Source organism: Bacillus sp. 123MFChir2, from assembly GCF_000383235.1.
In the GTDB taxonomy this organism is placed as follows: domain Bacteria; phylum Bacillota; class Bacilli; order Bacillales; family Bacillaceae_G; genus Bacillus_A.
In genome coordinates this window covers 1-53,016 of record NZ_KB910954.1, presented here as the reverse complement: position 1 = coordinate 53,016, position 53,016 = coordinate 1, and the positions used below count along the sequence as shown (strand labels likewise).

The 53,016-nt window shown below is 36.4% G+C and carries 53 protein-coding genes and 5 pseudogenes; 40 read left to right on the top strand and 18 right to left on the bottom strand.

Features of this window, described 5'->3' with window-relative positions:
* Both H280_RS0115610 and H280_RS0115605 read left to right on the top strand, forming a co-directional pair.
* Positions 1 to 226, top strand: a 226-nt coding sequence (locus H280_RS0115610) for an LPXTG cell wall anchor domain-containing protein (protein WP_020062076.1), incomplete at its 5' end; no start/stop codon positions are given.
* A gap of 77 nt (positions 227 to 303) precedes the next feature.
* Positions 304 to 666: pseudogene (locus H280_RS0115605) on the top strand (DinB family protein); the annotation flags it as partial.
* A 91-nt stretch (positions 667 to 757) separates the two neighbouring features.
* On the opposite strand, the gene H280_RS0115600 reads toward H280_RS0115605, so the two are convergent.
* Positions 758 to 2,443 (bottom strand): multicopper oxidase family protein, encoded by a 1,686-nt coding sequence (locus tag H280_RS0115600; RefSeq protein ID WP_020062074.1) that lies wholly within the window; start codon positions 2,441 to 2,443, stop codon positions 758 to 760.
* A gap of 319 nt (positions 2,444 to 2,762) precedes the next feature.
* Here H280_RS0115600 and yjeM point away from each other — a divergent pair, with 319 nt between their 5' ends.
* The 5 genes and pseudogenes from yjeM to H280_RS0115575 form a co-directional block, all read left to right on the top strand.
* Positions 2,763 to 4,274, top strand: coding sequence for a glutamate/gamma-aminobutyrate family transporter YjeM (gene yjeM, locus H280_RS0115595; RefSeq protein ID WP_020062073.1), 1,512 nt, complete (start codon positions 2,763 to 2,765; stop codon positions 4,272 to 4,274).
* A 178-nt stretch (positions 4,275 to 4,452) separates the two neighbouring features.
* A pseudogene (locus tag H280_RS26850) lies at positions 4,453 to 4,635 on the top strand (DUF6688 family protein); the annotation flags it as partial.
* Positions 4,636 to 4,736: 101 nt separating this feature from the next.
* Positions 4,737 to 5,648, top strand: a complete 912-nt coding sequence (locus tag H280_RS0115590) for a polysaccharide lyase (protein WP_020062072.1) — start codon at positions 4,737 to 4,739, stop codon at positions 5,646 to 5,648.
* Positions 5,649 to 5,930: 282 nt separating this feature from the next.
* Positions 5,931 to 6,938 carry a DUF4885 family protein gene (locus tag H280_RS0115580; protein WP_020062070.1) on the top strand — a complete coding sequence of 336 codons (1,008 nt, stop codon included), beginning with the start codon at positions 5,931 to 5,933 and terminating at the stop codon, positions 6,936 to 6,938.
* A 518-nt stretch (positions 6,939 to 7,456) separates the two neighbouring features.
* A pseudogene (locus tag H280_RS0115575) lies at positions 7,457 to 8,077 on the top strand (TerD family protein); the annotation flags it as partial.
* Positions 8,078 to 8,218: 141 nt separating this feature from the next.
* Here the strand turns inward: H280_RS0115575 and H280_RS25210 are convergent.
* Positions 8,219 to 8,365, bottom strand: coding sequence for a DUF2639 domain-containing protein (locus tag H280_RS25210; RefSeq protein ID WP_020062068.1), 147 nt, complete (start codon positions 8,363 to 8,365; stop codon positions 8,219 to 8,221).
* A 129-nt stretch (positions 8,366 to 8,494) separates the two neighbouring features.
* On the opposite strand from H280_RS25210, the pseudogene H280_RS26165 reads away from it, so the two are divergent.
* Positions 8,495 to 8,774, top strand: a pseudogene (locus H280_RS26165) (nucleoside triphosphate pyrophosphohydrolase).
* A gap of 71 nt (positions 8,775 to 8,845) precedes the next feature.
* Here H280_RS26165 and H280_RS0115560 read toward each other — a convergent pair.
* The 5 genes from H280_RS0115560 to H280_RS25200 all read right to left on the bottom strand — a co-directional run bounded on the left by H280_RS0115560 (position 8,846) and on the right by H280_RS25200 (position 12,482).
* Complete coding sequence (locus H280_RS0115560) at positions 8,846 to 9,517, bottom strand: ABC transporter ATP-binding protein (RefSeq protein ID WP_020062067.1); 672 nt, start codon at positions 9,515 to 9,517, stop codon at positions 8,846 to 8,848.
* On the bottom strand, positions 9,517 to 10,581 hold the full coding sequence (locus H280_RS0115555; RefSeq protein ID WP_020062066.1) for an ABC transporter permease: 1,065 nt from the start codon (positions 10,579 to 10,581) through the stop codon (positions 9,517 to 9,519). The genes H280_RS0115560 and H280_RS0115555 overlap by 1 nt, the downstream gene beginning before the upstream one ends.
* 681 nt (positions 10,582 to 11,262) lie before the next feature.
* The gene (locus H280_RS0115550) at positions 11,263 to 11,631 is read right to left on the bottom strand and encodes a hypothetical protein (RefSeq protein ID WP_020062065.1); all 369 of its coding nucleotides are present in this window, start codon (positions 11,629 to 11,631) and stop codon (positions 11,263 to 11,265) included.
* A 161-nt stretch (positions 11,632 to 11,792) separates the two neighbouring features.
* Complete coding sequence (locus H280_RS0115545; RefSeq protein ID WP_020062064.1) at positions 11,793 to 12,281, bottom strand: GNAT family N-acetyltransferase; 489 nt, start codon at positions 12,279 to 12,281, stop codon at positions 11,793 to 11,795.
* 60 nt (positions 12,282 to 12,341) lie between these two features.
* Complete coding sequence (locus H280_RS25200; RefSeq protein WP_020062063.1) at positions 12,342 to 12,482, bottom strand: YflJ family protein; 141 nt, start codon at positions 12,480 to 12,482, stop codon at positions 12,342 to 12,344.
* A gap of 139 nt (positions 12,483 to 12,621) precedes the next feature.
* Between H280_RS25200 and H280_RS0115535 the strand changes: the two genes are divergently transcribed.
* Positions 12,622 to 12,981 (top strand): hypothetical protein, encoded by a 360-nt coding sequence (locus tag H280_RS0115535; RefSeq protein ID WP_020062062.1) that lies wholly within the window; start codon positions 12,622 to 12,624, stop codon positions 12,979 to 12,981.
* 27 nt (positions 12,982 to 13,008) lie between these two features.
* Here the strand turns inward: H280_RS0115535 and H280_RS0115530 are convergent, their stop codons facing one another.
* Positions 13,009 to 13,194 (bottom strand): YhzD family protein, encoded by a 186-nt coding sequence (locus tag H280_RS0115530; protein WP_020062061.1) that lies wholly within the window; start codon positions 13,192 to 13,194, stop codon positions 13,009 to 13,011.
* 358 nt (positions 13,195 to 13,552) lie between these two features.
* On the opposite strand from H280_RS0115530, the gene H280_RS0115525 reads away from it, so the two are divergent.
* The 11 genes from H280_RS0115525 (at position 13,553) to H280_RS0115475 (ending at position 29,097) form a co-directional block, all read left to right on the top strand.
* A complete protein-coding gene (locus H280_RS0115525) occupies positions 13,553 to 14,794 on the top strand; it encodes a metallophosphoesterase family protein (protein WP_028411259.1) in 1,242 nt (413 codons plus the stop codon).
* A complete protein-coding gene (locus tag H280_RS0115520) occupies positions 14,791 to 17,619 on the top strand; it encodes an ATP-binding protein (protein WP_020062059.1) in 2,829 nt (942 codons plus the stop codon). The genes H280_RS0115525 and H280_RS0115520 overlap by 4 nt, the downstream gene beginning before the upstream one ends.
* Before the next feature lie 224 nt (positions 17,620 to 17,843).
* Positions 17,844 to 18,788 (top strand): 3'-5' exoribonuclease YhaM, encoded by a 945-nt coding sequence (yhaM, locus tag H280_RS0115515; RefSeq protein ID WP_020062058.1) that lies wholly within the window; start codon positions 17,844 to 17,846, stop codon positions 18,786 to 18,788.
* Between the two features lie 497 nt (positions 18,789 to 19,285).
* Entirely contained in the window at positions 19,286 to 21,673 is a 2,388-nt protein-coding gene (locus H280_RS0115510) for an immune inhibitor A domain-containing protein (RefSeq protein WP_020062057.1), read from the top strand.
* Between the two features lie 414 nt (positions 21,674 to 22,087).
* Positions 22,088 to 22,288 (top strand): sporulation YhaL family protein, encoded by a 201-nt coding sequence (locus tag H280_RS0115505; protein WP_020062056.1) that lies wholly within the window; start codon positions 22,088 to 22,090, stop codon positions 22,286 to 22,288.
* Positions 22,289 to 22,563: 275 nt separating this feature from the next.
* Positions 22,564 to 22,992: a VOC family protein gene (locus H280_RS0115500; protein WP_020062055.1), complete on the top strand. Its 429-nt coding sequence runs from the start codon at positions 22,564 to 22,566 to the stop codon at positions 22,990 to 22,992.
* A 194-nt stretch (positions 22,993 to 23,186) separates the two neighbouring features.
* Positions 23,187 to 23,747: a glycerol-3-phosphate responsive antiterminator gene (locus tag H280_RS0115495; RefSeq protein WP_020062054.1), complete on the top strand. Its 561-nt coding sequence runs from the start codon at positions 23,187 to 23,189 to the stop codon at positions 23,745 to 23,747.
* 216 nt (positions 23,748 to 23,963) lie between these two features.
* On the top strand, positions 23,964 to 24,785 hold the full coding sequence (locus H280_RS0115490; protein ID WP_020062053.1) for an MIP/aquaporin family protein: 822 nt from the start codon (positions 23,964 to 23,966) through the stop codon (positions 24,783 to 24,785).
* A 13-nt stretch (positions 24,786 to 24,798) separates the two neighbouring features.
* Positions 24,799 to 26,289, top strand: coding sequence for a glycerol kinase GlpK (glpK, locus tag H280_RS0115485; RefSeq protein ID WP_020062052.1), 1,491 nt, complete (start codon positions 24,799 to 24,801; stop codon positions 26,287 to 26,289).
* Positions 26,290 to 26,422: 133 nt separating this feature from the next.
* Positions 26,423 to 28,105 carry a glycerol-3-phosphate dehydrogenase/oxidase gene (locus H280_RS0115480; RefSeq protein ID WP_020062051.1) on the top strand — a complete coding sequence of 561 codons (1,683 nt, stop codon included), beginning with the start codon at positions 26,423 to 26,425 and terminating at the stop codon, positions 28,103 to 28,105.
* Positions 28,106 to 28,275: 170 nt separating this feature from the next.
* On the top strand, positions 28,276 to 29,097 hold the full coding sequence (locus H280_RS0115475) for a GH25 family lysozyme (protein ID WP_020062050.1): 822 nt from the start codon (positions 28,276 to 28,278) through the stop codon (positions 29,095 to 29,097).
* 225 nt (positions 29,098 to 29,322) lie between these two features.
* On the opposite strand, the gene H280_RS0115470 is transcribed toward H280_RS0115475, so the two are convergent.
* On the bottom strand, positions 29,323 to 29,544 hold the full coding sequence (locus H280_RS0115470; protein WP_231401789.1) for a coenzyme F420-0:L-glutamate ligase: 222 nt from the start codon (positions 29,542 to 29,544) through the stop codon (positions 29,323 to 29,325).
* A gap of 161 nt (positions 29,545 to 29,705) precedes the next feature.
* The gene (locus H280_RS0115465; protein ID WP_020062048.1) at positions 29,706 to 29,921 is read right to left on the bottom strand and encodes a hypothetical protein; all 216 of its coding nucleotides are present in this window, start codon (positions 29,919 to 29,921) and stop codon (positions 29,706 to 29,708) included.
* Between the two features lie 265 nt (positions 29,922 to 30,186).
* Between H280_RS0115465 and mntA the strand changes: the two genes are divergently transcribed.
* Together mntA and hepT are read left to right on the top strand one after the other, a co-directional pair.
* Positions 30,187 to 30,594, top strand: coding sequence for a type VII toxin-antitoxin system MntA family adenylyltransferase antitoxin (gene mntA / locus H280_RS0115460; RefSeq protein ID WP_020062047.1), 408 nt, complete (start codon positions 30,187 to 30,189; stop codon positions 30,592 to 30,594).
* Positions 30,584 to 30,997 (top strand): type VII toxin-antitoxin system HepT family RNase toxin, encoded by a 414-nt coding sequence (gene hepT, locus H280_RS0115455; RefSeq protein WP_020062046.1) that lies wholly within the window; start codon positions 30,584 to 30,586, stop codon positions 30,995 to 30,997. Before mntA ends, hepT begins: the two co-directional genes overlap by 11 nt.
* Before the next feature lie 27 nt (positions 30,998 to 31,024).
* On the opposite strand, the gene H280_RS26765 is transcribed toward hepT, so the two are convergent.
* Positions 31,025 to 31,150, bottom strand: a complete 126-nt coding sequence (locus H280_RS26765; RefSeq protein WP_269208756.1) for a hypothetical protein — start codon at positions 31,148 to 31,150, stop codon at positions 31,025 to 31,027.
* Between the two features lie 106 nt (positions 31,151 to 31,256).
* On the opposite strand from H280_RS26765, the gene H280_RS0115445 reads away from it, so the two are divergent.
* The 4 genes from H280_RS0115445 to H280_RS0115430 all read left to right on the top strand — a co-directional run bounded on the left by H280_RS0115445 (position 31,257) and on the right by H280_RS0115430 (position 33,240).
* The gene (locus tag H280_RS0115445; protein ID WP_020062044.1) at positions 31,257 to 31,757 is read left to right on the top strand and encodes a DinB family protein; all 501 of its coding nucleotides are present in this window, start codon (positions 31,257 to 31,259) and stop codon (positions 31,755 to 31,757) included.
* A 97-nt stretch (positions 31,758 to 31,854) separates the two neighbouring features.
* Positions 31,855 to 32,313 carry a GNAT family N-acetyltransferase gene (locus H280_RS23705; protein ID WP_020062043.1) on the top strand — a complete coding sequence of 153 codons (459 nt, stop codon included), beginning with the start codon at positions 31,855 to 31,857 and terminating at the stop codon, positions 32,311 to 32,313.
* Positions 32,314 to 32,337: 24 nt separating this feature from the next.
* A complete protein-coding gene (locus H280_RS0115435) occupies positions 32,338 to 32,850 on the top strand; it encodes an AAA family ATPase (RefSeq protein ID WP_028411258.1) in 513 nt (170 codons plus the stop codon).
* A 57-nt stretch (positions 32,851 to 32,907) separates the two neighbouring features.
* Positions 32,908 to 33,240 (top strand): YfjL-like protein, encoded by a 333-nt coding sequence (locus tag H280_RS0115430; protein WP_051094779.1) that lies wholly within the window; start codon positions 32,908 to 32,910, stop codon positions 33,238 to 33,240.
* 68 nt (positions 33,241 to 33,308) lie between these two features.
* Here the strand turns inward: H280_RS0115430 and rluF are convergent, their stop codons facing one another.
* Positions 33,309 to 34,025, bottom strand: coding sequence for a 23S rRNA pseudouridine(2604) synthase RluF (rluF, locus tag H280_RS0115425; RefSeq protein ID WP_196810737.1), 717 nt, complete (start codon positions 34,023 to 34,025; stop codon positions 33,309 to 33,311).
* 319 nt (positions 34,026 to 34,344) lie between these two features.
* Here rluF and H280_RS0115420 point away from each other — a divergent pair, with 319 nt between their 5' ends.
* A complete protein-coding gene (locus H280_RS0115420; RefSeq protein ID WP_020062039.1) occupies positions 34,345 to 35,790 on the top strand; it encodes a DEAD/DEAH box helicase in 1,446 nt (481 codons plus the stop codon).
* 145 nt (positions 35,791 to 35,935) lie between these two features.
* Here the strand turns inward: H280_RS0115420 and H280_RS0115415 are convergent, their stop codons facing one another.
* Complete coding sequence (locus H280_RS0115415; RefSeq protein ID WP_020062038.1) at positions 35,936 to 37,324, bottom strand: MFS transporter; 1,389 nt, start codon at positions 37,322 to 37,324, stop codon at positions 35,936 to 35,938.
* Positions 37,325 to 37,379: 55 nt separating this feature from the next.
* A complete protein-coding gene (locus H280_RS0115410) occupies positions 37,380 to 37,643 on the bottom strand; it encodes a hypothetical protein (protein ID WP_020062037.1) in 264 nt (87 codons plus the stop codon).
* Positions 37,644 to 38,016: 373 nt separating this feature from the next.
* Between H280_RS0115410 and H280_RS26760 the strand changes: the two genes are divergently transcribed.
* The 3 genes from H280_RS26760 (at position 38,017) to H280_RS0115395 (ending at position 39,493) form a co-directional block, all read left to right on the top strand.
* Positions 38,017 to 38,148, top strand: a complete 132-nt coding sequence (locus tag H280_RS26760; protein ID WP_020062036.1) for a hypothetical protein — start codon at positions 38,017 to 38,019, stop codon at positions 38,146 to 38,148.
* An 83-nt stretch (positions 38,149 to 38,231) separates the two neighbouring features.
* Positions 38,232 to 38,759, top strand: a complete 528-nt coding sequence (locus H280_RS0115400; protein WP_020062035.1) for a DUF6886 family protein — start codon at positions 38,232 to 38,234, stop codon at positions 38,757 to 38,759.
* Positions 38,760 to 38,977: 218 nt separating this feature from the next.
* Positions 38,978 to 39,493, top strand: coding sequence for a DUF6141 family protein (locus tag H280_RS0115395; RefSeq protein WP_020062034.1), 516 nt, complete (start codon positions 38,978 to 38,980; stop codon positions 39,491 to 39,493).
* A 193-nt stretch (positions 39,494 to 39,686) separates the two neighbouring features.
* On the opposite strand, the gene H280_RS0115390 is transcribed toward H280_RS0115395, so the two are convergent.
* Positions 39,687 to 40,427 (bottom strand): GntR family transcriptional regulator, encoded by a 741-nt coding sequence (locus H280_RS0115390; protein WP_020062033.1) that lies wholly within the window; start codon positions 40,425 to 40,427, stop codon positions 39,687 to 39,689.
* Positions 40,428 to 41,142: 715 nt separating this feature from the next.
* Here H280_RS0115390 and H280_RS0115385 point away from each other — a divergent pair.
* Positions 41,143 to 42,021, top strand: a complete 879-nt coding sequence (locus tag H280_RS0115385; protein WP_020062032.1) for a radical SAM/SPASM domain-containing protein — start codon at positions 41,143 to 41,145, stop codon at positions 42,019 to 42,021.
* Between the two features lie 43 nt (positions 42,022 to 42,064).
* On the opposite strand, the pseudogene H280_RS23700 reads toward H280_RS0115385, so the two are convergent.
* A pseudogene (locus tag H280_RS23700) lies at positions 42,065 to 42,478 on the bottom strand (hypothetical protein); the annotation flags it as partial.
* 234 nt (positions 42,479 to 42,712) lie between these two features.
* Here H280_RS23700 and H280_RS0115375 point away from each other — a divergent pair.
* Together H280_RS0115375 and H280_RS0115370 are read left to right on the top strand one after the other, a co-directional pair.
* Positions 42,713 to 44,338: an ATP-binding protein gene (locus H280_RS0115375; protein WP_020062030.1), complete on the top strand. Its 1,626-nt coding sequence runs from the start codon at positions 42,713 to 42,715 to the stop codon at positions 44,336 to 44,338.
* Positions 44,331 to 45,059, top strand: a complete 729-nt coding sequence (locus H280_RS0115370) for a response regulator (protein WP_020062029.1) — start codon at positions 44,331 to 44,333, stop codon at positions 45,057 to 45,059. Before H280_RS0115375 ends, H280_RS0115370 begins: the two co-directional genes overlap by 8 nt.
* Before the next feature lie 272 nt (positions 45,060 to 45,331).
* Here the strand turns inward: H280_RS0115370 and H280_RS0115365 are convergent, their stop codons facing one another.
* Entirely contained in the window at positions 45,332 to 46,366 is a 1,035-nt protein-coding gene (locus tag H280_RS0115365; protein WP_020062028.1) for a 2-hydroxyacid dehydrogenase, read from the bottom strand.
* A 30-nt stretch (positions 46,367 to 46,396) separates the two neighbouring features.
* A complete protein-coding gene (locus H280_RS0115360) occupies positions 46,397 to 47,455 on the bottom strand; it encodes an AEC family transporter (protein WP_020062027.1) in 1,059 nt (352 codons plus the stop codon).
* A gap of 431 nt (positions 47,456 to 47,886) precedes the next feature.
* Between H280_RS0115360 and H280_RS0115355 the strand changes: the two genes are divergently transcribed.
* The 7 genes from H280_RS0115355 to H280_RS25190 all read left to right on the top strand — a co-directional run.
* Positions 47,887 to 48,591, top strand: coding sequence for a lantibiotic protection ABC transporter ATP-binding protein (locus H280_RS0115355; RefSeq protein ID WP_020062026.1), 705 nt, complete (start codon positions 47,887 to 47,889; stop codon positions 48,589 to 48,591).
* 3 nt (positions 48,592 to 48,594) lie between these two features.
* Positions 48,595 to 49,347, top strand: coding sequence for a lantibiotic immunity ABC transporter MutE/EpiE family permease subunit (locus tag H280_RS0115350; protein ID WP_020062025.1), 753 nt, complete (start codon positions 48,595 to 48,597; stop codon positions 49,345 to 49,347).
* A gap of 1 nt (position 49,348) precedes the next feature.
* A complete protein-coding gene (locus tag H280_RS0115345) occupies positions 49,349 to 50,107 on the top strand; it encodes a lantibiotic immunity ABC transporter MutG family permease subunit (RefSeq protein WP_020062024.1) in 759 nt (252 codons plus the stop codon).
* A gap of 51 nt (positions 50,108 to 50,158) precedes the next feature.
* Positions 50,159 to 50,821: a response regulator transcription factor gene (locus H280_RS0115340; RefSeq protein ID WP_020062023.1), complete on the top strand. Its 663-nt coding sequence runs from the start codon at positions 50,159 to 50,161 to the stop codon at positions 50,819 to 50,821.
* Positions 50,809 to 52,170 (top strand): sensor histidine kinase, encoded by a 1,362-nt coding sequence (locus H280_RS0115335; protein ID WP_020062022.1) that lies wholly within the window; start codon positions 50,809 to 50,811, stop codon positions 52,168 to 52,170. Before H280_RS0115340 ends, H280_RS0115335 begins: the two co-directional genes overlap by 13 nt.
* A gap of 173 nt (positions 52,171 to 52,343) precedes the next feature.
* On the top strand, positions 52,344 to 52,757 hold the full coding sequence (locus H280_RS23695; RefSeq protein WP_020062021.1) for a GNAT family N-acetyltransferase: 414 nt from the start codon (positions 52,344 to 52,346) through the stop codon (positions 52,755 to 52,757).
* A gap of 102 nt (positions 52,758 to 52,859) precedes the next feature.
* The coding region (locus H280_RS25190) for a transposase (RefSeq protein ID WP_196810734.1) at positions 52,860 to 53,016 on the top strand (157 nt) is incomplete at its 3' end.

Below are 53,016 nucleotides of genomic sequence, written 5' to 3'. Positions count from 1 at the left end.
GAAACCAAGTACGGGTGAGAAACCAAGTACGGATGAGAAACCAAGTACGGATGAAAAGCCAAATACAGGTGAGAAGCCAAGTACGGGTGAGAAACTAAATACGAGAGAAGATGGAAAGATATTACCCAAAACAGGACATGGTATTCCTAAAAATTTATATATAGGGATATTTTCTGTATTGATGGGTTTAGGTTTACTTTTATTGAGCAAAAAAAGCACGCAATGATTTTAATTTTTAGGTAATACCAGATACGCCAAAACAAACTCTCTACCATGAGGGTTTGTTTTTTTATTATTATTTAAAATTTTACAACAAATATTCCGGACTACTTAGCTCATTTTGGGTTGAAGATAGATGGAGTAGAAAATAAAGTAAGTGTACCAACTTCAGCGAAGGAAATTGCTGCAACTTTTAAAAATATAAGTCTTGATGCAGCGAAAGTTATTGAAGAACAATGGACAGATGAATCCCTAAAACAAATACAAGAAGCATTTGGAAGACAGGAATCAAACGCTACAATCTTAATGGGTCTCATTAAGCACATTGTTCATCATCGCGGACAAGTTACAGTTCTTATGCGTCAAGCAGGATTAAAACCATTTGGAGTTTATGGTCCACCAAAAGAGGATTGGATTCAATTAGGCGTGGAAAATCCACCACTTTAAAAAGAATGGAAAAAGAAATTATCTAATTGATATGTATATGGAACTCCAACATAGCAAAGAAGTATTTAGCTGTGTTGGAGTTTTTTTGCATTCAATTATTATCGCATTGATTTTGTTTACTGCCTCTATTTTTACGAGGTTTATGACAGTCAAAACATTGAGAAAAGGCGTTATCGCTGCATTGTTCAGGATCTTGCTCGCATGGGTTAAAGCTAGGATTAGCTAGCACTTCGTATGGTCTCATCATGTCATAATCTTCGTGTTCAAGAATGTGACAGTGCCACGGATAGATTCCTGTAAATGGACCAAACCGTGCGATAATCCGGGTCACTTCCCCGGGATTAGCACGAACAGTATCTTTCCATCCTCTCTCGTTTGGATCAGGTGGTATAGGCGGTCCAACTTTGAGGTTAGAACCATTGGGATCACCAGTAAATACAGCGCGATTCAAAATTTGAAAATTGACAAGGTGCAAGTGAATCGGATGAGTGTCTGGTGTCGTATTATATAGCTCCCAAATCTCTATCGTTCCATTATACGGGGTTTCTGTAATCGGCTCATTCCACTCCGTGTTGTTTAATAATGGCATAGGGCGTCCAAAATTATCGGTAGCTTCAAGCAAAGTGTTTTTTCGTGTAGTTACAGCCTCCTTGGGATTTAATTGTTCCAAGCAACTTAACTTTTCTGGAATTTTGCTTTTGTCAGGTTTGCGGCATGTTTGTTTGACGTGAAATTGCATAATCTGCCTTAAATCTTCAGAAGGACTATCGCCGTCAGGGAACGGAGTGGGTGCGTCGTTTGTTAAAATAATACTTTGACCATTATGGTTTGAAAAATCAACAATGACATCGGCGCGTTCTGCAGGCGCAAGGATGATTTCGGATACTTGGACTGGTTTTTCCAAAAGCCCTCCATCTGTACCAATTTGGACAAAATTTTGCCCAGAGCTCAGCTGCATACGATAAAAACGAGAATTGGAGCCGTTTAGGATGCGGAACCGGTATTTCCGCGGTTCAACCTCGAGATAAGGCCATACTTTTCCGTTTACTAAAATGGTGTTACCGAAAAATTCAGGTGTGACTGACGGATTTGGTAATGTAGGATCGATTGGTGGAGGTGGTTGCGGTGCTGGGGGCGCCATATTTCCTGGCTGGGATGGATAGAAGAGTTCACCATTGGCATAGAACGAACGATCTTGGATGACGAGCGGAATTTCAAATTTTCCGCTCGGAAGATTCAAATTTTTCTCCGCTTCATCTCTGAGAAGATAGAAGCCCGCAAGCCCTGCATAAACGTTCAAACGAGTGATTCCGAGGGCGTGATCGTGATACCAAAGTGTTGCATTGCGTTGACAGTTTGGATAATAGTACACTTCAGTCACGAATTTCGGCCCAACATTGTTAAAATCTCTTGTGAACCATGCATCAGGATATCCGTCACTTTCTGGGCGAACTCTTCCTCCATGTAAATGGACAACCGTCCGAACAGAAGGTACGGATGCTTCAGCACCATGAACCGTTTGGTCGACAGGCAGCAGATGTTCAAAGGGCAATTTATTGTTCCATTTTACAAAAATAGGGTGATTTCTCTCTACTTCGAATGTAGGCCCTGGGTACATACCGTTGTATCCCCAGACGGTAGTTGGCGGCAAATCACGATGTAACTTTTGTTTGACTTGCTCCATCGTTACCTCATAGAACGGGATTCCATCATAGCTACTTTTTGGTTTTAAGACAGAAGGAATTGGTAAAGCATCGACAAATTTTTTTAAAGACAATGAACTGCCTCCTTTCAAAATATCAAATATTGTTTGTTATATAGTATGAATTTCATGTAAGGCGGTATAGACGAATTTTTAAATTATAAAAAGGCAATTTGTCTCAGGAAAAATTCATTCTAAGCCTATGGAAAGGAATTCAGGGAGATTAATGGTATTAGAATGTGTTCATATGATTGTAATAGTGGATTATAGTAGCCACAGTGCAATTCGGATATAATAAGCAAGGAAAGAAAGTGGTTTTTATGTCATTTTTTCAATTTGTATTTATACATTCCATGTTGAAGTTACATGATAACTATAATTAGGGGGGGAATGTGTGTCAAACACAAACGTAATCAAAAAGTTGACTTTAGTATCCCTAGTATTAATGATTTTCACTTCTGTTTATGGATTCAACAACATTCCAAGATCATTTTATAAGATGGGTTATGCCGCTATTCCTTGGTACATATTTTCAGCCATAACCTTCTTTGTTCCTTTTGCATTAATGGTAGCTGAATTTGGTTCCGCCTTTAAAGAGGAAAAGGGTGGTATCTACTCGTGGATGGAAAAATCTATCGGTCCAAAATTTGCATTTATAGGAACATTCATGTGGTATTTTTCTTATATAACTTGGATGGTCAATGTCGCATCCGGTATGTGGGTTCCGGTGTCAAATGCCATCTTTGGACAAGATACAACACAAAACTGGACTTTATTTCATCTTCAAGGACCTCAGGTTCTGGGGATTTTAGGAATTGTATGGATTCTTATAGTAACCTATACATCAACTAAGGGTCTGGATAAAATTAAAAAAGTAACCTCTTTAGGTGGTACTGCAGTCTTGTTATTGAATGTATTTCTTTGGGTTGGTGCAATAGTAGTACTTATAGGTAATCATGGACATTTGGCGCAGCCAATTACAGGATTAGATTCATTTACTCAAACACCAAATCCTAAATATGCAGGAGATATTATTGCTTCGTTAGCGTTTGTAGTATATGCCCTCTTCGCTTATGGTGGACTTGAAGCAGTAGGCGGTTTAGTGGATGTAACGGAAAATCCAGAAAAAACGTTTCCGAAAGGGATTCTTTTATCGGCAGCCATAATCTCCGTAGGGTATTCATTAGGAATACTACTAATTGGAATATTCACAAACTGGGCATCTGTAATGGGTATTGCGAATGTTAACCTAGGAAACGCAAGTTATATCGTTATGGCCAATTTAGGATACTCACTAGGTACCGCTTTTGGAGCGAGCCATGCTACAGCTACGGCTTTGGGATTTGGGGTTGCAAGATACATTGGACTTTCAATGTTCCTGGCACTGTCCGGTGCGTTCTTTACCTTGATGTTTTCACCGTTAAAGCAGATGATCGAAGGAACACCTAAGAGGTTGTGGCCTGGAAAAATCGGTGAAACAAAGAATGGGATGCCTGTTAATGCTATGTGGATTCAAGCTGCTATTGTTTGTGTAATGATCGCACTAATCGCTTTCGGTGGAAGCACAATGTCCGCATTCTTTAACATACTCGTTTCGATGACTAACGTGGCTATGACAATACCGTATGTATTTATAGCACTTGCATTCCCGTATTTTAAGAAAAAAGTGGAAATCAATAAGCCGTTTATCGTATATAAAACGCAATTGAGCGCAAATATTTGGACATGGATTGTTGTTCTAACAGTTGGACTTGCAAATTTCTTTAGTATCGTACAACCAGCTTTAGAAGGGGATATGCAAACAACCATTTGGAGTGTGGCCGGACCCGTTATTTTCTCAGTTGTTGCATGGTTAATGTATAGCAAATATGAAAAAATGCATGCTATAGAGAAGCAAATAAGTTAGCCTTGAAATTCAAAAAGATAAAGAAAAAAGTGGAGCACAATATGGCTTCACTTTTTTCTTGTCTAAGGCACCTCATTTGGATTTTTAACGATATTCTGTAAAAATTTCCTAATTTCTTCAATTAGGTTTTCTCGTTTTTTATAGCTTTGATTAGCCGAAACGGTCTCTTTTAACAGCCATCCGTAACTTTTATGACAAGTACGGCTACCCAATCAGCAGGCATATCAATTCAAAATGGTCCGCGGACATCATCTATCTTATCATGAAGCCTTTAGAATGGTTATTCCTTATTGTGTTGTATACGGTGGACAAAAAACCAGAAAACAGAATTCATATGCAGTATAGTGACTTGAGGAAATGAAATTGCCGGAGACGGTTGATGTGGTGATATTATATAATAGGGGTACTATACATTACTCTCAAATTCAAAAGAAACATCAACCAGATGGAGTGTAACGAAAGATGAAAAAAATTCTTGTTCTATTTGTTCTATTTGTCAGCTTACTTGTAGGTGGTATCGTATTGGTTGATAGAAAAGAGACAGTGACTCAACCCTATATCCCCAAAAAAGAAAAGAAGTCTAAGTTTAAGGAAGCAAACGACTCAATCATGTTAGAAGATAACTTTCAATCTGGATTAGAAAAATGGAAAGTAGCGATTAACGACACAGAAAACCGCTCCAAACTAGATACTGATACGATCACGCAGCGTGTACATATAGTAGATGCACCCGGCATGACGGGAGATCAGAAAGCAGTGCAGTTCGTTGTTCCGCATTCTGAGGGACAGTTCCGTTCGGAAATTGCACAGCCACACGAAGAAGGGTTTCACGAACGGTGGTATACAGCGCGGGTTTATATCCCAGAAGATTGGGTGTTTGATACAGAAAGTGGTAATGATATTGTCATGCAATGGCATGCTGTACTCGGCAGTGAGCGAGTAGATCGGGATTTTCCGGAATTAGCTATTGCAGTAAAAGGTGACAGATGGAGTATACAGCGTGCATTCGGGCCTACTTCGGATATTAAACGCGATTCTAAAACATTGGATGAACTTGTACAAAAAGGAGTTTGGTCTTTTTGGGTAATTCATGCAAAGTGGTCATCGGGTGACGACGGATTGCTGCAAATATGGAAGGATGGAAAAGTTGTGTGGGAAGTGCAAGGTCCTAATGCCTATGCTTCGCGCGCACGTACGCCTTACTTTAAAACAGGGATTTACCACCCGCAGTGGAAACCGAAGAACGGTGAAGTGAAACCTGGTCTAGTAACAGAACGGAAGGTTTTTATCACCGATGTCAAGATCGGAAACGAACAGGCGACCTATCAGGGAATGGTGACCGAAGATGATTCGTTTGCATGTGAACGATCTTAGTGTGTTATATAATATAAAAATTTTCCTAGTTCTTTACCCGTGTTTTCGGATAAGAGATATCCCCACATAATGATATTTGCTATTATGAGTATTTTGAGGGTAGGGCGTTTGTTTAAGAAAGATAAAGTATTGTAAATCATGTTTTGCATTATTATTCTCCTTTTTGGTTAATTTTAGTAAACTTAATGTCTTATTATAACATCTTTGGAAATTCATTAAGTTAAATATTCGGTTTTTATTATATAATAAAGGGATATCATGGAAAGAAAGGGGATATTCCTAATGAAAATAACAAATTATACATCATCGTATATTACTAATACTAAATTTAATGAATCTGAAAAAAAGGATTTATCTGTAGAAATTAAACATAGTAATGAATATGAGGGTGAATTTGACAAGAGGAAGAAGTTATTAGACGAAAAGTACAGTAAAATTCATAAAGAAAACATGCTGTATGCTAATCCAGAAAGACATATTAATGATAAATATTCTAATCAATATTCAAAGGAATTTCGTCATGATTTAAGCTCAGAAGAGAGAGAAGTAGCATGGCGAACAGAAATCAATATGTTGACTGGCAACGGTAAAGTTGATTTTTATAGTATGCGTGATTCTTTGTTTAGAAACTCGGATCCTATTGATGGAAGGGTTGAAAATTATAAAGAGAAAGCTTTTCAGCGTGAACAAGTAAATCGTCAGATTCAAGATTTATTTACTCAAAAAAATATTGATATTCCAGATGATGAGAATTTAACCTTCAGTGTTGATCCGAATGATTTCAGAGTTAATGTGACGGGTAGTAAGAATATACAATTATTACAACAAATTGAAAAAGTTTTAAATGATAAAAATAATGGTGAGGAATTATTTTCGCATATTTTTCAAAGTAGTGATTTTAAATCTGAACAAATGAAGCCAGAGGCAATACGTAAATATGGTTTGATTTCTACACTTAAATCAGGAACGGGGTATAACTTACATGACTTAGAGCGTAAAGATGGCAAGTTCTTAACTCCTGATGGTCAAGATGTATTTGAACTCTATTTGAATCGTATGCGTCAAAACCCGTATGAGCGTAATTATGTGAGTCTTGCGGCATCAGTATATGGTTCAAGGTATCATAAATTAGCGGAAAATGGTTTTGATGCGATGCCAGATTTAATATTATCTATTAATTATAGTAATAATAAGTTACAAGATATTGGCCAAAAAGAAAATTATAGTGATCTTTATTGGCTTGCTGATTTAGAAAAAAGTGTAGAAGTTGAAAATAAAAAGGATAAATAGAATTTAAGTTACACTTGAGGTTCTGTTAGTAAAATTTGTGTTTACGTTAATGTTAAACAAGAAAAAACATCCAAAAGGATGTCTTTTCTTGTTTTTTAGATTTACATATTAGAAATAGATGGTTTGATAACGTTCGTACATTCGTTTATCTTTCGTAGCTTTCATCGCTGTAAATAGTGTTTCTCTTTCTGTTTGGTGTGCGCTCATTTGTTTCCTTTTCCGTTCGTTAACATGTATTACGCCATATTTCGACAAAGAGGAGCTGGAATACTTTAATTCAACTTGTATAGTTAGAAGAAAAGGGATTATTATGTGGGAAAATAACCAATATCCTTAAATCATTTCTAGGGCTAGTCTGGTTATAATCCCTTTAAAAACCTCATCTTCTCCTTTTCGGGAAGTGTTACTTTGTGACCATTCTTTTCCACCATTTATTTGAACTCTAAATATGAATTCCTAAATATACAAAATAATATATAATGAAGTTGTAGAAGAAAATGGAAGGTGGAGTTAAGATGGTGAACTTAAATAAGATTGAATTAAAGAAAAAAGGGGAAACTATTAATCTACAAAAGAGTAATACTCAATCTATCGGTGAGGTTTTAGTAAACTTAAACTGGAATCAACAAGGTGGAAAATCAAACGGTTTTTTCTCTACACTGTTAGGAAAGACAAATCATGTTGATCTTGATTTAGGGTGTTTATATGAACTGAACACCGGAGAAAAGGGTTGCGTACAAGCGCTAGGGAATGCTTTTGGTTCTTTCAAATATGCACCTTACATGGAACTAGACGGAGATGATCGTACTGGTGCAGTTGCAAGGGGAGAAAATTTGCGGATTAACGGAAATAAAATTTCTGATATTAAGCGCGTCCTTGTTTATTCTTTTATTTATGAAGGGGTAGCAAATTGGGCGCAAGCCGATGGAGTTGTAACGCTGAAGTATTCTGCTGGTCCAGATGTTGAAGTGAAACTAAACGAGCACCGAAACGGGAAAATCATGTGTGCAATTGCAATGATTGAAAATGTAAACAATGAGACTTTTAAAGTACAACGTTTAGTTGAATATTTCAATGGTCATCAAGAAATGGATTGTGCATACGGTTGGGGGATGAATTGGGTAGCTGGCTCTAAATAAAAGTTTACATAAGCCAAAAGTGCTTTGCCGAAATGGGAAAGCACTTTTGCTGAGTAAGAAATATGAGGATATTAAGTAAATATAGTAGGTAAGGTGTGAGCTTTTCTAAAAGGAAGGATGAATTTTATAGGTATAAGGGCCTTATTTCTCTTCCTTTTTCTTTTGCTCATTCAACAACAAATTCCGCAATACATGCGCACGATAACTCTCCAATTTCCGCCCTTCATAATAATTAATTCCAAGCTTTTTTAACTCATACACGTACCAGCCTTTTGTTCCGTAATACATGATGAACCTTCTCCCTTTTGATTTTTAACAGTATATGTAGAAGCATGAAAAGGAAAGCTTGTTTTACTTACGGAAAGTGTGGATTTTTTGTGCGTGCTATAATAATAGAAAAATATGGGAGGACTTGTGATACCAGTCTATAACAAACTAGTACGCGATCGTATTCCAGAAATTATTGAAAAAACAGGAAAGACATGCAGGGCAAGAATTTTAAATGAAAAAGAATATATAGAAGAAATACGAAAAAAAAATACAAGAAGAATTAGCAGAGTACGTAGAAGCGGAAACACCGGAACATAAGTTAGAAGAACTAGCTGATTTACTTGAGCTTGTGAACGCACTAGCGCAGTACCACGGTATAACGCTCGAAGACGTCGAAAAGGTTAGCAAAGAAAAGGCAGAAAAGTGAGGTGCTGTTTATATAAAAAGGGACTTATAAAAACCGCACAGGAATTTTCTCTGTGCGGTTTTACATACTTTCTATATTAAATTTCCGTCTCTAAGTGTTAATATCCGATCACATACATCAAGAATTTTTTCATCATGCGTAATCATAATCGCAGCTTTTTGGCTTTCTTTTACTTCTCGTTTCATCATTTCGACAACTTCTCGTCCACGTTTTGAATCAAGGCTTGCGGTTGGTTCATCTGCTAATATTAAATCTGGATTATTCATAAAAGCACGAGCAATCGCAACTCTTTGTCTTTCTCCACCAGATAACTGATGTGGATAGTGATTTTTTCTCTGGGATAGTCCAAATACTGTTAGTAAGTGATTCGCACGTGTTTCAGATTCTTTTCGGTCTTCTTTCTTTAATTTGGAAATGTATAGTAATTGTTCTTTTACATTTAAATAGGGAACAAGGTTAGCAAATTGAAAAATGAACCCGATTTTTCTTAACCGAATATCTGTCATTTCCTTTTCTGATAAATGGGTAATATTTTGCTCACCAATATAAATATTACCTTTTGATGGTGATAATAATGCTCCAGCAATCGATAACAATGTACTTTTCCCCGAACCAGAAGGCCCCACAATACCGATGAATTCTCCAGCCTTCACATCAAGTGAAGTGGGATGAAGGGCTGTTACTTCTGTGTTTCCTTCGCCGTATACTTTACTAACTTTATCTAGTTTCAATAGCGATGTCATTACATGCCGCCTCCAATTGCCTCTAGTGCATCTACTTTTAATACTTGATATAAGGAAATTAGTGATCCTAGTATACTAATTACAATAAAGATTCCTGCATATTGGCTAATCATTGGTGTTGTTAATAAGAACGGCATAGTTTTTGGCAACATTCTTTGCAAAATTTCTATAAGGACAATGCTTATCGTCATCGCACCAACAGACAAGAATAATACTTGCACAACTAACATATTTGCTAAATACGAATTTTTTGTTCCAATTGCTTTTAGTACACCTAACTGCTGTGTTTTTTGTAATGTAATAACATAGAAGAATACACCGATTAAGAGCGTTGCAATTACGAGTAAGAATGCAATAATCATTGTTAATGAGTTTTGTTGCCCTTTATGGCCTGGAATATTTTGAAGAACTTCTTTTTTCTCTATTACATATGCATTTTTTACTTCTTTATCAGTACGAAGAGCAATTGCATTGTAATCTTTTTGGTTTGATTGTGAAATTTCGCCCCATACATCTTGATTCACATAAACAACAGGTGCATGACTGAACTTTTGACCTTTTGTAAAGCCAACAATTTTAAATTCTTTTTTAGAAATCGGATCGATAATCATATCTCCAATATCCATACCTTTTTCATTAATCGATTCGTCAGCAATCATTTCATTTTGTGCTGTTCCTAATGCATGACCTTTCACAATCTTTGGTTCTAAGAATGTTTCGGGTTCACTTGCAAATATTGCAATATCAATTTTTTTTGAACTACCCTTTTTTTCATATGTCGAAAATTTCACACGGAATGGTACGGCATCTTTTGCCCCCACTTGCTTTATTACATCATCCACATTTTCTTTCTTAATTTGTGAACGGAGCAATGAATTTTCCGCATCATTTGCTAATACAAACTTTTCGGCATCCATATTTTGAATGGAAGAGACAGTATTATACGCCAAACCATTTGCTAATCCAGAAATCACAAGGACTAAAAATGATAATAAAATCATCATAAGTCCAATTAATCCATATTTTAATTTTGCTTGCTTTAATTCACGCAGAGCTAAAAACATTCTGCTTGGCCTCCTTATTGTATCTTTATTTCTTTCTTCTCTTTTCCTGCTGTTAATTAACAAAGTTAACTAACAGTGTAAAGTAAAAAACAGGAAATAAATAGTAAGTGTAATTGTGTCACTATTACATTTAAATCTGTGTATGTAACTAAGTTTCCTGCGGTACCTTGAAATATCACAAGGATACATAAAATGAACTATATATCCAAATTAAAAAATAAACATAAAAACCTCTTTCTTTTTAGGGGAGGACGAGAGCATCTGGCCGTGCATAGAAACGGTTAGAGCCTTTTCCTGCCACATGCGATGTTTTAAAGCAAAGGGTGCAAGCGAGTACAGGCCGTGTTGCAGTCTGTATAACAGCAACTTATATGTCGAAAGGTTAAAATTGATTTATATACTCTCCATATATCACTCGTTGTTATTGATAATGGCGTGTAGCAAATTCATCATATTTTCTTTTTTATCACTATCAAAAAAACATATGACTAAAAAGGCATATGTTTATCATATTGGTTTGTTAAAATTTGGACAATGGATATACTCGTTTTGAAACAAATAATTCACAATTGGAAAGCAATATTAGGAGTTTTAAGAATATCAATTCGATATATTACTAGGACTACTTTCAAGAAAAGAACTTCGTTTTTTATTCACATAAAATTTGTTCTCGGAAGTTAATTATATTTTTCTACGTACTAAATAAAAAGCTAAGGACCCCATAATAACAGGTACAACGAAATAAAAGAAATGTGAAAAAGAAAAAGTAAACATAAAAAGAAATGGTGTAAGTGTATAGATAACGGCTAGTCCTATAAATACAGGAATTCCAAATTGCAATTCTTTACATCGTTTGATTTTCCTATATAAGACTTCCCCAATTAGACAAGCTATAAGAGCTGGTATACTACCATAAATGACTATAGTTTTAATGAATCCAAATAAAACGTCCGGGTAAATAAAGATAGGATTAAAAATATATGAAATCAAGAACCATCCGAAAATAAAAGCAAACAGACTTGCAGCATAACTAATTAAAAATTTTTTCAATTATATCTCCTTTATAACCGATGATGTTATTTCTATTATATGACAATTCCCTTTGCGTAAGATAGATAAAATATAATATGTATCACTCCTTATTTTTTATGACTTTTTACCAGTTAAGTATTGATAAGTTATTAAGTTACATCAGTAAAAAAAGGCATTGCTCATATAAGCGATGCCGAGTTATTTGCTAATTTCAAACAATAAACGAATTCATCATGATGACCTTTTTCGATCTCACCAGTTGCTTTAAAACCAACTTTTTCATAGATTCGTTTTGCGGGTTCATTATCGTGGATTACCGATAAATAAATTTCTTTGCATTTGTACTGCTCACTCATTTCGGTAATCACTGCTTGTAAAGCAGGAACGCCATACCCGTTTCCTTGATATTGATGTCCTAACATTATGCTGATTAATTCGTATCTTTCATGTTCTTTTCGATAACCATAGGAAGTAAATCCAATTAATGTGTGGTTGTCATAAATAGCTTTTGGAGTAAATTTATAAACTTGACAGGCCCCAAGGAAAAAGGCGTTAGAACCGACCCATCTTTCGAATATTTGAATACGTTCTTCTTGGTCTTTATCTGATTTCAAACTAATAACATCCCAAAAATTTTCTTCTGTTATTTCAACTAATTTTAGATTCATTCTTCTCCTCTTTTCTTGATAGTAAAAAGCTCCTCCCGTATAAGAAGGAGCTTTTCGACATTAAGCCGACTGTTTCTTCGCCTTCTCAAGCAAACTAGCTAAAATATGCGTACGATATGACTCTAGTTTTCTACCTTCATAAGTACGGATACCTAATTTTTTTAGTTCGTGAACATACCAACCTTTGCTACCGAAATGCATATGATCGCTTCCTTTCTTGGTTTGGGTAATTCTGAATATACTTTTGGGAGAAATGATGAATTTCCATAGGAAAATGGTTAACTTATTGGTTAAAGACATATATACTAGAAGTAGCATATGTTGAGGTGGACTGAACAGCGTGATTATTGAAAAACACGAAATTCAAATTGATCAGATTACGAGTGGGAAGGTCAATATTTTTACGTTTTATCGTAATAAGAAGCAAGTTGACCACCCGTTTTTACAATTGCAGGAACCTTCTCTGACTGCGAATTATTTTTTTCATTTTCATCTAGATGCGGAAAGTTTGCGTCTCTTGCATGAAGAGTTTCCAAGCATTTATCCGTACAATCTCAAAGAGAGCATTCAGCAGTGGACGGATAACATGAAGGATGAGTTAAAGCGCCTTATTCAAACAGGTATGTGGAATAAGCGTGTTCGATTTGGGAATCGAATTGTAGAAGTTGTGTTTCTGTGGTGTGAAGAAGATATAGTGTGAAAAAGAAGCGATGTGACGCTTCTTTTTTTAGCGCTGGAATAAAACAAGCTTTCCACTTGAAGATGTGCAGCGGTGCGTATGGTCATACAATTGTTTGTCTCGTAAAAGTGTTTCACCTTTTGATTTTGCTTCTGTTTCTGTCGCAGCCTCAAATGATTCGTCTAATACTTTGGAACCGTCTTGTTCGAAAACTGTTAGTGTGTATACTCCCATGAAAATTACCTCCAAAATAAATAATCAGAATGTTATAACTATTGTGTCATAAAATGAGCAATTATGCAAAAGAAATATGTACATCCAAATTAAAAAACCTTTTCTTTTTAGATGGACGAGAGCGTCTGGCCATGAGTAGGAGCGGTCAGTTCTTTTTTCTGCCACGTGCGATGTTCAAACAACGAGAGTATGTGGCCTTGATTTGCCTCCTCAATTCGAAAAAAAGTGTTAAAATATAGTGAAACTTTGCCTACTTACGTGTCGAATATGGTCGAGGAATCTTTATATTGTGTCGAAGCGCCGATATATTGTGAGTCGGCTGACAAAGCAAAGTATGACCGAGAAAGGACGTTACGTTGTGAAAAAAGTAAAGTTTATTCATGCGGCAGATTTACATTTGGATAGTCCGTTTAAAGGGATGGAGCTGAATGTACCGGCTTTTATATGGGAAAGAATGAAGGGAAGTACGTTTCGTTCGTTTGCGCGCATTGTGGATAAAGCGATTCAAGAGCAGGTTGATTTTGTTTTGCTGGCGGGTGATTTGTATGATGCAGAGACGAGAAGTTTACGAGCGCAAGTGTTTGTTCGTGAGCAAATGAATCGTCTCGCGCAGTATGATATTTTGGTATATGTGATTCATGGCAATCATGATCATTTAGGCGGAAGCTGGGCGGCTATTGAATTTCCGAGTAATGTACATATTTTCACAGAGCCTTATATAGAAGAAAAGTCATTTTATAAAAATGGGGAGCTGCTTGCCTCTATTTACGGATTTAGTTATCAAGAGCAAGCTGTGACGGATAATATGACAGAGCAATATAAAAAGATGACAGGTGCACCGTTTCATATTGGCATGCTGCACGGGAGTGTGGAAGGAGATGCAGAGCATAATCGGTATGCGCCGTTTCAAATTCGTGAACTGAAGGAGAAAGGGTTTGATTACTGGGCACTTGGTCACATACATAAACGTGAAGTGTTGGCAGAGGAACCGTGTATTGTGTACCCGGGCAATATTCAAGGGCGGCACCGAAAGGAAACCGGAGAGAAAGGTGCGTACGTTGTTTCTTTGTCTTCGCAAGGGACAGAACTGACATTTTTCCGTACGAATGATGTTGTTTGGGATGAGGTTTCGATTTCTATTGATGAATTAGAATCGGTCGATGATCTTATTCATGCATGTACAGAAAGCATGAACGGTGTACGAGGAGAAGAGGAAGGTTTACTTGTGACAATGACGTTTACAGGACAAGGTCCGCTTGCTTCTTATTTGCGTGATGAGAGGCGTATAGAAGAAATTTTTCACATTGTCTCATCTAGTGAGGAGCGCAGTAATTTTGTGCACGTTGTGACATGGAAGAACGAAACGATTTCGTTTGCGGAAATTGAGAAGTTGAAGAGTGAGAACCATTTTATCGGGAATGTGCTGCAAGAACTTGAGTCGTTCTCAAGTATGGATGAGGTGCTGCGAACAATTTGGACTTCACCTGTTGCAAGGAAGGTGCTTCACTCGTTTTCTGATGAAGAAAAGAAAGAGATTCAAAAGGGTGCCGAGAATATTATTGTAGAGCAATTATTAGAGCAAGAGAGGGGTAAGGGATGAGAGTTGAAAAGCTTCATATTTACGGATATGGAAAATTAGAAAATGTCCAGCTGAACCTTTCTATGCTTACCGTGTTGTACGGGGAAAATGAGGCAGGCAAGTCGACGATTCGTTCGTTTATGAAGAGTATTTTATTTGGTTTTCCCACAAGAGGGCAGCGCCGTTATGAGCCGAAGGAAGGTGGGAAATACGGCGGTGCGATTACAATTTCTACTGAAGAGTACGGCCGGTTGAAAATTGAACGTCTTCCAAAAACAGCGGCCGGGGAAGTGAAGGTGTATTTTGCGGATGGAAAAACAGGCGGCGAAGAGATTTTAAAGCAGCTGTTAAAGGGTATGAATGAGCAGTTGTTTGATTCTGTGTTTTCTTTTGACATGCATGGACTGCAAAATATTCACCATATTGGCGCGGGGGATATTGGCAACTATTTATTTTCCGCAAGTGCAGTTGGTAGCGACGGGTTGTTACGTCTGGAAAAAATGCTGGAGAAAGAAATGGAGCAGCGCTTTAAGCCAAATGGCCGCAAGCCGGAAATTAATGTGGCGCTGCAGGAGTTGAAAAAGCTGCAAGATCAGCTCGCAGATTGGCAAGGGAAAATTGCCGCGTATGAAGAGCTTGTTGCAAGGAAAAAAAGTATGGAAGAGCGTCTTTCTAGCATTCGCACTGAGCAGCAAGAAGCGGGGAAACGAAAGCAAGATTATGAAGTGTTAGAAGCGTTGCAGCCGCTTTTTTTAGAAAGACGAGCGTGTGAACGGTTTTTAGAACAACATGCAGGGCATGCGTTTGCAGTTGATGGTTTGTCGCGTTATGAAAGGATAAAAGCACGGCTTGAACCACTTCAAATCCAAGGAGAAGCACTGCAAAAGAAATTACATGGCGCAAAGTCTGAAATAGAAGCGTTGCAAGTAAATGAAGAATTGCTTCAACAAGATATGTACGTAGAAGAGCTTCGTTTGCAGCATATGTCTTATGAAGCAGCGCTGCAAGAAGTGCGAGATTTGACGGGGCACATTTTACATATCGAAGAAGAAATACAAGATTTGCAGCAGCAAATCGGCGCTGTATTTGCGCGTGAGGACGTTCTTTCTTTTAATGTGAGCTTAGCGATGAAGGAAACGATTACGCAAATGGTGCAGCAGGCAAAAGAGTTAGAAAACCGAAAAGGGCAGTTAGATGAACGATTTAAAACAGTGCAGGAGCAATTAGAGGAACAGGAAGAAACCATGAACAAGCTGCAGTCGCAAATATTGCCAGACCGGGAGCGGGAGCGTCATTTGCCAAAGGTGCAAAGTGCAGCGTCTCGGCAGAAGCGAAACCGTACTGCACCGCAGACGAATAAAATGACGATGGTTTTATTCATTATGGATGTCTTGCTGCTGCTTGCTGGTGTTTTTATGGAGAGTCGTAAGGTATTGTTTGCAGGGGTCTTTTTATTAATTGGTCTTGTTGTTTTTTATGTGATGTATAGTAAAGGATCTGATGAACAGGAAAGTGATGAAGCGCTTGAACTTAAGTATCGCCTTGAGAAAGACGATGAAGTACGGAAGCTACTAGAGCGCGAAGAATTTAAGCTAAAGCAAATTGAGCGAGGGTATGACCGTGTTCTGTCTGAATATGATGAGTGGGAACGGGATCTGTTTGGTGTGAATGAGCAGGTGAAATTGTATAAAGAGACGTACGCATTGCCTCATAACTTTACGTATGCTCACATCTTGCCGGCGTTTGAACGGATTGAAAAGATGCAGCAATTGTACCGCGAGTTAGCGAAGCGACAAGAACGAAAAGTACTGCAGGGAGACATGATTTCTCAATTTGAACATAAACTAATGAAGCTAACGGTTGTTACAGAAAGAAGTGCCGAGACACCGTCGTTATTTTTGTATGGGTTAAGTAAAGATGTGCAGAAAGAAAAGGAAAAGCAATTGCAAAAAAAGCAGTTGCTAGAAAAGGCTATGGCGTGGGAAGAAGAGTATGCGGCAGCGCACCAGCAAATTCAACATCTAGTAGAAGAACGTCAGCAGCTTTTTGGTATTGCTGCGGTAACTGATGAAGAGGCGTTTTTAGCGGCAGCGAAGCAAGCGGAGCAGATTGAAGAGAAACAGCAGCAACTTGATCGATTAATTCCGCAAATGGATGTACTAGAAGGAAGATTAATGACGCCAGCACTGGAGAGCGGTTATCGTCTAGAGGGATACGAAGAAGAACGAAAAAAAGAGCAGGAGCAAATAGATGGGCTCGTGCGCGAGGAAAAGGAATTGACGCACACACTTGCCGCTCTGCGCCACGATATCGCGCAGTTGGAAGAAGGCCGGACGTACGGTGATGTTCTTCATGAGTGGGAACTGAAAAAATCGCAAGTGCGTGAACAGGTGAAAAAGTGGGCAGCTTATGCCGCTGCAAAGGCGGTATTAAGTAAAACGAAGAAGTATTATCATGAAGTGCACTTGCCGCGTATTTTGCAAAAAGCAGAAGAATATTTTGTTTATTTAACAGGCGGAAACTATGTAAAAGTCTTTTCGCCAGATGCAGAAGAACCGTTTATTGTAGAACGACAAGATGGAGTGCGTTTTTATAGTCATGAATTAAGCCAAGCGACAGCGGAGCAGCTCTATTTATCACTGCGCTTTGCACTGGCGCATACGTTTGAATCGCAGTATCCGTTTATTATTGATGATAGTTTCGTACATTTTGACGTGCTGCGAACAGAGCGAACCGTGCATCTTATGAAGGAGTTAGCGAAAGAACGACAGGTGATTTTCTTTACTTGTCATAAGCATCTTTTATCTTTCTTTGGAGAAGGTGAAGTTCAACGATTAACGAAGTAAGGTAGTATAAATATAAATTGAAAACCCTCTCGCCTTTTAGGTGGCGAGAGCATCTGGCCATGCATAAAGCGGTCAGGGTCTTTTCCTGCCACGAGTAATGCTAAAACAAAAATAAAAAATGCGCGTAGATCATTTTTTGCTTTACATGGCAGGGATTTATATGTTGAAAAATCCAAATGTATATGTGCTATACTAACTATATCGATGACGGTGGAGGAAAATATATGAAAAAGAAAATTGCACAGTACGAAGTTGGTGAGCAAGTCGATTTATTTTTAATGATAAAATCGGCAACGAAAGGAATCGCAAGTAACGGAAAACCATTCTTAACAGTCATTTTGCAAGATCAAAGCGGAGATATTGAAGCGAAGTTATGGGATGTATCACCTGAAGTAGAGCAGCAATATGTAGCAGAAACAATTGTGAAAGTAGCGGGAGATATTCAAAATTATAAAGGTCGCATTCAACTTCGCGTCAAGCAAATTCGCGTAGCAAATCCAGGTGAAGTAAACGATATCTCTGATTTTGTGGAAAAAGCACCACTTAAAAAAGAAGATATGGTTGAGAAAATTACACAATACATATTTGAAATGCGTAACCCAAATATTCAACGACTCACAAGACACTTGCTGAATAAGTATCAAGGGGAGTTTTTAGATTACCCAGCTGCAACGAAAAATCACCATGAGTTTGTTTCGGGACTGGCATATCACGTTGTGTCGATGCTTGACTTAGCAAAAGCAATTGCAGCGCTATATCCGTCTCTTGATAAAGATTTATTGTATGCAGGCGTAATTTTACATGACCTTGGTAAAGTCATTGAATTATCAGGACCAATTTCCACAACGTATACGTTAGAAGGAAATTTACTAGGTCACATTTCTATCATGGTAAACGAAATTGGAAAAGCAGCAGACGAACTGCAAATTGAAACAGAAGAAATATTAATTCTGCAGCACATCGTCTTATCACATCACGGCAAAGCAGAATGGGGCAGCCCGAAGCCGCCGCTTGTAAGAGAAGCTGAAATTCTGCATTACATCGATAACTTAGATGCAAAGATGAATATGATGGACCGTGCACTAAGCCGCACAAAACCAGGTGAATATACAGAGCGTGTCTTTGCGCTTGATAATCGTTCGTTTTATAAACCGACGTTTCATAATTGAAAAAGAGCCTTACTACATTTTGATGTAGTAAGGCTCTTTTGTTTGAAATGGATTCGTAACTACTCAGTTACTGTATGAAAAACCGATAGAAAAGCATTTTTTAAATGGGCGAGAGGGATTGGTGATGTATAGGAACGGTCAGGGCCTTTTCTTGCCCAGTTTACATGACAGCAGTCTATATGCCAAAAAATGAATTTATAAGTAATAGAGAGACGCATTTTCACTAGAATCATACCCTTTTCTAAATTTCTAAAAGGTATAGCTAAGTAGTTACAAGCTGCTATTATTTTTAATACCTTTATTATTCAGCACAAAAGGTGAAAATGATTTGAAATAACCATCATTTCTGTAATTGTTTTGCTATTCTAACATAAAGTCATTTTGTAATTTTCGATATATTACAAAAATATTGAAAATTACACCAATCGATAATAATATAGAAATATCGACAAAAAGGGAAAAGTCGACAACTTATACATAATAGGGGAGGGAATACGTTGAAAAAGAACAGAAAATTAAAAACTTTTTCAGTGTTGGCAACAGGGGCTATGCTAAGTTCCATGTTTGCTTTTGGTGGCCAAGCTGCTTATGCAGAATCACCATCAGTGTCATCTAGTTTCATAGATGAGCATTTAATACCGGAGGATCGCTTGGCAAATGCATTGAAGGAGCGCGGGGTTATTGATCCTTCTGCATCACAAGCAGAAACATCAAAGGCTATAGAGAAATATATAGAGAAGAAGAAAGGCGAAAATCCTGGAAAGGAAATAACGCCAGAAGACAGCCTTACGCAAGAAGCTACTGACTTTATGAAAAAAGTAAAAGATGAAAAGATGAAAGAGAAAGAGCAGCAGAATCAAAAAGAGAATGGTGCAGGAAATGGACAAGTACCTGGATTAAATTCAGGAAAGCTAAATGGGAAAGTGCCAACTTCCTCAGCGAAGCAAGCACCTTATAATGGTTCTGTGCGCGAAGATAAAGTTCTTGTGCTTCTTGTAGAATATAGTGATTTTAAACATAACAATATCGATCAAGAACAAGGATATATGTATTCAAATGATTTTAATCGTGAGCATTATCAAAAAATGTTATTTGGTGATGAGCCGTTTACATTATTCAATGGCACGAACATTAAAACATTTAAGCAATATTATGAAGAGCAATCAGGCGGCAGCTATACAGTTGATGGAACTGTAACAGAATGGTTAACTGTTCCAGGTAAAGCAGCTGATTACGGCTCTGATGCTGGCAGCGGTCATGATAATAAAGGACCTTTAGGGCCACGTGATTTAGTAAAAGACGCGTTAAAAGCAGCAGTGGAAAAAGGAATTAATATAGCTGATTACGATCAGTTTGATCAATACGATTATAACAACAACGGTAATAAAAATGAGCCAGATGGAATTATCGATCATTTAATGGTTGTTCACGCTGGTGTTGGTCAAGAAGCTGGCGGTGGAAAGTTGAAAGATGATGCAATTTGGTCTCACCGTTCCAAGTTAGGTGCAAAACCTTATGCAATTGATGGAACAAAATCATCTGTACAAAGATGGGATGGAAAGATGGCTGCATACGATTACACAATCGAGCCTGAAGACGGTGCGGTTGGTGTATTTGCTCATGAATTTGGTCATGATTTAGGTTTACCAGATGAATATGATACAAAGTATTCAGGACAAGGTGAGCCAATTGAAGCTTGGTCTCTTATGAGCGGCGGCAGCTGGGCTGGAAGAATTGCTGGAACAGAACCGACAAGTTTCTCTCCGCAAAATAAAGAGTTTTTCCAAAAAAATATGAAGGGTAACTGGGCGAATATTACTGAGGTAGACTATGATAAACTTCGTGGTGTTGGGGCTGCGACGTATATAGATCAAAGTGTTACGAAATCAAAACGTCCAGGAATTGTTCGTGTAAATTTACCTGATAAAGAAGTGAAAAACATTGAACCTGGTTTTGGACAGAAATTTTACTATAGTACAAAAGGAAATGATATCCACACAACATTAGAGACACCATTATTCGATTTAACAAATGCAACGACTGCAAAATTTGATTACAAAGCATTCTATGAATTAGAAGCAAAGTACGATTTCGTTGATGTATACGCGATTGCAGAAGATGGAACGAAAACAAAGCTTGATAGAATGGGTGACAAAGACATCAAGAATGGTGTCGATACAACAAATAATAAGTGGATTGATAAATCTTATGATTTAAGTCAATTCAAAGGTAAGAAAGTAAAACTACAATTTGAATATTTAACAGATATTGCGGTAGCTTACAAAGGATTTGCGCTTGATAATGCGGCTTTAACAGTAGATGGTAAAGTTGTGCTCTCTGATGATGCAGAAGGGCAATCAAACTTTACTTTAAAAGGTTTTACTGTTTCTAATGGAATTGAATATAAGAAAAATAACTACTATTTAGAGTGGAGAAACTATGCTGGTTCTGATGAAGCGTTGCAATACGGACGTGGCCCAGTTTACAATACAGGGCTTGTTGTATGGTATGCAGACCAAAGCTTTACAGATAACTGGGTTGGTGTACATCCAGGCGAAGGATTCCTTGGGGTAGTAGATTCTCATCCAGAAGCAATTGTAGGAACATTAAATGGTCAGCCGTCTGTGAAAAGTAGCACGCGTTATCAAATTGCAGATGCTGCGTTCTCATTTGATCAAACACCAGCGTGGAAAGTAAATTCACCATCACGCGGAGTATTTGATTATAAAGGATTACCAGGTGTGGCGAAATTTGATGACTCTAAAGCATACATGAACACGTTAATTCCAGATGCAGGACGAAAAGTTCCAAAGCTTGGACTGAAGTTTGAAGTAGTAGGTCAAGCTGATGATAAGACTGCAGGAGCAGTTTGGATTCATCGTTAAGTTCAGAAGGTAAACTGATGCATATGTAACTAGAAATAAGAGTAGGGATTTTAACTACTCTTATTTCTTTTGTGTTTGTACTTACAACTATATAAATCCATTTTAATTTTTCGACATATAAGTAGCTGTTATGCAGGGTGCAACACGACCTGTACTCTCTTGCTCTCTTTGATTTAAAATATTGCATGTGGCAAGAAAAGGCCCTGACCGCTTCTATGCACGGCCAGATGCTCTCATCCTCCCCTAAAAAGAAAGAGGTTTTTTAATCTGGATATATATAGTTTTATCTCATCTTAATGAGCAGTAAGATCTTGCTGATAGAAGTTTCGCTTTTAAATATAGTAGTCATAAAATCTCCCTTTCTTTCATACAGTGAAACTAACAAAGCTTGTCTGATGAAAGGAAGGAACTCAAATGCAAACTTTACCATGGTGGGTTTATCTCATTATTATCGGAATTGTAGCGAGCGGTTATATGGTCTTATACACGTCCAAAAAAGAGCAAGAAATGGATAATGAGTTTATTGAAAAAGAAGGCGAAGTCTATATGAAACGTCTCGCAGAAGAGCGCGAGCGACGTAATCAAGAAAGTGATAAGGATTCTGTTTTACTTTAATACCTACGAAAGAGGATGTGTAGCCGAACGGTTACCATCCCTTTTCTATTGTGATGATTCAGCCTCATCTACTCATCTCCTTTTCATTCTATTTATATTTCAGGCATTTCCGCCTTTAGAACATTTTCATGTGTAAGCGAAAGGATGTCGAATTTTTTCATTGCACAAACGAAGTAGAATAGTTCCATAAATATATAATATATGATAAAATAACAGAAACGTATGTTCTGTATTGTAGTTACATATGTTAAACATTTTAGGAAGAGGTGCTTGTGATGATTTTAGGTATTAACCCGTATGTAGTGACGAATGGTGATGGACAAGAGGCTGTTAAGTTTTACGAACATGCATTGGATGCAAAAGTTGTAAGCCTTCAAACGTTTGGAGATATGCCTGAAAATCCGGAATTCAAGGTTCCTGCTGAGGCGAAAGACCGCGTTTTACATGCACATTTAAAAATTGGCAATACGGATTTAATGATTTCTGACACATTCCCAGGTCAGCCGCACCAAGTTGGATCGCAAGTAACTATCACTATTCACATACAAAATGCAGAAAAATCACAAGAAGTGTTTGAAAAATTACAAGATGGTGGCCAAGTGATAATGCCGCTTCAAGAAACGTTTTGGAGTCCATCATACGGCCAAGTTAAAGATAAATTCGGCGTAGAGTGGCAAGTTTCAACACAAGGCGCTAATATGTAAGTCATTGTACGGGACTGACGATCAGTCCCGTTTTTTCGTGTTCACAGATATCCGCAGACACGATATAAAGATTCTTCGGTGATATTCGACACTAAAGTCAGCGAGCCCAGCTAAAAAGAAAAGGTCCCATCTTTTCTTTTTCCTTAATTTGTGTACTATAAGAAATAGGAAGACATAAAAAAGGGGATTTTCGTATGGAATTTCATGAACAAAAAATATTACCAGCGGTTCGGCAAATTAAAGATTTAGAGAAACTATTGCATAGTTCCTATGAATATATCGTTATTCTTGATATTCATGTTGCTCAGCTGAAAAGTGTTATTACTCTTGCAAGGCAGTATTGTAAAAAAGTCTTTTTGCATGTGGATTTAATTCACGGCTTGCAAAGTGATGCGTATGCAACGGAATATATATGTCAAGAATTTCGCCCGTACGGGGTGTTATCTACGAGGTCTAGTGTGATTGTGAAAGCGAAGCAAAAGGGTGTCGTTGCGATTCAACGCGTTTTCTTAATTGATTCAAGTGCAATGGAAAAGAGTTGTGCTCTTTTAGAAAAGACAAAGCCAGATTACATTGAAGTGCTGCCAGGGGCTTTAGTGGACGTAATTGCGGAAGTGAAAGAGCGGACGGGATTACCTATTTTAGCAGGCGGATTTATTCGCAGCGTGGATGATGTGGAAAAGGCTCTTGCAGCTGGTGCGACAGCGATTACAACGTCAAAGAAAGAGTTATGGAAACATTTTCATAAAAAGTGACAAAAATATGAAAAAATTAATTGACACCGCTTACAAATGAGTTTAACATTATAGACAAGTTAATAAACGTGACGGAGAAAAGAAGAGATCCACATTTCATTGTTTCTATGATTTTATAGAAGCGTGCATTTGTGGATTTTTTTCTTTTGAAAATGAATGGCCATTCAAATTTTCTCTTTCACTGAGGGTGTTTTAATTTGAGCATGGAGGGGTTATATGTCACCATTTTTAGGGGAGTTAATAGGGACAGCGATACTAATCATTCTGGGCGGCGGCGTTTGTGCTGGTGTCAGTTTGAAGAAATCATTTGCACAAAATTCAGGATGGATTGTAATTACGATGGGATGGGGTTTAGCGGTTTCGGTAGCTGCTTATGCAGTTGGATCGATTAGCGGAGCGCATTTAAATCCAGCAGTAACAATTGGCTTAGCGTTTAAAGGAGCATTTCCTTGGAGCGACGTACCAGGCTATATTGCAGCACAAATGATTGGGGCAATGATCGGGGCATGTATTGTATACTTACATTACTTACCACATTGGAAAGAAACGGAAGATGCAGGAACAAAATTAGGCGTATTTGCGACAGGACCAGCAATTCCAAACACATTCGCAAACCTTTTAAGTGAAATCATTGGGACTTTTATTCTAGTATTTGGTATTTTAGCAATTGGAGCAAATAAATTTGCAGACGGTTTAAATCCGTTCATTGTAGGTTTCTTAATCGTAAGTATTGGTTTATCATTAGGAGGGACAACTGGTTACGCAATTAATCCAGCACGTGACTTAGGACCTCGTATTGCACACTTTCTTCTTCCGATCCCAGGAAAAGGCGGATCAAATTGGAAATATGCATGGATTCCAGTAGTAGGACCGATTTTAGGTGGGTCATTAGCGGGATTATTCCATCAAGTTGTATTTGAAGGAAAGCAAAACTCAGCACTTATCTATGTAATGATTGCAACAGTAATTGTTCTAGCAATCTCTTATATGACAAGCAAACAGAGTGGGAAAAATACAAATAGTAGAAGAGTAGCATAAGGGGGAAATAACCATGGAAAAATTTATTCTTTCATTAGACCAAGGAACAACGAGTTCACGTGCGATTCTTTTTAATAAAGAAGGTAAAATTGTACATGTTGCGCAAAAAGAATTTACACAGCATTTTCCAAAGCCAGGCTGGGTTGAGCATAGCCCGCAAGAAATTTGGGGATCTATTTTAGCAGTTATTGCAACTTGTTTAAGTGAAGCAGAGGTAAAACCGGAGCAAATCGCGAGTATCGGGATTACAAACCAACGTGAAACAACAGTTGTATGGGAAAAAGAAACAGGCAAACCTGTATACAATGCAATTGTATGGCAATCTCGTCAAACAGCGGAAATTTGTGACGAGTTAAAAGAAAAAGGCTATGGCGATATGGTTCGCGAAAAAACAGGTCTTTTAATTGACGCATACTTCTCTGGAACGAAAGTAAAATGGATTTTAGATAACGTAGAAGGTGCAAGAGAGAAAGCGGAGCGCGGCGAGTTATTATTCGGAACAATTGATACGTGGCTTGTATGGAAATTGTCTGGTGGCAACGTTCACGTAACAGATTATTCAAATGCATCTCGTACATTAATGTATAACATTCATGAGTTAAAATGGGACGAAGAACTTCTTGATATGTTAACAGTACCAGCAAACATGCTTCCAGAAGTACGTCCGTCTTCTGAAGTATACGGTCATACAGTTGATTATCATTTCTTCGGTCAAAATGTACCGATTGCAGGTGTTGCGGGTGACCAACAAGCGGCATTATTCGGTCAAGCTTGCTTCGGTGAAGGTATGGCGAAAAACACATACGGAACAGGCTGCTTTATGTTAATGAACACAGGTGAAAAAGCAGTAGCATCTGAGCATGGTCTATTAACAACAATCGCATGGGGTTTAAATGGAAAAGTAGAGTATGCATTAGAAGGTAGTATTTTCGTAGCGGGATCTGCGATTCAGTGGCTGCGTGATGGACTGCGTATGTTCCAAGATGCAAGTGATAGTGAAGCATATGCAGCGCGCGTTGAGTCAACTGAAGGCGTATATGTTGTACCTGCATTCGTTGGTCTTGGTACTCCGTACTGGGATAGTGAAGTGCGCGGTGCGGTATTCGGGTTAACGCGCGGCACGACGAAAGAGCATTTTGTCCGTGCAACGCTTGAATCACTAGCATATCAAACAAAAGATGTATTATGTGCGATGGAAGCTGATTCTGGCATCGAGTTAACAACATTACGCGTAGATGGCGGCGCAGTGAAAAATAACTTCTTAATGCAGTTCCAAGGCGACATTTTAGGTGTACCAGTAGAGCGTCCAGAAGTGAATGAAACAACAGCTTTAGGAGCAGCATATTTAGCTGGTCTTGCGGTTGGATATTGGAAAGATCAAGAAGAAATCGCAGCGCAGTGGAATATGGATAAGAGCTTTGCACCAGCGATGGAAGCGGGTACAAGTGAAGAGCTATATGCTGGCTGGAAAAAGGCAATTGAAGCAACAAAAGCTTTCAAATAATGGTAAGCAGTGTTATAATGTTGATAAGTTAATAATTCGGTAGGAGATTTGGAGAGACCAAAGCACGCTGTAGAAGCAATTCTATGGTGATGTTTTTGGTCTCTTTTTTTCGTAATAAAAGGGAGGAATTACCATGAAGTTCTCAAGTAAACAACGTCAAAATGTTTTAAATGAAGTAAATAAACAAGAAGTAGATATTATTGTTATCGGCGGTGGAATCACAGGGTCGGGTATTGCACTAGACGGAGCAAAACGCGGATTATCAACAGTTGTATTTGAAATGCAAGACTTTGCAGCAGGTACATCAAGTCGTTCTACAAAGCTTGTTCACGGCGGTTTACGTTATTTAAAACAGTTTGAAGTGAAGATGGTTGCTGAAGTTGGGAAGGAACGTGCCATTGTATATGAAAACGGTCCTCACGTAACAACACCAGAGTGGATGTTGTTGCCGTTTCATAAAGGTGGTACGTTCGGCTCATTTAGTACATCAATTGGTCTTCGTGTATACGACTTTTTAGCAGGGGTTAAGAAAAGCGAACGCAGAAAAATGTTTAGCCGCGAAGAAACGATGAAGAGAGAACCGCTTGTAAAACAAGAAGGGTTACAAGGCGGCGGTTACTACGTAGAATATCGTACAGATGATGCGCGTTTAACAATCGAAGTCATGAAAGAAGCAATTAAACATGGTGCAAAAGCAGTCAACTATGCGAAAGTAGACAACTTCTTATATAAAGATGGAAAAGTATGCGGCGTCCGTGTAGTCGACTTATTAGATGGAAACGTATACGAAGTGTACGGTAAAAAGATCGTCAACGCAGCAGGCCCGTGGGTCGATACACTTCGTGAAAAAGATAATTCGAAAAAAGGGAAAGTGCTGCAGTTATCAAAAGGTGTGCACCTTGTTATCGATCAAAAACGTTTCCCATTAGGGCAAGCAATCTACTTTGATACGCCAGATGGACGTATGGTATTTGCGATTCCGCGTGGAGGTAAAACATATGTAGGTACGACGGATACATTCTATGATAAAGATGCGGCGGTGCCAAAGATGACGACGGAAGATCGCACATATATCATTAATGCGATTAACTACATGTTCCCAAGTGTAAACATTACAGAGAAAGATATCGAATCAAGTTGGGCAGGCGTTCGTCCATTAATTTATGAAGAAGGAAAGAGCGCATCTGAAATTTCTCGTAAAGATGAAATTTGGACTTCTGAGTCTGGCTTAATTACAATTGCCGGCGGAAAATTAACAGGATACCGCAAAATGGCAGAGATGGTTCTAGACTATGTAACGTCTTTAATGCAAAAAGAAGGTCACGGTTCATATCCAAAAAGTACAACGAAACATATGCCAATCTCCGGTGGTCATGTGGGTGGTTCGAAAAGCTTCAGGGCATTCATCGCGAAAAAAGCACAAGAAGGAAAAAAATACGGTTTAACAGTAGAACAAGCAGAGCAATTCGCAAAATTCTACGGTTCAAACGTCGATGTACTCTTCGAATTAGCGAAAGAATATAAAGGAGATGCAGAGCGCCATAATATGCCGTTTGACGTACTTCTTCCACTCGTATACGCAATGGAGTTTGAGATGACAACAAAACCAGTCGATTTCTTCGTACGCCGCACTGGAGCGGTATTCTTCAATATTCACTGGGTATATGAATGGAAAGATGCTGTTACGGGCTATATGGCAGAAGCATTAAATTGGAGCGGAGAAGAGAAGCGAAAATATACAGCTGAATTAGACGCAGCATTAACAGATGCAGTTGTGCCGGTCGATCAACAAGATCAGGCATCTGCGCTGGCATAAAATGAAAACCACACTGTTTCTAGACGTTTAGAAACAGTGTGTTTTTTTTATGTGAATGGATAGTAGGTGGAATGTACTTTAAATCAGAATTATTTTAAGACAGCAATTGCCAAATATGCTTGTAGAACGATTATTTATATTACGAAAACGAGAAAGGGGGACATTGAATTATGACGAAACATATCGTAGATCTATCAAAATACAATGATAATATCGATTGGGATATTGCTGCACCTCAATTGGATCTAGCAATTTGCCGCGTTCAATATGGTTCAAGGAAGATAGATTCACTGTACGATAAACATGTCCAAAATTTGGAAACGCATGGAATTCCTCATGCTGCTTATGCTTATGGCTGTTATGTAAGCATTACAGATGCCATTGTAGAGGCCGAAGATTTTCTAGCACGCGTAAATCCAAATGCAAAATTTCTTGTGTTAGATGTTGAAGATGATACGCTCGCAAGCTGCGGAGCTACGAATCTAGCAGAAGCAACACAAGTATTTATTACTACTTGCCAGGGTGCTGGTTGGAAAGTTGGGTTATATGTATCGCATCATATGTATGGATCTTACAGGTTACAAAATGTACAAGCTGATTTCTTATGGATTCCACGATATGGAGGAAGAAAACCGAAATATGCATGTGACTTATGGCAATATGCAGATGGTGAAACAGGAGGATGGCTTGATGGGATTGGAAAAGTAGATTTAAATGCTTTAAACAGAGATAAACCGCTCGAATGGTTCACAAATGCTCAGGAATTGTATCGTATTTTTGTAGGAGACTTCAATTCAAGTGGATGGATGGAAGATGTATATCACACAATTAAAGCCATTTTCCCAGACTATGGGATGTGGACGCAAACCTTTGACGATGGAAATCAGCGTATCGTTATTGGTGATTTCAACTCTAAAGCGTGGTGCGATGAAACATTTGCGAAGTTGAAAGAAGTTTTTCCGTCATATGGTATGTGGGCCCAGCGAATTTAGCCACCTGCATGATGCATATCGTATGGGATGGCGTATTTGTGCTATCTCATACGATATTATTTTTTTGTGAACAGATAGAAGTTTTGGTGAGATGAAAAAGTTAAAGTCCATACATTTCATTTAGAAGTTTTGTAAGGAGTATAGTTCCAGGGGAGGGGGTCCAAATAAAGGAATATCCATATTGGGTCGCATGATAAAAGATGGCAACAACTGAAATAATGATACTTATTCGAAACATCCAAGGGTTTTCTTACTTGGATTTACATTACTTAGAGCTATATCTCGACCTTCAGCAGTGGAGATTGCTTTTGAAGCTACGCAGAGTATATCACCGTTTTTTATTTCAAAATTCGATTTTAGTGCTGACATGGCAATCATCTCGCCGATATTATCACCCTTAGTAATTCTTGGTATGTTAGGGACTGCTTCAACATGAATTTTCATCATTTTTCCTCTTATAAATTTTTCCTAATAATTTACCAAATAACATTATACATTAATTGGTATTTGATGTGGTGGAAAATAAGTGTTCTCCGAATAATCAGTGGGGGATGAAGAAAATCCCCACTGATTAAAGTTTCACTTTATCAAAATAAGGTACTAAGAAGCTATATAGAAAAATAGAAAGCAAGCAAAATGATAATACTACCTACTAAAAAAAAGGAAGATATGAAACTCACTTTAATTAATTCTTGTTTCATTAAACATCTTTCATTATTTGTAGTTAAGGTAAAATAAGAACCTAAAAACCAAAACAAACCGGTAACTAATACTAAAAGACTAGAAATCATTATAAAAAAAGCTAATATTACCAACTCAAACACTTTATTTCCTCCATCCTTATAAACTATGTTCGTGTATGTAGTGAGGTATTGTACTGTTCAATTGTTACACCACCAATATGTATTAAGTAAATTATAAAGGGGATAAGGTAATTCATTCCATGAAATATTGCATCGAGGAAATTGGTGTGAAAACCAAAAATATTGAATCAGTTTTTTTTAGTGCCCACGCTTTTGATTTTGTACGTAGTCTATTACTTCTTATGCTAAAATAAAGGATAAGAATGGTAAGGGAGGATGGGTAAAAATGATTCCTCAAAACATGATAGCATCCATTATTGAAAAATTAATAAAAACAGTAAATCCATATTGGATTATTGTATTTGGATCGACAGCACAAAATCGGACAAGAGCAGATAGTGATATCGATATAGCATATGTTAGTGATGGAACTTTAGATCATTACGAACGCTTTTTACTAGCGCAGGAGTTAGCCAATATTGTTCATAGAGATGTTGATTTAGTTGATTTATCACAGGCATCAACGGTTTTTCAAGCACAGATTATCCATGAAGGAAAGACAATATATTGTTCGGATGAAGAACGCAAGGTTGTATTTGAAATGAAAGTTCTCAAAATGTATGCAAGATTGAATGAAGAACGACGTGTTATATTTGATGATATTAAGAAAAGAGGCGCTATACATGAAGAGTGAAGTCATTTTAAACAAAATTGCTACAATAGAACGGTGTATCAAGAGAATTAAAGATGTATACGAAAACAACCCGGAGAATTTAGAAGATTATACGAAACAAGATTCTATCATTTTAAATATACAACGAGCGTGTGAAGCGAGTATTGATTTAGCGATGCATATTGTCGCAAGTAAGAAGCTAGGATTGCCACAATCTAGCCGTGAAGCATTCGATTTACTCGTTGAAGCGAACGTTATAAATAAAGACTTAGGCAATAATTTAAAAGCAATGGTAGGATTTCGGAATATTGCTGTCCATGATTATCAAAGTGTCAACTTAGACATTGTTCAAAAAATTATTGAGAAACATTTGGGTGATTTTAAATTATTTACGAAGGAAATTTTTGGGGTTTTGGATTTGTAAACTTGAAACCACATCATCTCTACAGTTTTAGCGGTGGTGTGGTTTTGTTATTCTATAACTTGCTCTTGGGTGCCATGTTTTCTCTTGAAATGCCATCGCTTGATCAATGTACACTTGCCCGGTATGCCATACGTGTATTTTACTTGTCATCATTTTTTCACCTCTGGATAAAATATTAGATTAATTATAAGATGATTATGTATTTTATGGAAATTTATTGTTTTAATAAAATATTATGTGGAATATGGGGTGAATAGACATGCAATTGTTTTTTCGAATTACGTATCATCGTATGTACGACCATTATCGTCCGAAACTACTCCAAGCAATTGAGTGTTTAAATACTGAAGAATTGTGGAAGCAGGAGATGAATTCAATTGGTGGCATTGCCTTACATATTTGTGAGCATATAAAGAGAAATACAGCTCGGTACTCAACTCCGGATATAAAGTTTGAAGAAGGGATTGAAGAGTATTTTCCTCATTTAGATATCTCATCAACGGCGCTATGTTCGATTATTGAAGAGACATTTGCAAATTGGAAAAGGGAGTTTGCGAAAGCGGTAAATAGTAAACAAAATGTAGAGATAGATATACATAGCCTCCTTCACCTTGTTGAACATACTGGCTATCATTTAGGGCAAATTGTTGACCGAGTGAAAAGAATAACGAACACGAAATTTGATTTTTGTCAAAATGGACTAAATGAAAGAAATTTGAAAGGAATGATTGAAAACAATAGTGATTTGCTAGATTCATAAGTATTTCTTATATGTATCCTAAAGTTTTGACTCATTTTGCGGAAATAAAAGATATTATACGATTAATTCAAATATGAGTTGAAAGGAAATGATGCCAATGCTTACATTTCGTCATGTCGATGTAGAAAAAGATAAACAGACGATCATTAGGTTTTTCACAGATACAGATGAAGAACTTGCGTTTGATGAGAGTGAATATATAAAGTATGCGAAGCAAAAGCAATTCCATTTTCCAGAAGGATTTGTTCTTTTGGAACGTGATCAACAGGTAGTTGGAGAATTAGTCCTTCGGTATGATCAGTATGAAGGAAGAGAGATTGGGTATGTAAGTTTTGTATATGTAATTCCAGAGGGGCGCGGGAGGGGATATAGTAAAGAACTTTTTCAATATGCTGAGGAGCAGTTTAAAAAACGTAATGTATTTGAATATCATCTTCGCGTTGCACAGTCTAATTTGAGAGCCATCAAGTTTTACGAAAAACAAGGACTTGAAAGATTGGGAGAAGAGCGGAATTCTTACAATCAGCGCTGCTGGAGAATGGGGAAGAAGATGTAGGTAGGAAATGGGACGGTGGTCGTATTGAAATATAAACTTCCTAATAAAATTCATATCATAGGCTCTGTTGGGAGCGGAAAAACAACTTTAGCAAGAATGTTATCTTCACAGTTACATATTTCATATTATGAGCTCGACAACGTTGTTTGGAGACGGTCTGAAAAAGGGGATATAAGAAATACGCCTGAAGAAAGAGATGAGCAGCTGAACGATATTGTCAGTTCCGATGCTTGGGTTGTTGAAGGAGCTCATCATACATGGGTATCTCAAAGCTTTCAACATGCAGACATCATCATTTTTTTAGATGTAGCCCTTTCGAAGAGGATATATAGAATAACGAAAAGATTTATTTTACAACTACTTCGGCTTGAAAAGGCGAACTATAAGCCTAGTTTTAATATGTATTTGAAGATGTTTAAGTGGACGAGGGATTTTGAAAGAGAGAGTAAAGCGGAGATTTTGCATATGTTAAGGGAGTATGGTGGTAAGGTGGTTGTTTTGAAGGATAATAGGGAAGCTGATAGATACATGATATAAAAAGGGGACATTTTGTCGGAGTACTGCTAAAATAAATTCATATCATGTTACGGAGGAATCACTAAAGTGAATAAAAACATAACTAGAATAGCCATTCTACTAACTTCCCTCATTGGCGTTACCGTTTTATTTCTTTACTTCACATGGAACGGTACTCCATGGGAAAAACAAACTGCTATTTCTGAATCAGAAAAATATATTGCGAAATACTTCGATTTAGATGCGAAAATCAAAGGCACTTCTTACGATCATAAAATGGATAGTTATGAAATTTCATTTGAAACAAATAAAGGTAAGAATTTTACTATTGAATATAAAGGACCGAACCGTTTTGATATTTCTCCGGGAGTTCAGGAGTATTTAAGCCAACACTCTAAAATTACAAAGTAATAAGGCTGAAACAAAGAAGTAAAAAAGATGGACCAAAACAGTTTCTTCCTGTTTTGGTCCATCTTTTTTTACCATTCCTTTGGCTCATAGTTCAAGTCTTGGAATAATCGATTACGTTCTTTTTTAGACAAGTCTCTCCATTGTCCAACGGGTAGATTACCTAAATGAATATTCATAATTCGAGTTCGCTGTAGTCTATACACATCGTAGCCAAGTGCTTCACACATGCGACGAATTTGACGATTTAGTCCTTGTGTTAAAGTGATTTGAAAAACATATTTAGAAAGTTGTTCCATCTTACAAGGCAACGTTTTCGTACCTAAAATTTTTACACCTTCAGCCATTCGTTTTAAAAATTCAGGAGTAATCGGCTTGTCTACTGTAACAATGTATTCTTTCTCATGCTTATTTTCAGCACGTAAAATTTCATTGACTATATCTCCATCGTTCGTAAGGAGTATTAAGCCATCTGAATCTTTATCTAGTCGCCCAATATTAAAAATTCTTAATGGGTGATTGACTAAATCAACAATATTACCCTTAACATTTTTTTCTGTTGTACTCGTAATACCAATGGGTTTATTTAAGGCAATATAAACATAATTACTTGCCATTCGTATTTGGTTACCGTTTACACGAACATCATCCCCGGGCTCGACTTGGCTACCTATTTTCGCAACCTTTCCATTTATCGTGACTTTTCCTTCAGTGACTAATTTATCTGCACCGCGTCTCGATGCTTTTCCAGCTTCACTAATGAACTTATTAATACGCATGTTAAACACAACCTTAAGTAGAGAGTTAATAGTATTAGAATATTGGATTCGCATTTGATTTTCAAGGGGACAAGCATAATGAATTACAGAATAGCGGAAAAAACAACAAAAAATATATGGAATGTGTTTTTATTGAGATAACTTTGTTCAGAAAAAGATGTGTTAGATTTTGTAGGCATATGCATTGAAAATAACGTATACTTATTAATACTCTACATTGATGTATTTTCTGAAGGCTTGAAAACAGGTTTAGCAGGAATTATGCATATGGTATTCATACAATGGTGAAAAATACATACAAGAATCTATAACAAAATGAGGTTAGTACATGAGTCCACAAAGTTTTAACGATTACGCATTGAGTAAAGAAATTGTAAGAGCACTTGCTAGCTTACAATACGAAAAGCCAACAGAAGTGCAAGAGAAAGTCATCCCGATTGCATTAGAAAAGAAAGATCTTGTTGTAAAATCACAAACAGGAAGCGGTAAGACAGCTTCTTTTGGAATTCCGCTTTGTGAAATGGTTGAGTGGGAAGAAAATAAACCGCAGGCGTTAATTCTTACACCAACGAGAGAACTTGCTGTGCAGGTAAAAGAAGATATTACGAATATAGGAAGATTTAAGCGTATTAAAGCAACTGCGGTTTATGGAAAATCCCCATTTGCACGTCAAAAATTAGAACTGAAGCAAAAGACACATATTGTTGTCGGCACTCCAGGGCGTGTATTAGATCATATTGAAAAAGGGACTTTCTCGTTAGAGCGTCTGAAATATTTGGTGATTGATGAGGCAGATGAAATGTTAAATATGGGCTTTATCGATCAAGTAGAAGCCATTATTGACGAACTACCTACGAACCGAATGACGATGCTCTTTTCTGCGACATTACCAGAAGATGTTGAAAATTTGTCTCGTACATACATGGAATCACCAATCACTATTGAGATTCAAGCATCTGGAATTACGACAGATAAAATTGAACATAGTCTTTTAGAAGTGAGGGAAGAAGAGAAGTTCTCTCTTCTGAAAGATATAACAACGATTGAAAATCCAGATAGTTGCATTATTTTTTGTCGTACGCAAGAAAATGTAGATGATGTATTTAGACAGTTAAACCGTTCTGGCTATCCTTGTGATAAAATTCATGGCGGTATGGTGCAAGAAGACCGATTTGCCGTAATGAATGATTTTAAAAGAGGGAAATTCCGTTATTTAGTAGCGACAGACGTAGCAGCAAGAGGAATTGATATTGAGAATATTACCCACGTTATTAATTACGATATTCCATTAGAAAAAGAAAGTTATGTACACCGCACAGGAAGAACGGGACGTGCTGGTAATAGCGGAAAGGCAATTACATTTGTAACTCCGTATGAAGAAAGATTTTTAGCAGAAATCGAAGAATATATTGGTTTTGAAATTTTAAAGATAGATGCACCTTTAAAAGAAGAAGTTATCACAAAAAAGGCGGTATTTGAAGAAAAAATAAATGCTAAGCCAATTATGAAAAAAGATAAAAGTGCTAGTCTCAATAAGGGAATCATGAAGCTTTATTTTAATGGCGGAAAGAAAAAGAAAATCCGAGCAGTGGATTTCGTTGGTACAATTGCCAAAATCCCAGGTGTTACAGCGGATGATATCGGGATTATTACGATTCAAGATAATGTTTCTTACGTTGAGATATTAAACGGAAAAGGACCACTTGTTTTAAAAGTAATGAAAAACACAACGATAAAAGGTAAGCAGTTAAAGGTTCATGAGGCGATTAAGTAAAAGGAACTATCCACTTTAATAGGTGGATAGTTTTTAAAATCAAAAAGAACCCTAAACTTTTCGTCTTAGGGTTCTACTCTGAAATTATTATTTTACGGTTTTCTTACAACGAAATTCTATATAATTAGTTAATGAAAAACGTAACCTATTTTGTCGCTTTTCGACCTACTAATACCCAGTACAGAGATAAGCTGAAAAGGGCAATGAATACGAGAATGAATAGGATGTTACTAAACATGGAAGTATCCACATTGTTTGTCATTCCGAAGAAACTTTTTTTCATTGCGGAATGGTCCATCATTGCCGCTGTGTAGGCAATTCCAATTGACATCGCAACATTCAGTGTTAAGTTATAAAATCCGATTGCTGTTCCTGTTTTTTCTTTATCAATTGTACAAATGCAAGAATCAAGTAATGGAGCATACATGAATGCAAATGAACTAGAGAATAGAACCATAGAGATTACGAATACAACAACAGAAGTTTTGATAAAGAATCCGCCTAATAGTAAGCTGATCATAATGCTGCACATAGCGAGCGTAATACATTGCTTGCTTCCCATAACCTTCGCAACTTTTCCAGAAAGAGCCCCAACGATAGTCGCTGCGATATAGCCTGGAATTAATAATAGTGAAATTGTATCTAGCTGTAAACCATAAATCTTTTCAAGCAAGAATGGGAATAGGAAAATATATGCTAGCTGTACAGAGTAAATGATAAAAGCAACGCCAAGCAATGAGATAAACTGCTTATTTTGGAAGAATGAGATTCCAATAAAAGCTTTTGAGTTCTTACTAATATAAGTAAGGAACAAGGCAATTGCAACAATAAACAAGAGTAGGTAAAGCCAATTAAAATCTGTAATATATAGTAGTAAGGATGCTGAAATAGCTCCAACTAGAAATAATCCTAATATATCTACATGACTGTTTTCCGTTTCTTCCTTAGGAATATATTTCAAAATAAAAGGAAGAGTGAAAAGGGTTACTAAAGAAATTAAAAATAAAGTTGTCCAATGGAAGTATGTTGAAACATAACCCCCAGTTAATGCACCGATAAGCTGTGAAAGAGCAAAACTACTTGTACTTAATCCTAAAAATTTCTTTTGTTCATCTGCAGGTAAATGCTTTGTGACAAATATTACATATAACGTTTCAGCTGATGCTAAACCAGCAGTTTGGATAATACGTGAAATAACAACTAGTAAAAACGAATGTTGAAAAATATATCCCATGATGGAACCAACGCAGATTAAAATAATCCCAGCGCTAAAAAGTTTTCTAAAACTAATAGAATCTGCTAAAGCTGCGTAAACGACTGCTCCAATTCCAATTACAAGACCAGCTAATGTTGCTTGCCAGCTAACTGTTGTTGCTGAAATGTTAAAATCTTTTGCCATATCAACAGAAATAATCTTAAACGAATTGTCAATTACTAAACATAATAGGAATAACAGTAAGGTAACAGGTACTGCTTTCTTAGCACTATATTCCTGAGTTTTTTTCATGCTTACATCTGCATTTATTGTAGACATAGCGATATTCCTCTCCTTTTGTGATCTAGGGATGATTTTCCTAAATCATGATTATCTAACTATCAATTAATCGGATGGCTTCAGTAATTTCTACGCCATTTTCTTCATAGGTGGGATTTCCTTGTGCACAGTTGTACCCATTTTGTTTTTTCCTTTTTACGATATTCAAAAAGGAAGCGATTGCATGAATAACTGAAAAAAACTTACATTTTGATTTCGCTTTCATAATCATGCGTGATAACCCATTACAATATCGTATACAAGGAAGCATTCGCGTGAAAAACATCTTATGTTTGATTCCGCTTTCATGATTATGCATGATAACCTCTTGTGATATACAACATTGTACAGTTGTCTAAAAACTTGTATACATCTTAACAATGAAAAGGATACCACACCTTGTCATTGCTCACAACCCATCTTTCTTTTGGAATTTGTCTGTTTTGTTACAAAAAAGAAGTGGCAAATCAAATTGTTGATTTGAACAGAAAGCCTTATTATTTTAAGAATTAAAAAAGCCAGACATCCGACTAGGGATATCTGGCTTGCGCTCATATTAAAAAAGACATAACACTACCTACATGATATAAAAAACTGAATTATAAGTCTATATTTTTTTTCTTAAAAATGAAAAAATATGAGTGTGCACAAGAAACGTAACGTTACGACCAATATAGAAAAGAGGGCGTACGATGAGAAGAACAATGACGACTGATGAAGCGATTAAGCGCTGGAATAAACATGCTGACTATTTTACAGCAGGCTATGATGAGCACGGTGGTATTCATAGAGAGGTATTGTTAAATACTGCAATCGCAATTTGAAAAGGATTTACACTGTGCGGATTTCATTGTATGTAAATTGAGAAAATAAGGGACAGGATCATGCATGATAAGGAGGGAAGCGTGTGCAGATATTCCACGTAAGTGAAGAGAGTGATATTCAAGTGTTTCATCCCAGAACACCGACTCGAACGGACTTAGATCCAACGAAAAGGCTCGTATGGGCAATAGATGATCAATGTTTACCTAATTTTTTGACACCTAGAAATTGTCCACGTGTTTGTTATCACGTTGGTCCAAATACATCTGAAAGCGACCAGCAAACTTATCTATCATCAAAATCATGTTCGCATGTTGTCGTTATTGAAAACAAATGGTATGAAACGATGAAACATACGAAATTATACTTGTATGAATTTGATACAAAAGAGTTCACACTGCAAGATGAGAATGCTGGCTATTATGTAAGTGAAACAGCGCAAATTCCAATTGCCAAATGGGAAGTAGTTGATGTATTTCAAGAGCTGTTTACACGTAATGTTGAATTACGTTTCGTAAATGATTTGTGGGATATGTTTGATGAAATTCAAAACACAACGTTTCATTGGTCCATGTGTAGAATGCAGTTTGCACAGCCGAGGTTTGAGGAATAATTTTTAAGAAGAGGATATTATGTTCAATATGAGCATATACCCTCTTCTCTTATACATATTAGTTTAGTTAAACAGATATTGAAAATATAGTTCAATATGTATATAATATTCGGAAAAGTATATCCGCTTAAAGTGGAGGATGTAGCTCATAGCGGGAAGCATAGTGAGGTCTTTAGACCGAGCGTTAATATTACTACTTTAGGAGGTGGCAATCAGTAATGAAACAACAAGAACACGTTATCTTTCGTGAGGTTCAGCGACCACAACAAATTTGGGTATGGATACTCATATTGGGGATCGCCATACTGATGTGGTATGGATTCATTCAACAAATTATCCTTGATACCCCGTTTGGAGATAAACCAGCTCCCAATGGTGTATTAATTGTTTTGTGGTTGTTTTTTGGGATTGCCTTTCCTGTATTAATGCTTGGGGTATTGAAACTGATCATTGAGGTCCGTGAAAAAGGTCTTTATGTTCGTTTTGTTCCTTTTCATTTTCAATATAAGCAGTACCTCTTCAAAAATATACTTCACTATGAAAGCGTTACTTACAGTCCACTAAAACGATTTGGAGGATGGGGAATTCGTTTTAACCTTAAGGGTGAAAAAGCCTATAACATGAATGGAAAGAAAGGTATAGAGTTAAAGTTGAAATATAGCACAGTGGTAATCGGCACTCAAAAACCGGACGAATTAAAAAAAGCATTGGACTCGGCACAAAAAGCAAAATGAAAATTAATCTTCAACAAACGGGCACGATTGTTGAATAAGAAAGGACATTACATATTTTATATTAGTCATATAAAATATGTAATGTCCTTAAATTTATTTGTTTTTTAATTTAGGTCTTGATAAAATCTTTTTTCAAAATGGATTCTTTTGCTTTGACGTGAGAGTTTGAGAAGTATTTTTTAGCTTCTTTCGATTACTTCGATGTTTTAATCTTAATCTGACTAAATTCAATTGGTATATAATATTTATTATAAACGACAGGATATTTATCGCTAATATAGACACTTTCTAAAATCAAATCACATTCTTCTCCGTGGAAAAGTTGGTATTTTAATGACGGAGTATTGACGGAATTAGAGCGTTTAATTTCGATAGTAGAGGAATTAGCAAGTTCATAGATTTTCTCCTCTAACATTTCCAGTACTTGCTTTTCGTTTTGTAAGTCAAGATTTAACTTCGAAACAGCTTCTATTGGCATCATTGTAAAAGCGAAAGCTACGATTTTATCGTTACTTTTATACCAGCGTTCCAATGCAACCACGGCAGTCATTTCTTGATTTAATACTTGCATGGCATAGTCTGTAACTAGGTCAATTCGGAAAGTAAGTTCGATATCATCGATTTTTTTCGTATAGCATTTATATAATGGATTCCCTAACTTCTCCAAGCCATCCATACTTTCATTATGATGAAACTTTGTAATGAAATTTCCTTTTCCATGGATATTTTTCACCAATCCATCTTCCTGTAACAGTGCTAAAGCATGCCGTAATGTCATTCTGCTTACACCAAATATTTTGGCCAATTCGGGTTCTGTTGGAAGCTTACTGCCTGGAGGAAATGTTCCATCCATGATTAATGTATACAACTGGTCATACACAGTGACGAATAACGGCTTTTTTTGTTTATTGAGTTCATGAAGTTTATTTTTCATTTTCTTATACCCCTATAGCTTTTTCAATTCATGACTATTCTTTTTTGTTCTATTGTAACTTACTTTTATGTGGAAATTAATACGCTTTCAAAAAAACATTATAATTGGCATTCGGTGTATGTGTTACGCCGGGGAAAATGCCTTTTCCCCGGCACCGATAATGATTACTGCCTTTACACTTGAATCTGTTTTAATTCTGTCCAAGAACATCTTGGTTTAACGCATTTAGTGCTTCTGGTCTGTTTAGTGTAATTGTTGCGATACTATTTTCCTAAGTATAGAGGATGATATTTTTATTTAACATCTTAATCCCTCCATTTGCCTTTTTAAAAATGATAAACCAAAATCTATCTGTAATTTTGAGTTTTTATTGAACGAACGATGAAGATCACTTGAATCCGAACGAAAGTTTCCTCAAATAAGCATGTTCCCATTTATGAAAAATTATGCTGTAATAGTGATAGAACAATATTTTACTCTGTTCTATATAAATTCATTTTGATTTCTCGACATATAAATCGCTGCTATGCAGAGTATAACGGGATCGCTACCGGCCTGCTCCCTTTGTTTTAAAACATCGCATGTGGCAGGAAAAGGCCCTGACCGCTCCTATGCACGGCTAGACGCTTACGTCCTCTCCTAAAAAGAAAGAGGTTTTTATGTCGTTTTTTCAATTTATATTTATATAAGTAGTCAAAGAAGTGAGGAATTGAGATTGAAAAAGTTTAAGAAGTTTTATTTAGAGATTACGAGTGTATGTAACCTCGCATGCAGCTTTTGTCCGCCAACAGAACGACAAAAACAATTTCTTTCTGTGGAGGATTTTGCAAAAAGGTTAGATCAAATTAAGCCTCACACAGACTATATTTATTTACATGTAAAAGGTGAGCCTTTGCTTCACCCTAAAATAGATCAATTGTTAGATATTAGTCATGAAAAAGGCTTTAAAGTTAACATTACAACGAACGGAACATTAATTAATAAAAAGAGAGACAGATTATTAAATAAACCTGCACTCAGACAGATGAATTTTTCGCTTCATAGTTTTGATGGCCATGAAGGTTCTAAAGATAAGGAAGGATATGTAAGAAGTATACTTTCTTTCATTAAAGAAGCAACGAGCCAATCAGATTTAATTGTTTCGCTCAGACTATGGAACTTAACGCAAGACAATAAGACAAATGTTGAAATACAACGAAACAGAGAGTTGCTAGCAATTATTGAGAAAGAATTTGATTTACCATACAAAATTGAAGAGAAGGTCACACCAGGAAGTGGTGTGAAAATAGCAGACGGCATTTATATTAATCAAGATTACGAGTTTCAGTGGCCTGCACTGCATGAAGAAGAAGACGATGGAAAGGGCTTCTGTTATGGCCTTCGAAATCAAGCAGGTATTTTAGCAAACGGAACGGTTATTCCTTGTTGCTTAGATGGTGAGGGCATTATTAACCTTGGAAATATTAACAATGACTCATTTTCTGAGATTATCGAAGGGGAACGAGCAACAAATCTAGTAGATGGTTTTTCACGAAGAGAGGCAGTAGAGGAACTTTGCAGAAAATGTGGATATCGGAAAAGGTTTGGAAAGTAGATTGAGAGGGATTAGGTTAGTAACCTAATCCCTTATTTATATATTATTGTGATTTCTTATTAAAGAATAAGTTTAAGTCTGTTTTGTCTATATCCTCTGCTAAAGCTTCATGTATCATATCGCTTAATACTTTCAATTTCTGTTTTTCAAAAAACGGGACACTAATTAAATAAGGTGTTCCTGATTTTTCAATGTTTAATATTGTTTGGATTCCATTACCTGCAATTCCTATACCTAAAATGAGTAGTATCAGACCAAGGATAAAGCTATTGTCTAAAGAACCCAATCCGATGAAAAATATAAATAATCCTATAATAATTGGTTTGATGAAGTATTTGGTAGATAACATAGCTCCAGAAATATTTTTTAGAGGGATACTTTGTTGGTCTTTACCAGCAGGGATAAATCCTAATATTGTGTTTGGTAAGTTTGTTTTTACAAACCTACTATCGACATCTCGTTATCTTTCTTTTTTTAAAACTGCGCATGTGGCAGGAAAGGGCCCTGACCGCTCCTACGCATCGCCAGTCCCTCTTGCCCATTTAAAAAAATGCTTTTCTGTCGGTTTTTCATAAAATAACTAAGTTGTTACGATTGGTAAATATATACTTGTGACGTATTTTTGAAGAAGTAGAAGAGGGAATAGAAAATTGTTAAAATAGCAATAAAGTAATATAGAAGGATTTTAGATATGATGCGAAATAAATGGTTATCTAAATTATCATTAAAAAAAATGACGACATTATTGGTGTTAATGTCAGTTATCGTTTCGTTAATAGCAAGTGCGACTCTGTTACATTTTTATGTGTTGGATCGAGAAAAGGATGTTGTAAATGAAAAATTGAAAAATACTGCTAGAGTGGTTGCGAAAGATCCCCGTGTCATAAATGAAGTTGCTAATGATTCGTCTAGTTCAGAGATAGAGCAGTATACGCTAGAAGTGATGGAATCGACAGGTGTTAGTTTTGTTGTTGTGCTTAATAATGAGCTAATTCGAAAATCACATCCAGATAAAAGTGTTATAGGAAAACCTTTTTCAGATATTGAGGATGCCAAAAAATCATTAAATGGTTCTGAGCATTTTTCCAAGCAAGTTGGTGTGTTAGGAGAGGGTACACGTTTCTTTACTCCGATTTGGAATGAAAAAGGGCAGCAAGTTGGTATTGTTTGTGTAGGTTTTATGCAGAAAACAATAAATAAAGAGTTATGGGATGCACAGAAAAATCTTTATTTGGGGTTAGGATTCGGCCTTTTTGTGGGAATATTGGGTGCATTGTATTTAGCAAAGCAATTAAAGAAAATATTATTAGGATTCGAACCTACGCAGATCGTGGCGAATATAAAGGAACGCGATACGATTATCGATTCTGTAGGTGAAGGAATCATTGCGGTGACTCCAGGTCGAAAAATCCTTTTACAAAATTTAAATTTTACAGAACTCATAAAGAAGGCTAAGTTTACCGGGGACAATATGAAAGAAGGGTACCTTGATAACGATATCTTTGCAACGTTTTTTGGAGAAGTATTTACAACAGGAAAGTCAATTTCCGATCATGTAATTGTCGTGAATCAGTTTGAATTCATCGTTAATATTCAGATTATCTATATAGATAAAAAAATTTATGGGGCGGTTGCAACGTTACGTGATCAATCAGAAATGCAGCAGCTTATTCGAGAACTTAGTGGAGCAGAACAATATATTGACGCCTTACGTGCGCAAAATCATAAATTTATGAACCAATTGCATACGATTTTAGGATTGATTGAATTGGAAAAATATCAGGATGTTAATCACTTTATTCGTGTATTAAATGCCGATTATCACCGTGAGATCGGGTTTGTAGCTGATAAAATTAAAAGTCCAGCAGTTGCAGGTTTTTTACTCGGAAAAACGAGCGAGCTAAAAGAGCAAGGTGTAACGTTAATGATAGACGCAGATTCTTATTTTCCAAGTATGAAAATGGGTGAGATGCTTCATGATTTGTTATTATCGATGGGGATTTTACTAGATAATGCCAAGGAGGCTATGTCGTTAACATTGATAAAACAAGCGACGCTCTTTCTGCACTATGATGAGGAGGAGGAAGTGATTCTAATTGAAGTGAAGGATACAGGAGTAGGCATAGATGGAGTGTTAATGGAACGGATTTTTGAGAGAGGGTTTTCAACAAAAGGCGAGGCAAGAGGCTATGGATTGGATGCTGTTCAATCAATTGTCAAACAATATGATGGGCTTGTTGATGTACAATCAGAAGTAGGGAACGGAAGCATTTTTCGAATGGAAGTACCTTATAAACGGAGGAACATAGATGATTAAAGTTATCATAGTTGAGGATGACCCTATGGTTGCAATGATCAATCGGCAATTTATTGAGCGGTTTGAAGGTTTTCGAATTATCGCTTCTGTCGGCAATATTGGGGAAATATGGAATGTAATTAATAAAAATGTACCTGATTTAATCTTACTTGATGTTTATTTACCAGGAGAAACGGGGATTGATTTTTTACAGACTGTACGTCAAAAGGCGCTTTCTATACCAATTATTATGATTACAGCAGCTCATGATATACCTACTATTAAGAAATCACTAGAGTGTGGGGTAATTGATTTCTTAATTAAACCTTTCTCATATGAAAGGTTTGAACTAGCAATAGAAAATTTTCTTCAATATCATTCACTAACTACTAAGTTAGAAGAAACCGATCAAGATACGTTAGATCAAATATTAATAAAAGAGAGGGTACCTTCTCTTGTAAATCCTGCTTGTAAGGAATTGCGTTCAAAAATTCCTAAAGGATTATCCAAAATCACATTAAAAAAAATTCTTCATGTGCTAGTGGAACAAGAGGGGTATTTTTCAACAGAGGATATTGCGAAAGAAGTTGAGTTATCACGTATTTCAACAAAGAAGTATTTGCTGTTTTTAAATGAGATTGGTTATTTAAGTGAAGAATTAAAGTATTTAGCAGTTGGACGACCAATTACGGTATTTCATGTTGTTCCTGAGAAAGAGCATTTGATTATGTCATTTAAATAAGTAGCATTGATGACACTATGTATACATCAAATAAAAAACTGACAGAAAAGCATTTTTTTAAATGGTCGAGAGCAACTGGCCGTGCATAGAAGCGGTCAGGGCCTTTTTCTGCCACGTGCGATATAAAAACAGAAAGAGAAAACGAGTGCAGGTGCTTTTTATTCTGCATAGATGGGATTTAGATGTTGCAAAATTTACATGCTGTGCGTTGAAGCCTAATAAAAAGAGTCAAACTTGAAAACAGCTTGACTCTTTTTTATGGAATATGGAAATTAGCTTATAGAAACAAGTTCTCGCTTTTTCGGTAAAGGAACAGCATTTGCTGTGTGCTCTTTTGTAATGATATCATGTAGGTTTTCGAAGCTTGTTTCGATCATATTCGTAAGTGCTTCATCTGTATTAGATCCCATATGAGGTGTCACGAGGACACGAGGGTATAGTTCTAGTAGTGCTTGAACGGTTGGGTCTAATTTTTTTGTTGTTTTATCAAATTTTTGAAAGAATATGTTTTCTTCATTCTCAAAGACATCTGTTGCAAAGCCTTCTAGTTTATGAGATTGCAAGGCATTAAGAATGGCTTCATTATCTTGCAGTTCACCTCGAGCAGTGTTAATGAGAATGGCTCCATCTTTCATTTTTGAAATGAATTCAGCATCGATCATTTTATCATTTGTTCCTGGGATATAAGGGACGTGTATACTTACGATATCACTTTCTTTTAATAAATTGTCCAATTCCATAAAGGTAACCGTTTGTTTCGCTGCATCACTTTGGAATACATCATACCCAAGCACTTTGGCACCAAGCCCTTTAAAAAGTTTTGCTTCTGTTAATCCAATTTTACCAGTACCAATAATACCGACTTTACAGTTTCTAATTTCTTTGCTGAACATCGTCCGATCGACAGTGAAATCTTGATTTGCTGTTTTTGTTGTTGTATAGGTTGTATGTCTTAATAATGACATAGCAAGTGTTAAAGATAGTTCTGCAATGGCATTTGGAGAGTAGGAAGGAACTCTTGCCACGTGCATGTCGTAATCTGCTGCTGCTTGCAAATCAATATGATTATAGCCAACGGTACGTGTGAATAAATATTTTACACCGTATTCTTTTAGCTTTTTAATATTTTGCAAATCTGCTATGCAATTTCCTCTTAATAAAACAGCATCCATTCCTCTAGCTGTTTCAATATTGTCGTGTCTAAGTAAGTCTTCAATTAAGCATAGATCGAAATTATGCTTATTTAATTGATTAAAAAACGGTACTTCATTTTCTCTAACTCCGTAACAAGCTACTTTTAATGTCATAGTTCATCTCTCCATTATCATGATAGTTTTTTATCCAAATATTCCCGTACCACTAATTAAATTAATGATGATAATCCACACAGGAATCATCACAACCGCACAAATTGTAGAAAGTAAAGATGCATTCGAAGCAAGCAGCGCATCTTTATCAAAGCTAATTGCATAAGCCGCTGCTACAGTAGCAGTTGGTGTCGCCATCATAATGACAACAACTCCTACAGAAATAGCGCTCATTGAAAGAATTCCTGTAAGTGAAAGAATTGCGAGAAATACAATGTTGATAATAGGAACGAACACAATTTTGTTTATGCTGTAGATGAAAGATGTCCGATCTGTAATCGCTGTTTTGAAGTTTACAGCACCGAGTGTTGCTCCAATCGAAAGCCAAGCAAGTGGTGAAGCTAGTCCTGATAAATAAGTCATCGGTTTATATAACCAAACGGCAGTCCGATCAATTCGTAAAAATGCAACGTTTGATACTTTTCCATTAGCAGCTGTAATGGCTACTTGAGGTAAATATTCTTGGAACATCCAGATAAATAATCCGAGAAAAGTCGCAATGACAATAGGATTTGCAAACATTTCTTTTATATTTTTTGCTTCCATTTTCAGGCCACTCATCTTGATATAACCATACGAGTATAGAAAAATTCGGTAACCAATATTGAAAATGGAGGCGTATAGCACACCTTTAGGTCCATATATAGCACCTACAATCGGAATACCAAAGAAAGTTGTTGAACCGAAAATTGTTAAAACACGTAATGTATCTTGCTTGTCACCTTTAAATTTTAGATACATAGGCTTAGAGACAAAAATTAAAATAATGTAAATAAGTAATCCCCAAATTAAAATGTTTATTCCTTCAGCTAAAGATTTTTGATTAATATCCATCATAAAAGATGTGAAAGCTAGAGCAGGTAAAGCAACGGATAATACGACTTTTGATAGCATCTTTCCAACTTGATCATTAAAAATTCCTTTTTTGCGACAAAAGAAACCTAGCAATATAATGAAGATTGTTGAAGTAATGGCACTGAGAATATTCATATTAGTGACGGTCTTCTGAATAATTTGAAATACATTCATGGATCTTTCCTCCAAACGAATTAATTTGTGAATAAGTTCACAAACAGTGATAAAATTTTAGCCGGCTATTTCTTATAAGGACATCATAAAGTTATTTGACTTATTCAAAAACAATTTGGAATTAACATAAATTATGTAATTAAAGTAAGTGAAATATTGAGCAAAGTCTGCGCGGTTTTACAGTAATAGGAAATGAAGTGATCCCTTTCAATAGTTTCAAATCATTTTCGTTAATTACGTATGTATTTATTTAAGGCAGAAATAGAATTCTAGTCATTGTTCATATGAATGTTATCTCATCATGATTCGGGGTTTTTGTGTGCCTTTACATATCATTCCTTGTTTCAATCGCTATATTTTTCATTTTCCTTATAGAATCCTTATAATTGTCATTTATTCTAGACTTACCAAAGACAAGGAGGAAGTTTAGAATGAGTGAGATGATTTTAGAAACAAAGAATCTTTGCAAAACATTTCAAAAACAAAGGGTAGTACAAGATATTTCACTTTCTGTACCGAAACATTCAATTTACGGATTGTTAGGTGCGAATGGGGCAGGGAAATCAACTACTTTGAAAATGATAACAGGCATGCTTACGCCTACTTCTGGTGAAATTTATTTCGATGGTCATACATGGACGCGGCATGATTTACATTTTATCGGTGCTTTGATTGAGTCACCTCCGCTGTATGAAAATTTAACAGCAAGAGAAAACTTGCTTGTTCGCACGACTGCTTTAGGGTTGCCAAAGTCAAGGATTGATGAAGTATTGCGTGTTGTAGAGCTAGAGAATACAGGGAAGAAAAAGGCTGGTAAGTTTTCGATGGGAATGAAGCAACGATTAGGAATTGCGATTGCGTTGCTTAATCATCCGAAGCTTTTAATATTAGATGAACCAATGAATGGACTGGATCCTTTTGGAATACAGGAATTAAGAGAATTGATTCTTTCTTTCCCTAGCAAAGGAATTACCGTCATTTTATCCAGCCATATTTTAAGCGAAGTAAGTCAGGTTGCAAATCATGTTGGGATTATATCGAACGGCGTATTGGGGTATCAGGGGGAACTGAATAAGACCGATGACTTGGAAAACTTATTTGTACAAGTGGCGAGAAAATATAAAAGGGAGGCATAAGAAGTGATTCCATATCTTGTATCTGAAAAAATCAAAATTAGACATACTTTTTTGAATAAACTTATCTGGCTAGCTCCATTAGCTCCAATGCTGCTTGCTTTTTTAATAGCGGGAGATTATTTTCAACTATCTAGTTACAACTGGTGGTACACTACTATTCTTCCAGGAATGATTTCTTTAAGTTGTGTACTTTTTGCGGAGAAGGATAAAAAAATGAATAATCGAGCTATTTTATCGTTACCTATTTCGTTAAAACGAGTATGGCTTTCTAAAATATTACTAGTTTTAGGAATTTTAATTTGTTCCTGCATGATTTCTTTCTGTGGCATACAGTTATCTAGTTTACTAGTAAATAAAGAGAATTTCCGAATCATTCCTGCGATGAATGTATTATTAGGAAGCATTGTTTTGATCGTTACATTTATGTGGCAAATTCCTATATGTTTGTTTTTAGGTAACAAAATAGGTTTATTTCTAACGATTCTATTGAATATGGGAGCGAATGTATTTTTAGGAATTCTATTTGCAACAAAAAGTATGTGGTGGATGAATCCATTTACATATCCAGCCAGACTCATGATTCCTATTGTGAAAATATTACCGAATGGGTTGTATGCAGAACCAGGAAGTGTAACGTTCACACCAGAGCTTCTTTCCTATCATGCCCTACTGCCAGGGATAGTCATTTCGGTAGTGCTGTTTCTTTTGTTTACTTATGTGACGACAAAATGGTTTGGAAAGCAGGAGGCAAAATAAAATGGGAGTTTTACCAAGGTTATTAAGCGCCGATTTTCTAAAGATGAAGGGTACCACTTTTTTCTGGATACATATAGCGATGCCAATTATCGGAATTGTTCTATTTTTAAGTTATTACTCCTTTTCAAAACTTGATTCTATTAGTAAGGTTCCTGGTTATATACAAGTATTATCAATAGCTTTTCCGCTCTTAATTAGTGTTGTATGTTCTTTTGTTGTAGAACAAGAAGTGTTAGCAGGGAATTTTACAGAACTTTTATCAACAGAGTACGGAAAGCGGAAAGCATTTATTAGTAAAGTATGTTTGCTGTTAATATGCGGATTTTGTTCTACCATATTGGCAGTCTTTGGGTTTGCGGTAGGGTTTCATTTTCTGCTAGGACAGAATGAATTACCACTGTCTTTCTATTTTTGGATATCTTTCGTCCTTTTTGGATGTCAGATTTTTATGTATCTATTCCATCTGTTCTTGAACTTTCGCTTTAGTAAAGGTGCTTCCATTGGAGTTGGCATTATGGAAAGCTTGCTGGCAGCTTTAATGCTTACCGGAATGGGAGAAGTTATTTGGAAATACATGCCGTGTGCGTGGGGAATGAGATTGAGTAATAGTTTTTTTGCATACAGATTGAATCCAGATTCGTTTCATACTTTACCAGTAGATATTCAAATGGGAGTAATTATATGTATTTGCTCAACGATCATTGCGTTTGTTATATCACTTATTTGGTTTTCCTTTTATGAAGGGCGTAAAGAAATGTAAACACATTTTGTAAATACAGCATTATAATGGAAGTTGGAGGAGGGGACCTGTATGGCAAAAATATTAGCAATTGATGATGAAGAGGGCATTCTTTATATTATAAAAAGTGCTTTAGAAAAAGAAGGACATGAGGTAACTGCCGTGAGTAATCCTCTTACGATTTCAAAGAACAATTTTTCTCATTATGATTTAATTTTATTAGATGTCATGATGCCGGAAATAGATGGATTTACACTCTGTCAGGATATCCGGGACTTGGTTGATAGTCCTATTGTGTTTCTAACTGCGAAAACAATGGAAAAGGATTTGATCACAGGGCTGAGCCTTGGCGGCGACGATTATATAACAAAGCCTTTTGGAATTGGCGAACTGCGTGCAAGAGTATCAGCACATGTAAGGCGTGAACATAGGGAAAAGCAAAATGCATTTTCTCTGTCTGGTCTTACATTTCATCTATCGAGTAAAGAAATATCGTATGACGATACAGTTATTCCATTTACGAAAAGCGAGTATGGGATTTGTGAGTATTTAGCTTTGAATCACGGTCAAGTTTTTTCAAGAGAAAAAATCTATGAAAATGTTTTTGGATATGATGGTGATAGTGACAATCAAGTCATTGTGGAACATATTAAAAATGTTCGCTATAAATTATCTAAGTATGGTATGAATCCAATCGAAACAGTGTGGGGAATCGGATATAAATGGAAAAGGTAAAAAAACAAATCAATCTCCGCAAAATTTTTATACGGTATATTTTCGCATTTTCAATAGGGACGATTGCTTTAGTTGCTATTCATATGAGCTTGTTCAGTATTGGCGTTAACACAGGAGTGATTCTTCCCGCGAATTATTATGAGAAACAAATTGAATCGCAAAGAGACGCCATAGTAAAAGCAGAACAAGGCGATGATCGGATTTTAAAACAATATAAATATGTTGTGTATGACTTTTCTGGAAACGTCATTCAAGGGAATATTCATAAAAATGATGCGAAGAAAATATGGGATAGCGTACAGAACAACGAAATAGGCGGAGGAGGATACTACTATGCAGTTATGAAGCGAAATAAAGATATTTGCGTCGTTTTATATACATTGCATACGAATTATAAAAATCCTGTTTTGCAGAAGTATTTACCAATCCCGGACATTTCTTTGATTATCTCTTTTATCCTATTATTTGTTGCAGAAGTGTTATTTCTATCTCGCTTTTTTGGGAAATCATTGTCAAAGGAAATGCTACTTTTGAAAAAAGTAACTGATAAAATTCAAAAGGAAGATTTAGATTTTCAAGTAGAGCAATCGAAAATAGTAGAAGTGAATGACATATTAAATTCCTTAGTAAAAATGAAAGATGAATTGAACGATTCTTTGCGTAAACAGTGGGAGATGGAAACGAATAGAAGAGAACAGATTGCTGCTTTAGCGCATGATGTCAAAACGCCATTAACGATACTGAGAGGGAATGCTGAGTTGTTAAACGAATTCATGCTGGATTCGGATCAAAAGAAATGTAATGAGCATATTTTGAAAAGTGTTGCTGAAATGGAGATGTATATGCAATCATTGCTCGACATTACGAAAAGTGAGGAAGGGACTTCACTTCAATTTAAGCAGATAGAACTTCAAAACTTTATTGAAAATATTATAGAAGAAAGTGCAATTTGTGCTTTGGACAAACAGTTACATGTAATGAAAGAAGTTAAGAACATACCGAAATATATTCATGGTGATGAGGTTGCTTTGAAAAGAGCAATTATGAATGTGCTGATGAATGCAATTGAATATTCTCCGGTATGTGGTGACTTGTTATTCACAGTTGAAACCGTTCATAATAAGGTTCGATTTATTATCGAGGATGTAGGAAGAGGATTTACAAAAGAAGAAATGAGTTCAGCTACAGAACAATTTTATAGGGGAGATAAAAGTAGAAACTCAAAACATCATCATGGAATCGGATTATATATTGCAAAAAACTTTGCAAATCAGCACGGTGGAAATATTTACTTAAGTCATTCAGACAAGCTAGGCGGAGCAAGAGTTGTTTTGGAAATAGCGGTGTAGTGGAGGAAATGCCGAAAAAACGCATTAGACGTTGATTTGATGCGTTTTTTGTTTATAATTCTGTACAGATGTTACAAGTACATTTTCATATCTTTTGTAGGAAATCAAAGTATTGTAGAGAATACTTTGATATTGGGGAGCAAGGCGAAATTTCAATTTGAGGAAAATTTCATATGATAAGGGAATGCCAGTTTGAAGATTTAGAGCAGCTTATAAAAATAAGTAGTATGGAAGTAATAGATGCTGATTTGAATAACATGATGACTATTTTTAAGGAAACGAAACACTTTTTAGTGTGGGATGAATTAGGAGTAAAAGGTTTCGCTTTTGTGATTATAAGAAATAAAGAGAAAAGAGAGTGGGATATTCAAGTGTACGTTGATCCACGAGAAAGAAGAAAAGGAATCGGTACGTTACTTCATCAAGAAATTCATCGGCTTATAGAAAGTGAAAATCCGAGTGTTTTCGTTACAGAAGTCAGAGTGGATAAGGAGAATCCAGCTTCTTTTTACAGCTCTTTCCGAACGGGAAAGCCCATCGCCTTTAGGCATGGGATGAAAGTGAGGTTGGATACGGAGTACCACTGAAAATTGCGAGGTTTGTGGTACTTTAAGTATCCAAAATGTTGGTATCTTTTATTTTTTGTCTTTCGCGTTGTAGTTTAACGATCAAACTGATACAATGTGAATATGATAAATGATTATAGAAGAACCAAAACAACTGTGTCATTAATTAACTACCATTTTGTGTTTTGCCCGCGATACAGAAGAAAGATTTTTCTTAACACAAAAGTAGAAGAACGTTTCAAAGAGTTGGTTCAAGGAATATGCGGAGAACTGGATATTG

What these genes read in the sequence shown, in the direction of transcription:
- H280_RS0115590 (WP_020062072.1), top strand. Translation starts at nt 4,737, where the DNA reads ATGAAAAAAATTCTTGTTCTATTTGTTCTATTTGTCAGCTTACTTGTA.
- H280_RS0115580 (WP_020062070.1), top strand. Translation starts at nt 5,931, where the DNA reads ATGAAAATAACAAATTATACATCATCGTATATTACTAATACTAAATTT.
- H280_RS25210 (WP_020062068.1), bottom strand. Translation starts at nt 8,365, where the DNA reads ATGTATTACGGAACAAAAGGCTGGTACGTGTATGAGTTAAAAAAGCTT.
- H280_RS0115560 (WP_020062067.1), bottom strand. Translation starts at nt 9,517, where the DNA reads ATGACATCGCTATTGAAACTAGATAAAGTTAGTAAAGTATACGGCGAA.
- H280_RS0115555 (WP_020062066.1), bottom strand. Translation starts at nt 10,581, where the DNA reads ATGTTTTTAGCTCTGCGTGAATTAAAGCAAGCAAAATTAAAATATGGA.
- H280_RS0115545 (WP_020062064.1), bottom strand. Translation starts at nt 12,281, where the DNA reads ATGAATCTAAAATTAGTTGAAATAACAGAAGAAAATTTTTGGGATGTT.
- H280_RS25200 (WP_020062063.1), bottom strand. Translation starts at nt 12,482, where the DNA reads ATGCATTTCGGTAGCAAAGGTTGGTATGTTCACGAACTAAAAAAATTA.
- H280_RS0115530 (WP_020062061.1), bottom strand. Translation starts at nt 13,194, where the DNA reads ATGGGAGTATACACACTAACAGTTTTCGAACAAGACGGTTCCAAAGTA.
- H280_RS0115520 (WP_020062059.1), top strand. Translation starts at nt 14,791, where the DNA reads ATGAGAGTTGAAAAGCTTCATATTTACGGATATGGAAAATTAGAAAAT.
- yhaM (WP_020062058.1), top strand. Translation starts at nt 17,844, where the DNA reads ATGAAAAAGAAAATTGCACAGTACGAAGTTGGTGAGCAAGTCGATTTA.
- H280_RS0115505 (WP_020062056.1), top strand. Translation starts at nt 22,088, where the DNA reads ATGCAAACTTTACCATGGTGGGTTTATCTCATTATTATCGGAATTGTA.
- H280_RS0115500 (WP_020062055.1), top strand. Translation starts at nt 22,564, where the DNA reads ATGATTTTAGGTATTAACCCGTATGTAGTGACGAATGGTGATGGACAA.
- H280_RS0115495 (WP_020062054.1), top strand. Translation starts at nt 23,187, where the DNA reads ATGGAATTTCATGAACAAAAAATATTACCAGCGGTTCGGCAAATTAAA.
- H280_RS0115490 (WP_020062053.1), top strand. Translation starts at nt 23,964, where the DNA reads ATGTCACCATTTTTAGGGGAGTTAATAGGGACAGCGATACTAATCATT.
- glpK (WP_020062052.1), top strand. Translation starts at nt 24,799, where the DNA reads ATGGAAAAATTTATTCTTTCATTAGACCAAGGAACAACGAGTTCACGT.
- H280_RS0115480 (WP_020062051.1), top strand. Translation starts at nt 26,423, where the DNA reads ATGAAGTTCTCAAGTAAACAACGTCAAAATGTTTTAAATGAAGTAAAT.
- H280_RS0115475 (WP_020062050.1), top strand. Translation starts at nt 28,276, where the DNA reads ATGACGAAACATATCGTAGATCTATCAAAATACAATGATAATATCGAT.
- H280_RS0115470 (WP_231401789.1), bottom strand. Translation starts at nt 29,544, where the DNA reads ATGATGAAAATTCATGTTGAAGCAGTCCCTAACATACCAAGAATTACT.
- mntA (WP_020062047.1), top strand. Translation starts at nt 30,187, where the DNA reads ATGATTCCTCAAAACATGATAGCATCCATTATTGAAAAATTAATAAAA.
- hepT (WP_020062046.1), top strand. Translation starts at nt 30,584, where the DNA reads ATGAAGAGTGAAGTCATTTTAAACAAAATTGCTACAATAGAACGGTGT.
- H280_RS26765 (WP_269208756.1), bottom strand. Translation starts at nt 31,150, where the DNA reads ATGATGACAAGTAAAATACACGTATGGCATACCGGGCAAGTGTACATT.
- H280_RS0115445 (WP_020062044.1), top strand. Translation starts at nt 31,257, where the DNA reads ATGCAATTGTTTTTTCGAATTACGTATCATCGTATGTACGACCATTAT.
- H280_RS23705 (WP_020062043.1), top strand. Translation starts at nt 31,855, where the DNA reads ATGCTTACATTTCGTCATGTCGATGTAGAAAAAGATAAACAGACGATC.
- H280_RS0115420 (WP_020062039.1), top strand. Translation starts at nt 34,345, where the DNA reads ATGAGTCCACAAAGTTTTAACGATTACGCATTGAGTAAAGAAATTGTA.
- H280_RS0115415 (WP_020062038.1), bottom strand. Translation starts at nt 37,324, where the DNA reads ATGTCTACAATAAATGCAGATGTAAGCATGAAAAAAACTCAGGAATAT.
- H280_RS0115410 (WP_020062037.1), bottom strand. Translation starts at nt 37,643, where the DNA reads ATGCATAATCATGAAAGCGGAATCAAACATAAGATGTTTTTCACGCGA.
- H280_RS26760 (WP_020062036.1), top strand. Translation starts at nt 38,017, where the DNA reads ATGAGAAGAACAATGACGACTGATGAAGCGATTAAGCGCTGGAATAAA.
- H280_RS0115395 (WP_020062034.1), top strand. Translation starts at nt 38,978, where the DNA reads ATGAAACAACAAGAACACGTTATCTTTCGTGAGGTTCAGCGACCACAA.
- H280_RS0115390 (WP_020062033.1), bottom strand. Translation starts at nt 40,427, where the DNA reads ATGAAAAATAAACTTCATGAACTCAATAAACAAAAAAAGCCGTTATTC.
- H280_RS0115375 (WP_020062030.1), top strand. Translation starts at nt 42,713, where the DNA reads ATGATGCGAAATAAATGGTTATCTAAATTATCATTAAAAAAAATGACG.
- H280_RS0115370 (WP_020062029.1), top strand. Translation starts at nt 44,331, where the DNA reads ATGATTAAAGTTATCATAGTTGAGGATGACCCTATGGTTGCAATGATC.
- H280_RS0115365 (WP_020062028.1), bottom strand. Translation starts at nt 46,366, where the DNA reads ATGACATTAAAAGTAGCTTGTTACGGAGTTAGAGAAAATGAAGTACCG.
- H280_RS0115360 (WP_020062027.1), bottom strand. Translation starts at nt 47,455, where the DNA reads ATGAATGTATTTCAAATTATTCAGAAGACCGTCACTAATATGAATATT.
- H280_RS0115355 (WP_020062026.1), top strand. Translation starts at nt 47,887, where the DNA reads ATGAGTGAGATGATTTTAGAAACAAAGAATCTTTGCAAAACATTTCAA.
- H280_RS0115345 (WP_020062024.1), top strand. Translation starts at nt 49,349, where the DNA reads ATGGGAGTTTTACCAAGGTTATTAAGCGCCGATTTTCTAAAGATGAAG.
- H280_RS0115340 (WP_020062023.1), top strand. Translation starts at nt 50,159, where the DNA reads ATGGCAAAAATATTAGCAATTGATGATGAAGAGGGCATTCTTTATATT.
- H280_RS0115335 (WP_020062022.1), top strand. Translation starts at nt 50,809, where the DNA reads ATGGAAAAGGTAAAAAAACAAATCAATCTCCGCAAAATTTTTATACGG.
- H280_RS23695 (WP_020062021.1), top strand. Translation starts at nt 52,344, where the DNA reads ATGATAAGGGAATGCCAGTTTGAAGATTTAGAGCAGCTTATAAAAATA.